Source organism: Streptomyces sp. CAU 1734, assembly GCF_039888735.1.
Lineage (GTDB): Bacteria > Actinomycetota > Actinomycetes > Streptomycetales > Streptomycetaceae > Streptomyces.
In genome coordinates this window covers 344,490-400,323 of sequence record NZ_JBDQQP010000007.1, presented here as the reverse complement: position 1 = coordinate 400,323, position 55,834 = coordinate 344,490, and the positions used below count along the sequence as shown (strand labels likewise).

Annotated in this window: 50 protein-coding genes and 1 pseudogene (2 of these 51 only partly in view); 29 read left to right on the top strand and 22 right to left on the bottom strand. The window is 72.7% G+C overall.

Annotated elements, in window-relative coordinates; genetic code table 11:
* Together AAFN69_RS16450 and AAFN69_RS16445 are read left to right on the top strand one after the other, a co-directional pair.
* Positions 1–810 (top strand): annotated as a pseudogene (locus AAFN69_RS16450) (YafY family protein); its annotated part reaches 141 nt to the left of the window's first position; the annotation flags it as partial.
* 520 nt (positions 811–1,330) lie between these two features.
* Complete coding sequence (locus AAFN69_RS16445) at positions 1,331–1,546, top strand: I78 family peptidase inhibitor (protein WP_347729242.1); 216 nt, start codon at positions 1,331–1,333, stop codon at positions 1,544–1,546.
* A gap of 118 nt (positions 1,547–1,664) precedes the next feature.
* On the opposite strand, the gene AAFN69_RS16440 is transcribed toward AAFN69_RS16445, so the two are convergent.
* Positions 1,665–2,651 (bottom strand): phosphatase PAP2 family protein, encoded by a 987-nt coding sequence (locus AAFN69_RS16440; RefSeq protein ID WP_347729241.1) that lies wholly within the window; start codon positions 2,649–2,651, stop codon positions 1,665–1,667.
* A gap of 491 nt (positions 2,652–3,142) precedes the next feature.
* On the opposite strand from AAFN69_RS16440, the gene AAFN69_RS16435 reads away from it, so the two are divergent.
* Together AAFN69_RS16435 and AAFN69_RS16430 are read left to right on the top strand one after the other, a co-directional pair.
* On the top strand, positions 3,143–4,831 hold the full coding sequence (locus AAFN69_RS16435; protein ID WP_347729240.1) for an MFS transporter: 1,689 nt from the start codon (positions 3,143–3,145) through the stop codon (positions 4,829–4,831).
* Positions 4,832–4,921: 90 nt separating this feature from the next.
* Positions 4,922–6,112, top strand: a complete 1,191-nt coding sequence (locus AAFN69_RS16430; RefSeq protein WP_347729239.1) for an acyl-CoA dehydrogenase family protein — start codon at positions 4,922–4,924, stop codon at positions 6,110–6,112.
* 46 nt (positions 6,113–6,158) lie between these two features.
* On the opposite strand, the gene AAFN69_RS16425 is transcribed toward AAFN69_RS16430, so the two are convergent.
* Entirely contained in the window at positions 6,159–6,611 is a 453-nt protein-coding gene (locus tag AAFN69_RS16425; protein ID WP_347729238.1) for a cell division protein SepF, read from the bottom strand.
* A gap of 432 nt (positions 6,612–7,043) precedes the next feature.
* Here AAFN69_RS16425 and AAFN69_RS16420 point away from each other — a divergent pair, with 432 nt between their 5' ends.
* The gene (locus tag AAFN69_RS16420) at positions 7,044–8,270 is read left to right on the top strand and encodes a DUF5685 family protein (protein WP_347729237.1); all 1,227 of its coding nucleotides are present in this window, start codon (positions 7,044–7,046) and stop codon (positions 8,268–8,270) included.
* Between the two features lie 253 nt (positions 8,271–8,523).
* On the opposite strand, the gene AAFN69_RS16415 is transcribed toward AAFN69_RS16420, so the two are convergent.
* Positions 8,524–9,048, bottom strand: coding sequence for a GNAT family N-acetyltransferase (locus AAFN69_RS16415; protein WP_347729236.1), 525 nt, complete (start codon positions 9,046–9,048; stop codon positions 8,524–8,526).
* Positions 9,049–9,619: 571 nt separating this feature from the next.
* On the opposite strand from AAFN69_RS16415, the gene AAFN69_RS16410 reads away from it, so the two are divergent.
* From AAFN69_RS16410 to AAFN69_RS16385, 6 genes are all read left to right on the top strand, one after another.
* Complete coding sequence (locus AAFN69_RS16410) at positions 9,620–11,413, top strand: FAD/NAD(P)-binding protein (protein WP_347729235.1); 1,794 nt, start codon at positions 9,620–9,622, stop codon at positions 11,411–11,413.
* A 168-nt stretch (positions 11,414–11,581) separates the two neighbouring features.
* On the top strand, positions 11,582–12,658 hold the full coding sequence (locus AAFN69_RS16405; protein ID WP_347729234.1) for an LLM class flavin-dependent oxidoreductase: 1,077 nt from the start codon (positions 11,582–11,584) through the stop codon (positions 12,656–12,658).
* A complete protein-coding gene (locus AAFN69_RS16400; RefSeq protein ID WP_347729233.1) occupies positions 12,655–13,983 on the top strand; it encodes an NtaA/DmoA family FMN-dependent monooxygenase in 1,329 nt (442 codons plus the stop codon). The genes AAFN69_RS16405 and AAFN69_RS16400 overlap by 4 nt, the downstream gene beginning before the upstream one ends.
* 4 nt (positions 13,984–13,987) lie before the next feature.
* A complete protein-coding gene (locus tag AAFN69_RS16395) occupies positions 13,988–14,863 on the top strand; it encodes a DUF1684 domain-containing protein (protein ID WP_347729232.1) in 876 nt (291 codons plus the stop codon).
* A 227-nt stretch (positions 14,864–15,090) separates the two neighbouring features.
* On the top strand, positions 15,091–16,002 hold the full coding sequence (locus tag AAFN69_RS16390) for a S1 family peptidase (protein ID WP_347729231.1): 912 nt from the start codon (positions 15,091–15,093) through the stop codon (positions 16,000–16,002).
* A gap of 121 nt (positions 16,003–16,123) precedes the next feature.
* Positions 16,124–16,606: a hypothetical protein gene (locus AAFN69_RS16385; RefSeq protein ID WP_347729290.1), complete on the top strand. Its 483-nt coding sequence runs from the start codon at positions 16,124–16,126 to the stop codon at positions 16,604–16,606.
* A 54-nt stretch (positions 16,607–16,660) separates the two neighbouring features.
* Here AAFN69_RS16385 and AAFN69_RS16380 read toward each other — a convergent pair whose 3' ends face one another.
* Entirely contained in the window at positions 16,661–17,593 is a 933-nt protein-coding gene (locus tag AAFN69_RS16380; RefSeq protein WP_347729230.1) for a DUF4231 domain-containing protein, read from the bottom strand.
* Between the two features lie 640 nt (positions 17,594–18,233).
* Between AAFN69_RS16380 and AAFN69_RS16375 the strand changes: the two genes are divergently transcribed.
* The gene (locus AAFN69_RS16375) at positions 18,234–19,112 is read left to right on the top strand and encodes an AAC(3) family N-acetyltransferase (RefSeq protein WP_347729229.1); all 879 of its coding nucleotides are present in this window, start codon (positions 18,234–18,236) and stop codon (positions 19,110–19,112) included.
* Between the two features lie 98 nt (positions 19,113–19,210).
* Here the strand turns inward: AAFN69_RS16375 and AAFN69_RS16370 are convergent, their stop codons facing one another.
* Both AAFN69_RS16370 and AAFN69_RS16365 read right to left on the bottom strand, forming a co-directional pair.
* Positions 19,211–20,269, bottom strand: coding sequence for a DUF3533 domain-containing protein (locus AAFN69_RS16370; protein WP_347729228.1), 1,059 nt, complete (start codon positions 20,267–20,269; stop codon positions 19,211–19,213).
* Positions 20,270–20,461: 192 nt separating this feature from the next.
* Positions 20,462–21,460 carry a lytic polysaccharide monooxygenase gene (locus tag AAFN69_RS16365; protein ID WP_347729227.1) on the bottom strand — a complete coding sequence of 333 codons (999 nt, stop codon included), beginning with the start codon at positions 21,458–21,460 and terminating at the stop codon, positions 20,462–20,464.
* Between the two features lie 272 nt (positions 21,461–21,732).
* Here AAFN69_RS16365 and AAFN69_RS16360 point away from each other — a divergent pair, with 272 nt between their 5' ends.
* Complete coding sequence (locus AAFN69_RS16360) at positions 21,733–22,161, top strand: pyridoxamine 5'-phosphate oxidase family protein (protein ID WP_347729226.1); 429 nt, start codon at positions 21,733–21,735, stop codon at positions 22,159–22,161.
* Between the two features lie 304 nt (positions 22,162–22,465).
* Here AAFN69_RS16360 and AAFN69_RS16355 read toward each other — a convergent pair whose 3' ends face one another.
* Positions 22,466–23,155, bottom strand: coding sequence for a response regulator (locus AAFN69_RS16355; RefSeq protein WP_347729289.1), 690 nt, complete (start codon positions 23,153–23,155; stop codon positions 22,466–22,468).
* A gap of 127 nt (positions 23,156–23,282) precedes the next feature.
* Here AAFN69_RS16355 and AAFN69_RS16350 point away from each other — a divergent pair, with 127 nt between their 5' ends.
* The 3 genes from AAFN69_RS16350 to AAFN69_RS16340 are packed head-to-tail and all read left to right on the top strand — an operon-like array spanning position 23,283 to position 26,317.
* Positions 23,283–24,266, top strand: a complete 984-nt coding sequence (locus AAFN69_RS16350) for a tripartite tricarboxylate transporter substrate binding protein (RefSeq protein ID WP_347729225.1) — start codon at positions 23,283–23,285, stop codon at positions 24,264–24,266.
* 17 nt (positions 24,267–24,283) lie between these two features.
* Positions 24,284–24,817, top strand: coding sequence for a tripartite tricarboxylate transporter TctB family protein (locus AAFN69_RS16345; RefSeq protein ID WP_347729288.1), 534 nt, complete (start codon positions 24,284–24,286; stop codon positions 24,815–24,817).
* Between the two features lie 3 nt (positions 24,818–24,820).
* Complete coding sequence (locus AAFN69_RS16340; RefSeq protein WP_347729224.1) at positions 24,821–26,317, top strand: tripartite tricarboxylate transporter permease; 1,497 nt, start codon at positions 24,821–24,823, stop codon at positions 26,315–26,317.
* Between the two features lie 105 nt (positions 26,318–26,422).
* On the opposite strand, the gene AAFN69_RS16335 is transcribed toward AAFN69_RS16340, so the two are convergent.
* Positions 26,423–26,962 carry a DUF402 domain-containing protein gene (locus AAFN69_RS16335; RefSeq protein WP_347729223.1) on the bottom strand — a complete coding sequence of 180 codons (540 nt, stop codon included), beginning with the start codon at positions 26,960–26,962 and terminating at the stop codon, positions 26,423–26,425.
* Positions 26,963–27,160: 198 nt separating this feature from the next.
* On the opposite strand from AAFN69_RS16335, the gene AAFN69_RS16330 reads away from it, so the two are divergent.
* On the top strand, positions 27,161–27,535 hold the full coding sequence (locus AAFN69_RS16330; protein ID WP_347729222.1) for a GntR family transcriptional regulator: 375 nt from the start codon (positions 27,161–27,163) through the stop codon (positions 27,533–27,535).
* A gap of 155 nt (positions 27,536–27,690) precedes the next feature.
* On the opposite strand, the gene AAFN69_RS16325 is transcribed toward AAFN69_RS16330, so the two are convergent.
* From AAFN69_RS16325 to AAFN69_RS16305, 5 genes are all read right to left on the bottom strand, one after another.
* Positions 27,691–28,821 carry a DUF5925 domain-containing protein gene (locus tag AAFN69_RS16325; RefSeq protein WP_347729221.1) on the bottom strand — a complete coding sequence of 377 codons (1,131 nt, stop codon included), beginning with the start codon at positions 28,819–28,821 and terminating at the stop codon, positions 27,691–27,693.
* 115 nt (positions 28,822–28,936) lie between these two features.
* Complete coding sequence (locus AAFN69_RS16320; RefSeq protein ID WP_347729220.1) at positions 28,937–29,740, bottom strand: polysaccharide deacetylase family protein; 804 nt, start codon at positions 29,738–29,740, stop codon at positions 28,937–28,939.
* Positions 29,737–30,747: a glycosyltransferase family 2 protein gene (locus AAFN69_RS16315; protein ID WP_347729219.1), complete on the bottom strand. Its 1,011-nt coding sequence runs from the start codon at positions 30,745–30,747 to the stop codon at positions 29,737–29,739. Before AAFN69_RS16315 ends, AAFN69_RS16320 begins: the two co-directional genes overlap by 4 nt.
* Positions 30,744–31,601, bottom strand: a complete 858-nt coding sequence (locus AAFN69_RS16310) for a glycosyltransferase family 2 protein (protein ID WP_347729218.1) — start codon at positions 31,599–31,601, stop codon at positions 30,744–30,746. The genes AAFN69_RS16315 and AAFN69_RS16310 overlap by 4 nt, the downstream gene beginning before the upstream one ends.
* Before the next feature lie 351 nt (positions 31,602–31,952).
* Positions 31,953–32,426 carry a hypothetical protein gene (locus tag AAFN69_RS16305; protein ID WP_347729217.1) on the bottom strand — a complete coding sequence of 158 codons (474 nt, stop codon included), beginning with the start codon at positions 32,424–32,426 and terminating at the stop codon, positions 31,953–31,955.
* A 163-nt stretch (positions 32,427–32,589) separates the two neighbouring features.
* On the opposite strand from AAFN69_RS16305, the gene AAFN69_RS16300 reads away from it, so the two are divergent.
* On the top strand, positions 32,590–33,399 hold the full coding sequence (locus AAFN69_RS16300) for an SGNH/GDSL hydrolase family protein (protein ID WP_347729216.1): 810 nt from the start codon (positions 32,590–32,592) through the stop codon (positions 33,397–33,399).
* A 75-nt stretch (positions 33,400–33,474) separates the two neighbouring features.
* On the opposite strand, the gene AAFN69_RS16295 is transcribed toward AAFN69_RS16300, so the two are convergent.
* Positions 33,475–35,082 (bottom strand): serine/threonine-protein kinase, encoded by a 1,608-nt coding sequence (locus AAFN69_RS16295; protein WP_347729215.1) that lies wholly within the window; start codon positions 35,080–35,082, stop codon positions 33,475–33,477.
* A gap of 395 nt (positions 35,083–35,477) precedes the next feature.
* Here AAFN69_RS16295 and AAFN69_RS16290 point away from each other — a divergent pair, with 395 nt between their 5' ends.
* Entirely contained in the window at positions 35,478–35,744 is a 267-nt protein-coding gene (locus tag AAFN69_RS16290) for a hypothetical protein (protein WP_347729214.1), read from the top strand.
* A 205-nt stretch (positions 35,745–35,949) separates the two neighbouring features.
* On the opposite strand, the gene AAFN69_RS16285 is transcribed toward AAFN69_RS16290, so the two are convergent.
* From AAFN69_RS16285 to hmgA, 3 genes are read right to left on the bottom strand one after another with little or no spacing between them, the layout of a single operon-like run.
* A complete protein-coding gene (locus tag AAFN69_RS16285) occupies positions 35,950–37,107 on the bottom strand; it encodes a type ISP restriction/modification enzyme (protein ID WP_347729213.1) in 1,158 nt (385 codons plus the stop codon).
* A gap of 54 nt (positions 37,108–37,161) precedes the next feature.
* Complete coding sequence (locus AAFN69_RS16280; protein WP_347729212.1) at positions 37,162–37,950, bottom strand: GntR family transcriptional regulator; 789 nt, start codon at positions 37,948–37,950, stop codon at positions 37,162–37,164.
* Between the two features lie 12 nt (positions 37,951–37,962).
* Positions 37,963–39,306, bottom strand: coding sequence for a homogentisate 1,2-dioxygenase (gene hmgA, locus AAFN69_RS16275; protein ID WP_347729211.1), 1,344 nt, complete (start codon positions 39,304–39,306; stop codon positions 37,963–37,965).
* A gap of 352 nt (positions 39,307–39,658) precedes the next feature.
* Here hmgA and AAFN69_RS16270 point away from each other — a divergent pair, with 352 nt between their 5' ends.
* The 6 genes from AAFN69_RS16270 (at position 39,659) to AAFN69_RS16245 (ending at position 46,902) form a co-directional block, all read left to right on the top strand.
* Positions 39,659–41,107 (top strand): citrate:proton symporter, encoded by a 1,449-nt coding sequence (locus AAFN69_RS16270; RefSeq protein ID WP_347729210.1) that lies wholly within the window; start codon positions 39,659–39,661, stop codon positions 41,105–41,107.
* A 450-nt stretch (positions 41,108–41,557) separates the two neighbouring features.
* Positions 41,558–43,018, top strand: coding sequence for an ABC transporter ATP-binding protein (locus AAFN69_RS16265; protein ID WP_347729209.1), 1,461 nt, complete (start codon positions 41,558–41,560; stop codon positions 43,016–43,018).
* A 132-nt stretch (positions 43,019–43,150) separates the two neighbouring features.
* Entirely contained in the window at positions 43,151–44,545 is a 1,395-nt protein-coding gene (locus tag AAFN69_RS16260; RefSeq protein WP_347729208.1) for an aldehyde dehydrogenase family protein, read from the top strand.
* A 62-nt stretch (positions 44,546–44,607) separates the two neighbouring features.
* Positions 44,608–45,687, top strand: coding sequence for a Zn-dependent alcohol dehydrogenase (locus tag AAFN69_RS16255; protein WP_347729207.1), 1,080 nt, complete (start codon positions 44,608–44,610; stop codon positions 45,685–45,687).
* Between the two features lie 231 nt (positions 45,688–45,918).
* Positions 45,919–46,176: a hypothetical protein gene (locus AAFN69_RS16250; protein WP_347729206.1), complete on the top strand. Its 258-nt coding sequence runs from the start codon at positions 45,919–45,921 to the stop codon at positions 46,174–46,176.
* A 102-nt stretch (positions 46,177–46,278) separates the two neighbouring features.
* Complete coding sequence (locus AAFN69_RS16245; RefSeq protein ID WP_347729205.1) at positions 46,279–46,902, top strand: TetR/AcrR family transcriptional regulator; 624 nt, start codon at positions 46,279–46,281, stop codon at positions 46,900–46,902.
* Positions 46,903–46,941: 39 nt separating this feature from the next.
* On the opposite strand, the gene AAFN69_RS16240 is transcribed toward AAFN69_RS16245, so the two are convergent.
* Positions 46,942–47,403: a MaoC family dehydratase gene (locus AAFN69_RS16240; RefSeq protein ID WP_347729204.1), complete on the bottom strand. Its 462-nt coding sequence runs from the start codon at positions 47,401–47,403 to the stop codon at positions 46,942–46,944.
* A 110-nt stretch (positions 47,404–47,513) separates the two neighbouring features.
* Between AAFN69_RS16240 and soxR the strand changes: the two genes are divergently transcribed.
* Positions 47,514–47,984: a redox-sensitive transcriptional activator SoxR gene (gene soxR / locus AAFN69_RS16235; RefSeq protein WP_347729203.1), complete on the top strand. Its 471-nt coding sequence runs from the start codon at positions 47,514–47,516 to the stop codon at positions 47,982–47,984.
* Between the two features lie 120 nt (positions 47,985–48,104).
* On the opposite strand, the gene AAFN69_RS16230 is transcribed toward soxR, so the two are convergent.
* The gene (locus tag AAFN69_RS16230) at positions 48,105–48,716 is read right to left on the bottom strand and encodes a hypothetical protein (protein ID WP_347729202.1); all 612 of its coding nucleotides are present in this window, start codon (positions 48,714–48,716) and stop codon (positions 48,105–48,107) included.
* A 773-nt stretch (positions 48,717–49,489) separates the two neighbouring features.
* On the opposite strand from AAFN69_RS16230, the gene AAFN69_RS16225 reads away from it, so the two are divergent.
* Complete coding sequence (locus AAFN69_RS16225; RefSeq protein ID WP_347729201.1) at positions 49,490–50,554, top strand: cobalamin-independent methionine synthase II family protein; 1,065 nt, start codon at positions 49,490–49,492, stop codon at positions 50,552–50,554.
* 37 nt (positions 50,555–50,591) lie between these two features.
* Here AAFN69_RS16225 and AAFN69_RS16220 read toward each other — a convergent pair whose 3' ends face one another.
* Positions 50,592–51,959: a serine-threonine protein kinase gene (locus AAFN69_RS16220; protein WP_347729200.1), complete on the bottom strand. Its 1,368-nt coding sequence runs from the start codon at positions 51,957–51,959 to the stop codon at positions 50,592–50,594.
* A 509-nt stretch (positions 51,960–52,468) separates the two neighbouring features.
* Complete coding sequence (locus AAFN69_RS16215; RefSeq protein ID WP_347729199.1) at positions 52,469–53,770, bottom strand: DUF1343 domain-containing protein; 1,302 nt, start codon at positions 53,768–53,770, stop codon at positions 52,469–52,471.
* A gap of 190 nt (positions 53,771–53,960) precedes the next feature.
* On the opposite strand from AAFN69_RS16215, the gene AAFN69_RS16210 reads away from it, so the two are divergent.
* Both AAFN69_RS16210 and AAFN69_RS16205 read left to right on the top strand, forming a co-directional pair.
* Complete coding sequence (locus tag AAFN69_RS16210) at positions 53,961–54,755, top strand: SDR family NAD(P)-dependent oxidoreductase (RefSeq protein ID WP_347729287.1); 795 nt, start codon at positions 53,961–53,963, stop codon at positions 54,753–54,755.
* Positions 54,756–54,940: 185 nt separating this feature from the next.
* Positions 54,941–55,534, top strand: coding sequence for a TetR/AcrR family transcriptional regulator (locus tag AAFN69_RS16205; protein ID WP_347729198.1), 594 nt, complete (start codon positions 54,941–54,943; stop codon positions 55,532–55,534).
* A 30-nt stretch (positions 55,535–55,564) separates the two neighbouring features.
* Here AAFN69_RS16205 and AAFN69_RS16200 read toward each other — a convergent pair whose 3' ends face one another.
* Positions 55,565–55,834, bottom strand: the 3' end of a protein-coding gene (locus AAFN69_RS16200) for an acyl-CoA dehydrogenase family protein (RefSeq protein ID WP_347729197.1). It continues 945 nt past the right edge of the window; the window shows 270 of its 1,215 coding nt (coding positions 946–1,215); the start codon falls outside the window, past its right edge; its stop codon occupies positions 55,565–55,567.

Below are 55,834 nucleotides of genomic sequence, written 5' to 3'. Positions count from 1 at the left end.
GGGTATCCGGTGAACGCCAGCCCGGGGACCGGCGGCGGCTATCAGCTCGGCGCGGGTGCCGAGCTGCCGCCGCTGCTGCTCGACGACGAGGAGGCGGTGGCCGTCGCGGTCGGGCTGCGCACCGCGGCCGGGCAGGGGATCGAGGGCATCGGGGAGACCTCCGTACGCGCCCTGGCCAAGCTGGAACAGGTGCTCCCGCACCGGCTGCGGCGGCGGGTGAGCGCGCTGAACGCCTTCACCGTGCCGATGCTGCGCACGCCCCGCTCCCAGGTGGACGCCTCCGTCCTCACCGAGCTGGCCAACGCCTGCCGGGACAGCGAGCTGCTGCGTTTCGAGTACCGCGACCACGGGGGCGCCACCACCCGGCGCGTCACCGAGCCCCACCGGCTCGTCTGCACCGAGCACCGCTGGTATCTGGTCGCCTGGGATGTCGACCGGTCCGGCTGGCGCACCTTCCGGGCCGACCGGATCACCCCGAAGCCGCCGCACGGACCCCGCTTCGTCCCCCGCACCCCGCCCGCGGACGATCTGGCCGCCTATGTCTCCCGGGGTGTCTCCACCCGGGCGTACGCCACCCAGGCCGTCTTCCGGCTCCAGATGCCGGCGGCCGACGCGGCGGCGGTCATCGGGCCCTCGGACGGAATCATCGAGCCGATCGGCGAACGGAGCTGTCTGCTGCGGGCGGGCGCGGCGAGCCTCGACGTCATGGTGATCCATGTGATGCTCATGGGCGTCGATTTCGAGGTGATCGAGCCGCCGGAGCTGGTGGATCACATCAGGGCGGTACGGGACCGGCTCTCCCGTGCCCTGGATTCCGGGCCCGGCCCGGAATCCCCGGCCGGAACACCCGGCTCGCCGGCTTCGCCGGGAGCCCAGAGCCCGCCGCCCCCGGCCGGGTAGCTCCCGCGCGCCGGGTACGGCGATTGGTACGAACCTTTCGCACCGGTACGCACCCCCGTCACACCCCCAACACCCCGGTCCGCCCGGCCCGGACGGCTCCCCGGCGGTTCGTCACCGGATCGTCATCTCCCGGCGCCCAGTCCGCTCCATGCGAGCGATCCGGCCGGGAACCGGCGAATTCCTCACGGTTTGTCAATTCATCGAAACCCGTTTTTCCGGCTTATTCGGCGATGGAATTCAGCCGTCTCGCCGAAGGAATGGGAATTTGTGTGCGACACCTGCCGGAGTGCACGTTCGAGTGATGCGGTTTGAGCTGAACGTGTGTCGTACCCCTGTGACAGAAGTGTGACGAGTGGGGTACCCGGGGCCGGGGAAGGACCGATATGGCCTTCCCTTCCGTCACCGTCCGCTGCCGCCTACGGTGGAGGGCATGGCACCCACACCGAACGCCTCCGCCCAGCCCGGTGACACCCCCTCGTCCTATGTCGGCCTGCTCGCGGCGAACGCCGAGCGCCGCGCCCGGCAGCGCGGCTGGAGCACCGTCCGCGCGCTGCCGCCGGGCGCGATCGTCACCATGGAGTATCTGGCGGGCAGGCTGAATCTGGAGGTACGGGACGGCGTGGTGGTCCGCTGCTGGGCGGGCTGAGCGCGGGACAGCCGCCGGCCCGCCCCCGTCCCCGTGCACCCCGGACACGCCGAGGGCCCTGTCCCGCCCGGAGATCCGGGGCGGGACAGGGCCCTCGTACGGTGCCGGCGGGCCGGGCTCAGTTGCCCGACATCGGCCGTGACGGCGGGCGGGTGCCGCCCGACTGGCTGGTCACCGGCGCGCGGTCGGAGCGCGCCGGGTGGGTTCTCGGTCTGCTGATGTGCACGGTGGCCCTGGCGGACGGCACGGGCAGGGTGCCCACCGCCCCGGCGTGTTCCCTGGACGGCTCCGCCGGCGAGGGCTCCGGCACCGGTGCCGGGCCGTGGCCGCCGGAGGCCACCGGCAGCGAGCGGGCCGGCCTGCCGCGTGCCCGCCGGCGCTCCCGCCACCGGTCGCGCCGGCCGAGGATCCACGCCTCGGTCCGCCGGATCGGCGGCTCGCACCACGGCAGCGCCAGCAGGATCAGCAGCCCCGCCGCCCAGCCCAGCAGGACATCGCTCAGCCAGTGCGTACCGATGTACACGGTGGTGAGGCCGACGCCCAGGGAGACCGTCGCCGAGAGCGCCGACAGATAGCGCCGGGTCTTCGGGGTGGTCGCCAGATAGGCCAGGATGCCCCAGGTCACCACCGCGTTCGCGGTGTGCCCGGAGGGAAATATATCGCCGCCGGCGAAGAGGTCGGGTGAGCCGATCCGGGTCCCGTAATGGGGACCGAGCCGGCCGAGGCCGATCTTGACCGCGCCGACGGTCGTGTTGAGCAGCAACAGCGACACGCCGAGCACCAGCAGCGGCCGCAGCGTGTGCTGGCGCCAGGAGCGCCAGCCCAGCCAGGCCGCGACCATGACGGCCGTCGGGCCGCGCTGACCGAGGACCACGAAGTAGTCGAGGAAGCCATGCAGCTCGGGCCACTGCTGATAGGGCCGGAAGAGCATGACCTTCCAGTCGAGGATCACCAGCCAGGTCGACGCCAGCACGGCGACGACGATGGCGAGATAGAACGCAGACGTCCCGCCGAAGAGGGCGAGTCGTGTGCGGCTCATCCGCGGGATCTCTATCTTCGGCGGTTCCGGCTCTCGGTCCAAGCGGGCGAAGATGTCGGTACGCACCCAATCGACGTTACAGCGCGTGAGTGTGCGGCTAGGCCGATCCAGCGTCTTTGTGATGACGATGTGATGTGGAGTATGTCTCAGTCGACGGGTTTAATCAGGGCCAACTCGGAAATCCGGGAGCTCACCCGACCAATTGCCCGGAGCTCCGGCCGACTGCCCTTTCCGGAGGGGAAATTATCGCCCTCCGTGCCGTTGTATGAATTATTTCTCATCTCCGCGGGCGGTCACCGCTCCTCCACCGGGCCCCCACCGCCGGCCGAGCGCACTTCCATGATCGTTCGAGCCGGACCGGCGGCGTGGCGCACACCACACACCCCCCGGCGGCACGGTGAGAGCTGGACCACGCGCGCGCCGTGAGAACTCGCGTACGCTGAGCGCTCGCTCGCCCGCCGATTCCGGACCGCCGAGGGGAACCGTCCCCGTTCCCCGCCCCCGTTCCCGTCTCGGGCAAGACCGCCGAGAGCGAGTGAACCACTGGAGGTAGGTGCATGTCAGGGACGACCACGGCCGCGGCACGACTGCGCGCGGCAGGCGGCGGTGGCAACCGCTGGGTCGTCCTTCTCGTCCTCTGCGTCAGTCTCCTGCTGGTCGCGGTCGACTCGACCGTCCTTCATGTCGCGGTCCCCGCCGTCACCGAGGACCTGCGCCCCACCGGTGTCGAACTCCTCTGGATCGTCGACTCCTATCCGCTGATCTGCGCCGCCCTGCTGATCCTCTTCGGCACCCTCGGCGACCGGGTCGGCCGCCGCCGGGTCCTTCTCATCGGCTACGGCATCTTCGGCGCCGCGTCGGCGGTGGCCGCCTTCGCCGACACCCCCGGTGTGCTGATCGCGGCCCGCGCCCTGCTCGGCGTCGGCGGCGCGATGATCATGCCCGCCACGCTCTCCATACTCCGCGCGGTCTTCCCCGACCGGCGCGAGCGGGCCACCGCCATCGGCATCTGGACCGCCGTCGCCGCCATCGGCGCCGCGACCGGCCCGGTCCTCGGCGGATTCCTCATCGAGCACTTCTGGTGGGGTTCCGTCTTCCTGATCAACATCCCCCTGATGGCGGTCATCCTGCCGCTCGGCCGCTGGCTGCTGCCCGAGTCCCGGGGCGGTTTCGACGGCCCCTGGGACGTGGCGGGCGCGCTGATGGCCGCCGCCGGTGTCCTCGGTGTCGTCCTCGGGGTGAAGCGGCTCGGCGTCGGCCACGAGCTCTCCGACCTCCTGACGACGGGTCCGCTGCTGGCCGGGACGGCCCTGCTGATCCTCTTCGTACGGCGCCAGCGCCGCCGTCCCCAGCCGCTGATCGATGTGCGGATGTTCGCCAACGCGACCTTCTCCACCTCGGTCGGCTGCATCGTGCTCGCCATGCTGGCCCTGGTCGGCCTGGAGCTCATCGCCGTCCAGTACCTCCAGCTCATCCTCGGCCTCGGCCCGATGGAGACCGGACTGCGGCTGCTGCCGCTCACCTTCGCCGCGATGGCCGCCGGCGCCTCCGGCTCGTACACCCTGCGGCGGCTCGGACCGCGCCGGATGGTCGGCTGGGGCTTCGTGCTCACCGCCGGGGCCGTGCTGCTGCTGACCCTGATGGGCCAGCACGACCGTCCGCTGCTGCTCACCGCCGGCTTCGTCCTGCTCGGCTTCGGGCTCCAGACCACGCTCTTCGCCGCCTATGAGTCGATGCTCAGTGAGGCGCCGGCGGAGCACGCGGGCGGGGCGGCGGCGATCGGCGAGACCTCGTACCAGCTCGGCGCCGGGATGGGGATCGCCCTCCTCGGCAGCGTGATGAACGCCGCGTACGCCCCCGGCCTCACCTCGCTCGACGGGGTGCCGCGCGCCGCCCGGGAATCGGCCTCCCACTCCCTGGGCGAGGCGTATCAGATCTCGGACGGGCTCGGCGGCACCGCCGGCGAGCTGCTGCGCGCCGCCGCGCGCACCTCCTTCGTCCACGGACTCCATGTCACCCTGCTGGTCAGCGCCGTACTGCTGCTGCTCGGCGCGCTCGCCGCGCTGCGGCTGCCCCGGCTGACCGAGTACGGCGCCGAGCGGCCGGAGCCGCTCCCCGGGAAGTGCCCGCCGCCCCGGAAGGGCGAGAGCGCGTCCCCCGCGGACGGCGCCGCCGGCCGGACTCCGGTGCTGCCGGCGAGCCGGACACCCGCCGAGGCGAGCGGGTCTGGACGCACGGCACACTGATCCGTACCGTCGACCCGGTGACGATCAGTGCCGGTCACCGCCCCGCGGTGATCGCGGTGCCCGCCCGCCCGTGCCGCCGGAGGCCATGACATGTCCGCACCCCGGAGCCCCGTCCGCTTCGACCCCCGCGACCCGCTCGGCATCGACGATCTGCTGTCCCCGGAGGATCTGGCGATCCGCGACACCGTCCGGGCCTGGGCCGCGGAGCGGGTGCTGCCCCATGTCGCCGAGTGGTACGAACGCGGCGAACTCCCCGGCATCCGGGAGCTGGCCCGGGAGCTCGGCTCGCTCGGGGCCCTCGGCATGCAGCTGGAGGGTTACGGCTGCGCGGGCGCCACGCCGATCCAGTACGGCCTCACCTGCCTGGAGCTGGAGGCCGCCGACTCCGGTGTCCGCTCGCTCGTCTCGGTCCAGGGCTCGCTGGCGATGTACGCGATCCACCGCTTCGGCTCCGAGGAGCAGAAGCTGCGCTGGCTGCCCGCCATGGCGTCGGGCGAGACCATCGGCTGCTTCGCCCTCACCGAGCCCGACCACGGCTCCGACCCGGCCGGCATGCGCACCCACGCCCGGCGCGACGGCACCGACTGGGTGCTGACGGGCCGCAAGATGTGGATCACCAACGGCTCCGTCGCGGGCGTCGCCGTCGTCTGGGCGCGGACCTCCGACGGCATCCGGGGATTCCTGGTGCCCACCGGGCTCCCCGGCTTCTCCGCTCCCGAGATCAAGCACAAGTGGTCCCTGCGGGCCAGCGTCACCAGCGAACTCGTCCTGGACGGGGTCCGGATCCCGGCCGATGCCGTACTCCCCGGCGCCACCGGGCTGCGCGGTCCGCTGAGCTGTCTGACCCACGCCCGGTACGGGATCGTCTGGGGCGCGATGGGGGCCGCGCGGGCGAGTTTCGAGTCCGCGCTGGAGTACGCGCGCACCCGGGTGCAGTTCGGCAGGCCCATCGGCGGCTTCCAGCTCACCCAGGCCAAACTCGCCGACATGGCGGTGGAGCTGCACAAGGGCATCCTGCTCGCCCACCATCTGGGGCTGCGCATGGCGGCGGGCACACTCCGGCCCGAACAGGTCAGTCTCGGCAAGCTGAACAATGTGCGGGAGGCCATCGAGATCTGCCGCACCGCACGCACCGTTCTCGGCGCCAACGGGATCTCACTGGAGTACCCCGTGATGCGGCATGCGACCAATCTGGAGTCGGTGCTCACCTACGAGGGGACCGTCGAGATGCACCAGCTCGTCCTGGGCAAGGCGCTCACCGGCCTCGACGCCTTCCGGTGACCGGGGAGCACCCCGGCCCGGCCGGTGCGGCCGGCGAGCGCCCTGCTCAGCTCTGGTTGTAGAAGCCGTCCTGGGAGTGACCCCGGGCCTCTCCGGTGACGACCTGGGTGTGCGCCGGGCTCAGCAGGAAGACCCGGGTGGCCACCCGCTCGATGGAGCCGCGCAGTCCGAACGTCAGCCCGGCCGCGAAGTCGACGACGCGCTTGGCGTCACCCGACTCCAGGGACGTCAGGTTGACGATGACCGGCACACCCTCCCGGAACAGCTCGCCGATGTGCCGGGCGTCCCGGAAGCAGGTGGGCGCCACGGTCGCGATCCTGCGGCCCACTTCCTGGGCGGAGTCGGAGGCCACCCGCACCCGGGCATCGGTGACCCAGGCGTCACCCGTCGTCTCGGCACCCTCGGAGTACTCGGCGTAATCGGCGTACTCGTCGGAGTAGCGCTCGTCGTTGTCCTCGACGAGTCCCAGCCAAGCGCTCGCCTTGCGCACAGATCCCATCGACGCCTCCTTCCACTGCGGTCCGCTCACTAGCGGTCTTTCGTCTTTCCTGTCCCTATGGTCGTCCATCATGCGGATGGCGCGCCAAGTGGATAGCCGTCGCACAGAGGTTTCGTGACGGGACTGGTGCAGATGATGTGGTGGTTCATCAGCTTTCTTCCGGTGTACGGGGTGTGATCCAACACAAAATATGAAAGTCGGGCCACATGGGTGATGTGGGGGACGTACGGGTGAACAGGGGGCGCTCGGTACGATGCCCGCCGCACCGTGCCGCCGCCCAGCCGTTCGTCCGGCGTGTCGCCGACACGGGTGCGCCGCCGGCACGATCCCGGGTGAACCGCGCGCGCCCGGCGGGCGTCCCAGCCTGAGGGACCGGCACCACGCGCCACACCCGCACCAGTTGAACGGCACGGCATTACGGGGGGATCACCAGTGTTCGGAATAGTCAGGCCCTGCGGCCACCGCCTCACCGAGGGGCTGAGGACCGAGTGGATGGCCCATCTCTGCGGCCTCTGTCTGGCGCTGCGGGCCGATCACGGCCAGTTCGCCCGGGTGGCCACCAACTACGACGGCCTGATCATCTCGGTCCTGACGGAGGCTCAGTCCGAGCGCACCGCCGCCGCCCGCCGCACCGCGGGCCCCTGTCCGCTCCGTGCCATGCGCACCGCGCCCATCGCCAGGGGCGAGGGGGCCAGGCTCGCCGCGGCCGTGTCGCTCGTCCTGGCGTCGGCCAAGATGCGCGACCATGTCGGCGACCGGGACGGGATACTGGCCCGCAGACCGGTCGCCGCCGCCGCCCGCCGGGTCGCCGCCGGCTGGGACCGGGCCGGCGCGCGCACCGGCGCCGAGCTCGGCTTCGACACGGCGGTACTCCTGGAGGCCGTCGGCCGGCAGGGCGGTGTCGAGGCCCTGGCCGGGCCCGGCACCCCGCTGACGGCCGTGACCGAACCCACCGAGACCGCCACCGCCGCCGCCTTCGCGCACACCGCCGTACTCGCCGGACGGCCGGAGAACGCCGCACCGCTCGCGGAGGCCGGACGGCTCTTCGGACGGCTCGCCCATCTGCTGGACGCGGTGGAGGACCAGCGGGCCGACGCCGCGGCCGGCGCGTGGAACCCGCTCACCGCCACCGGCACCTCACGGGCCGAGGCGCGCCGGCTCGCCGACGACGCGGTGCACGGAATCCGGCTGGCGCTGCGCGACGCCCGCTTCACCGAGGGCCGGCTGGTGCATGTACTGCTCGCCCATGAGACGGCGACCGCGGTGGACCGGGTCTTCGGCACCACCTCCTGCGGTCACGGTGACGCGCACGAGGGCCGCGCCTCGGCGTCCGGCGCGCGTCCGGGCGGGGGAAATCCCTTCGGCGGTCACGCGGACGGCGGGAATCCGTACGGCGACGGCTCCCGCGGCGGCCGGCCCGGCGGGTCCGGCGGCGGGCCCGGCGGACCGCCGCCCTCCCCGGGCGGGCCGCACCGGCCCGAGCCGCGCGGATTCCTCGCCGGGTGCGCCATGTTCACCCTGCTCTTCTGCACCTGCCGGATCTGCTGCGCCAAGGAGTACGAGGGGCCCTGGTCCCGGAAGCGGCGCGAGGGCTGCTGCCGCGACTGCGACTGCCCGGACTGCGGCTGCGGCGACGGCTGCTGCTGCCCCTGCGACTGAACCCCGGGCCCCCGGGCCGTGTCGTCACGGTCCCGTCCGCCTGTCGTGCCTCCGCCGGCCACCGCCGGGGGTACCCCCGGGGCGGCCCGGGCGGCCACGCCGCGTTGTCGTCGGTCGCCGGCGCCCCGCCCCGCGACCGCGCGCACCGGACCCGCCCCGCGGGAGGTGTCCCACTCGCTGATCCGGCCCGGTCCGTGAGAAACGACCCGGCCCCGGGGACGACGGGGCCGGGCCCCGCTCCCGCGCCGGCCGCTCAGCCCGGGGCCGGCAGGTCCTTCTCGAAGGGCAGCAGCCCGATCGACTCCGGATCCGCCGCCCGGTCGAAGAGCGCGCGGTAGCCCGTGGCCAGATAGAGCCCTCTGGCCTCGGGCTGCCGGGGTCCGGTGGTCAGCGCGATCCGGGTGTAGCCGTGCCGCGCCGCTTCCTGTTCGAGGATCAGCAGCACCCGGCGGGCCAGCCCCCGGCGGCGGTGCGCGGAGTGCGTCCAGATCCGCTTCAGCTCGGCGGTCTCCGGTCCGGCCCGCCGGTAGGCGCCCCCGGCCACCGCCGCGCCCCGCTCCAGGAGCAGGACGAACGCCCCGGCGGGCGGGGTGAATTCGGCGGCCGGATGGTTGGCCAGATCGGAGATGTCCCCGTACCGGCTGGCGAACTCGTGTGTCAGCTCCGCCAGCAGCGGGCGGGCCAGCGGGTCGTCGAGCGTGGTGTGCACCACGGAGACCGCGGACAGGGCGGCGGGTGCCGCGGGGCGGGCGGCATCGCAGCGGGAGCTGAAGGCCATGGACATCCTTCGGCGGGACGCGTCCGCCGGCGAACGGCCGGGCGGACGGACGGATTGCACGACGGGTGAGGGGAGGGGTGTGCGCGTCGCGGTGCGGGGTGGAGCCGGGGCCGGTGAAGGCCGGACGCCGCCGGGGACGGCGGCGTGCCCGTCCCGGGGGACGAGGGCGGACCGGAAGCGGTGACGGCGCGGGAAATCAGCGCCTCGGGAGCAGCGTCGGTGGGCTCAACAGGAGGACGACCACACGCGACCGAAGTCGATGTGGGAGCGCCTGACCAGCGGCTGCTGTGGGGACATGGCCCCAGTGGAACAGGCATCCGGTGTGGCGTCAACCGCGCTGAGACGCGGCGTTCACAGTGTGGACAGCCTTGACAGCGGACGGTGCCGACGGCCTAGCCTCGAAGCGCCGATCGTGCTGAGGGGCGCGATCCCGGCGCGTCGTTCCGGCCCCCGGCTCCGCCGGGTTCCGGGTGTTCCGGGGTGCGCACGGCCCGGCGGGAGTCTCCCGCCGGCCGCCGGCCACCGGTGAGGGCGATCCCGTTTTCGGCCATCGCAGCCACGGAGCCCTCTCATGACCACCGCGCCCCCCGCCGGCCCGCCCGCGCTCGCCGTCATCGGCGCCGGGCCGCGCGGCACCGGTGTCCTCGAACGGCTCGCCGCCAACCTTCCGGAGCTGTACGGCGACCGCCCGCTCGACATCCATCTCGTGGACCCCCATCCGGCCGGCCCCGGACGCATCTGGCGCCCCGACCAGTCCCCGCTGCTCTGGATGAACTCCATGGCCGAGGACGTCACCATGTTCACCGACGAGACCGTCCCCCTGGAGGGGCCGGTGCGGTCCGGACCCACGCTCGCCGAGTGGGCCGGAATCGACGGCCGCACCTTCGCCGACCGCACCCGCCAGGGCGCCTATCTGCGCTGGGTGTACGAGCGGGCCAGGGCCGCGCTGCCCGCCTCCGTCACCGTCCACGAGCACCGGGCCACCGCCGTGCGCATCACCGGACCGCGCGACGGCCGCCAGCGGATCCACCTGGCGGGCGAGGAGCGCTCCCTGACCGCCGATCTCGCCGTGCTGACCCTCGGTCATCTGCCCGCCGAGCTCGATCCCGAGCAGCGGGAACTGGCCGCCTTCGCCCGCCGCCACGGGCTGTCGCATCTGCCGCCCGACTTCACCGCCGACACCGGCCTCGACGTCCTGCCCGCCGGCGAACCCGTCATCGTCCGGGGGATGGGACTGGCCTTCATCGATCTGATGGTGCTGCTCACCGAGGGCCGCGGCGGACGGTTCGACGACGCGGCCGGCGTCTACCACCCCTCCGGCCGGGAGCCCGTGCTCCATGTCGGCTCCCGGCGCGGGGTGCCGTACCACACCAAGATCGGCTATCCGCACGACGGCGAACGGCCACCGCTGCCGCACTTCTTCGGGCCGGCCGAGACCGAAGCCCTGCTCCGGCGCGGACCGCTCGACTTCCGCCGCGACATCTGGCCGCTGATCGAGCGGGAACTCGGCCATGTCCACTACCACCGGCTCTTCACCGCCCACCCCGAACGGACCGCCACCGCGTGGGCCGACTTCGCGGAGAAGTACGCCGCCGCCGAACCCGGCGGCCCCGAGCTCCGGGCGCTGGCCGACTCCGCCGTGCCCGACCCCGCCGACCGATTCGACCCGGTGGCCCTGGACCGGCCGCTGCACGGACTCCGCTTCCCGTCGTGGGACGCCCTCCAAGTGGAGTTACGCGACCGGATCGAAGCCGATCTGGCCCGCCGTCACGACCCCGCGCACAGCGCCGACCTCGCCGTCTTCCTGGGGCTGCTCTCCGTCTACGGCCAGCTGGTCCGCCTCGGCGACATCGGCGACTGGTGGCACGGATACTTCAGCTTCCTGGCCTCCGGACCGCCCGCGCCGAGGGTGCGCCGGCTGCTCGCCCTCTCCCGGGCCGGCATCGTCCGCTTCCTCGGCGCGGGGATGACCGTCACCGCCGACGAGGAACTCGGCCTCTTCCGGGCGGGCGGCGAGAGCGTCCCCGGCCGGCACATCACCGCCCGGGCACTCGTCGAGGCCCGGCTCCCCGAACCCACCGTGGAGCGCGCCGACAGCCCGCTGCTGCGCCTCCTCCACCGCGAGGGCGCCGCCGCCACCCCCACCGGACTGCTGGCCGTGGACCCCGCCGACGGCCGGATCCTGGACCGCGCGGGGCGGGCCCACCCGCGCCGCTTCGCCCTCGGCCCGCACACCGACGCCCGGTCGAGCGGTGCCTTCACCCGCCCCCGCACCGGCGGTCCCGCCTTCCGCCAGAACGACGCCACCGCGCGGGCGGCCCTCGCGCTGCTGCGGGAGCTCGTCCCGCGCCCTCCCGCGCCCTGAGGGACCCCGCCCCCCCGCCCGAGTACCCCCGGGTCCCGCCCGGGAGCCCGGACCCTTCCGGTCCGGGAGACCACTCCCGTACGGACCCCGGCTCCCTCCCCCGGAGCCGGCCCCACCGCACCCCCGCCGCAGTCCTTCAAGGAACCGACCAATCCGGAGAGGCCCGCCATGTCTGCCACCCGTCCACTGCTGCATCTGGCCGTCGCGCTCGACGGCCCGGCGCGGTACGACGCCGATCACTATGTCGATCTCGCGACACTCGCCGAATACGGCGCACTCGACTTCGTCACCCTCGGGGACTCCTTCGCCCGCCCCGGGCCGGACGCCCTGGCCGTACTCGCCCGGGTCGCCCCCGCCACCCGGCGGATCGGCCTGGTGCCGGCCGTGACCACCACCCACACCGAGCCCTTCCACGTCTCCACCGCCGTCGCCACCCTGGACTGGGTCAGCCGCGGCCGGGCCGGCTGGTCCGTCGCCGTCTCGGCCACCGAGGCGGAGGCCCGGCTCTTCGGGCGCCGTCCCGCCGCCCCCACCGACGCGCTCTGGAAGGAGGCCGGCGAGGTCGCCGATGTCGTCGCCCGCCTCTGGGACAGCTGGGAGGACGGCGCCGAGATCCGCGACACGGCGACAGGACGCTTCATCGACAGGGAGAAACTCCACTATGTCGACTTCCAGGGCTCCGGATTCCGGGTGCGCGGCCCGTCGATCGTGCCCCGGCCGCCCCAGGGCCGTCCGGTGACCGTGGTCGACATCAGCACCACCGGGGAGGCCGGCCGCCGGGCCGCCGCCCGGTACGCCGATGTCGTCCTCATCCGGGCCGGCTCACCCGAGCGCGCCGCCGCCCTCCGCGACGGGGTGCACCGCGACGCCCGGGCGCACGGCCGCGACCCCGGCACCATCCGGGTGCTGCTCACCCTCGCCGTCGACCTCGGCGAGAGCGAGACCTGCCCGGAACCGGGGCTGGAGAGCGGGCCGCCGCTCGCGGCGCACTCCACCTACTACAGCGGCGGCCCGGTCGACCTCGCCGAACTGATCACCCGCTGGCACGCGGCGGGTGCCGTGGACGGCTTCCACCTCGCCCCCATCGCCCCCCACCGCGACCTGGAACGCATCGTCAACGGCACCGTCGCCCTGCTCCAGCACCGCAGCCTCTTCCGCACCTTCCACCCCGGCGGCACCCTCCGCGAACATCTCGGCCTCGCCCGCCCCGCCAACCGCTACGCCCGAGCCGGAGGCGCCTCATGACCGTCACCCCCGACACCGCCGCCGGCCCCATCCACCTGGCCGCCCACTTCCCCGGCGTCAACAGCACCACCGTCTGGACCGACCCCCGCTCCGGCAGCCAGATCGACTTCGGCTCCTTCGAACATCTCGCCCGCACCGCCGAGCGCGGGCTCTTCGACTTCTTCTTCCTCGCCGAGGGGCTGCGGCTGCGGGAGCACAAGGGCCTGATCCACGATCTCGACGTGATGGGCCGGCCCGAGTCGATCACCGTGCTGAACGCCCTCGCCGCCCTCACCGACCGGCTCGGCCTCGCCGCCACCGTCAACGCCACCTTCAACGAACCCTTCGAACTGGCCCGCAGGCTCTCCTCCCTCGACCACCTCAGCGGCGGCCGGGCGGGCTGGAACGTGGTCACCTCGTCCGACGCCTTCACCGGCGAGAACTTCCGGCGCGGCGGCTATCTGGACCGCGCCGACCGCTACACCCGCGCCGCCGAGTTCGTCCGGACCGCCCGCGGGCTCTGGGACTCCTGGAGCGCCGACGGCAGCCCCCGCGCCTTCTCCCACCGCGGTCCGCACTTCACCGTCGAGGGGGAGTTCACCCTCCCGCGCTCCCCGCAGGGCCACCCCGTGGTCATCCAGGCCGGCGACTCCGCCGAGGGCCGGGAGTTCGCCGCCGCCGCGGCGGACGTGGTCTTCACCCGGCACGGCACCCTGGAGGCGGGCCGCGCCTTCTACGCCGACGTCAAGGGCCGGCTCGCCGCGCACGGCCGGGCACCCGGCGAGCTCAAGGTCATGCCCGGTGTGACCGTGGTCCTCGGCGCGACCGACGCCGAGGCGCAGGAGAAGGCCGCCGACCTCCGCCGGCGGCAGATCTCCCCGCAGAACGCCCTGCTCGCCCTGGAACAGATCTGGGGCCGCGATCTCTCCGGATACGACCCCGACGGCCCGCTTCCCGCCGTGGAACCCGACACCGACCCCGAATCCGCGCTCTCCCGGGGTCGGGTCCGCGCGGGCACCCCCGCCGAGATCGCCGCCATCGTCGCCAAGTGGCGGGCCCTGTCGGAGGAGAAGGGGCTCTCCATCCGCCAGACCGTCATCGAGGCGTCGGGACGGCAGTCCTTCATCGGCGCCCCGGGCACCGTCGCCGAGGCGATGATCACCCATGTCGCCGGGCGGGCCGCCGACGGATTCATCCTCGTGCCCCAGCTCACCCCCGGCGGCCTGGACGACTTCGTGGACGACGTGGTGCCGCTCCTCCAGGAGCGCGGAGCCTTCCGCACCCGGTACACCGGCACGACGCTCCGGTCCCACCTGGGGCTCGCCGAGCCGGTGTGGAAAGGTTGACGGCATGAGCAAGGACGAACACAGCACGGCCCGGGGCGAGCGGAACACCGCCCCGGACGACCGGAACGCGTCGCGGGGCGGACGGGGAGAGACGGACGGACGCGCGGCCCGCGACTGGCTGAAGTGGCACGAGTGGCGGCTGGAAGCCATCGCCGCGCCGTACGGTCCGCTCTCCCTCACCGGCACCCACTGGCTCGACGACCACCCGGGCGGACACCTCCCCTCGCTCCCCGGCGAATGGAGCGCCGACGGCGACGAGATCGTCCTCACCGCCGGGGAGGCCGACCGCCTCACCCTCGACGGCAAGCCCCTCACCGGCTCCGCCCGGCTCACCGCCGACCACGGCCCCATCCCGGAGTCCCGTCTCGCCCTCGGCGACCGGCGCCTGGTGGTGCTGCGGCGCGAAGGACTCTGGGCGGTGCGCGACTTCGATCCGCACGCCCCGGCGCGCGAGGCGTTCAAGGGGATCGAGACCACCCCGTACGCCCCCGAATGGGCCGTCCCCGGCCGCTATCTCCCCTACGGGAACCACCACACCGTCCAGGTGGCCAACGCCGACGGGCGGGACCGCGGACTCGGTCTCGCCGGAGAGATCGCCTTCGAGCTCGGCGGCAGCGCGCACACCCTGCGGGTCGCCGTCGAGAACGACGGCTCGCTGTGGGCCGTCTTCGCCGACGCCACCAGCGGGGACGGCAGCTACCGCTTCCGTTTCCTGCGGCCCGCCGCACCGGCGCCGGACGGCACCGTGACCGTCGACTTCAACCGCGCCCTGCTGCCGCCGTGCGCCTTCGCGGACCACTTCATCTGCCCCTTCCCGCCGCCGGGGAACACCCTCTCCGCCGCCGTTCCCGCCGGGGAGCGCGCCCTGCGCGCGCACTGACCCGGCACCGCTCCCGGCGGCCGTCACGGCCGCCGGGGCCGCCCGCCGGGGGCGCGCGCACACCCCGGCGGGCGCCCTTGCGCCCACCGGCGGCCGTCCGAATACTCCCGAGGAGCGCCGGCCGGGGAGTGCGAGGCACCGACGAGCACGGATGGTGCTCCACGGCCGCGCCTCACGGGCCCCGCACCCCACGACGGGCCCCCGATCCCCCTCGGGAGGAACGACCAGTGAGGATCACGCGCACCCCCCGCACCCCCCGCACCCGCCGCGGCGCCGGACGCTCCCGCACCCTCGCCGTCACCACCGGAATCGCCGCCGCGGCGGCCCTGGTCGTCCCGCCGGCCGGCGCGCGGGCCGCGGGCGAGCTCACCCCCCGGGAGCTGGGCGCCGCCGCGGCGGCCGTGGCCCGGGCCGATGTCCCGGGCACCGCTTGGACCCCCGACCCGGCGGCCGGCACTCTCACCGTCACCGTCGACTCCACCGTCACCCCCGCCGCCAGGGACCGTATCCGCAGCGCCGTCGGCCCCCGGGCCGGAGCGCTCCGCTTCGAGCGGACCCCCGGTGTCCTCTCCCGGCTGCTGGCCGGCGGCGACACCGTGCGCGCCGGCAGCCGCCGCTGCTCGGCCGGGTTCAATGTCCGACGGGGACGTACGCACTACTTCCTGACCGCCGGACACTGCACCGACGGCCACCGGCGCACCTGGTACACCGACGCCGACCGCACCACCCGGGTCGGCCCCACCGCCCGCTCCAGCTTCCCGGGCAATGACTACGGCCTGGTCCGCTATGCCAACCGCGCCCTGCCGCGCCCCGGGAAGGTCGGCCGGGTGGACATCACCCGCGCCGCCGGGCCCTCGGTCGGCATGCCGGTCACCCGGCGCGGCGCCGTCTCCGGCAGCCGGGGCGGCCGGATCACCGGCCTCGGCGCCACGGTGAACTACGGCGGCGGCGACATCGTCCGCGGCCTCATCCGCGCCGATGTCTGCGCCGAACCCGGCGACAGCGGCGGCCCGCTGCACTCCGGCGACCGGGCCATCGGACTGACCTCGGGCGGCAGCGGCGACTGCGCCTCCGGCGGCACGACCTATTTCCAGCCGGTCATCGAGGCGCTGCGGGCCTATGACGTGAGCGTGTACTGACCGGGCGGGCGCCGGGCCCCGGTCCGCATGCGGGACGGGGGCTCGACGCCGCGGCGCCCGGCCGGGAGCATGGTCCGCAGCACCGGCAGGGGCGAGCGGACGGGAGACGGGGCGTGTGGACGTGAAGCGCATCGGAATCACCGGTCACCGGTTCATCCCGCCCGAGGCCCGCGGCCACATCCGCGCCGGCATGCGCGCGGCGCTGCGCGGCGGACGGGGCGGCGCGCTGGAGGCGTACTCCTCGCTCGCGGTCGGCGCCGACCAGATCTTCGCGGACATCGCGCTCTCCTGCGGGGCCGAGCTGACGGTGGTGATCCCCAGCGGCGACTACGCGAACGGCTTCACCGACCCCGCCGAACTGGCCGGATTCCAGCGGCTCCGGGACCGTGCGACCCGGGAGGTCCGGCTCGCCTTCCCGCACTCCACGGACGAGGCGTACTACGCGGCCGGGGCGTATATCGCCGACCGGTGCGACCGGCTGCTCGCGGTCTGGGACGGCTGCCCCGCCCGCGGCCGGGGCGGCACGGCGGAGATCGTGCAGTACGCGCGTGACCTGGGCAAACCGGTGACGGTCATCTGGCGCGAGGGCTTGGTGCGTCCCTGACGCGCGGCCCCGGGAGGCGGTGATCCCGCTCCCCGGGGTCCGGCGGCGCGGGGGTCAGCCGCGGTGGCGGGCCAGCCAGTCCGTGTGCTGGGGCGACACGATGCGCTCCGTCTCGTACACGGCCGAGGGCCACTGCGCGTCGGTGACCGAATTCTCCATCGCCCGGTGCATCGCCGCCAGATCCTCCTCCACCAGCGAGTGGGCGGCGATCAGCGGCTGATGGCGCCGCATCTCGCTCCAGGCCAGACAGCCCAGCGCGGCGGCCGACAGCGCTCCCGGCACACCGGGGGAGTCCAGCAGCGCGAAGGTGTGCAGCAGGGAGAGGAAGAGCGCCAGCAGGGTCAGCAGCCCGATGCCGAACGACCATGTCCGGGTCGCCCGCCGGGAGTTCTCCGCGCTGCGGTGATACCAGTTGCGCTGTTCGATCAGCCGGTCGCGGACATATGTCTCGCGCCGAATACCGAATGGCTGGGCGCGCAGCCGGCGCATCGCCGGAGTGATCAGATCCTGTTCGGCGATTTCCGGCATAGTGGTCCGCGGATCTTTCCAGCCGACTTTCGCCAGCTCACGCAGGCCGTCCTCGATCCGTTTGATGTACAGCCCGTCCTGATCCGCCGGAGGATTGTCGAAGGGGGCACCGTGCACGGAGTAGCGCCAGCACATCGACTTGATGTACTCGGCCGCCGAACGGTTCAGGTGCCACTGGGATTTCGCTCCCCGCCTGGACGCGCGATAACCCAGCAGGAGTACTCCGGCATACGCCAATGCGCTGAGCGCGCCGGGGAGGCGGAGATCGCCGCCCATCGCGAGCGAGGACGGCAGCACCGCCGCCGCCGCGCCCACCACCAGCAGAAGCAGCTGTGACCTGGCGAATCCGATCGCCTCCCGCTGGCGGGCGACGGCGACGGTGTCGGTGTGATGGAAGAGGGCCGGAAGATCCGTGTTGCGGAAAACCGCGCTGTTCCCGGCCCCGGGATAAACTGTCATACGTCCCCCTGGCAGTGAATGTTCGAGTATTTCCTGCCTTTTTCTCTCCGGTGTCCCCTGCTCTCCCCGCCCGTACAGCGCACCGGAACACGTGGTCAAGAGCGTAAAACCCGGCCGGTCGGCACCGCAATGGTGCGGTGGCCTCCCGGGGCCGTGCTCCCGGGCCCGGTCCGCGGCCTCCCGATTTCTCGATCAATTCCGTTGCGAGAGCGCGTCCCCGCAGTGAGGACGCGTCTCCGCCGCGCGAGAGCGGTGATATCCGGCCGCCCTGGCCGAAGCGCTGAAAACATGGGAGTACCGGCCCCCGTTCCGTGCGATCGTTCACGAGCCGCACCACCGTCCCGGTCCGGTGGCGGACGGAATCGCCCGTCACCCCGGTACCACCCGACCCACTGTCACCCGGCCGGTTTTCTTTGGCCGATCGTCCACGCGTGAGCGGGCCTTTCCCGGGCATGGTGAGAAAGCGCCGGGAGAGCTCCGCCCCGGATCACGGGGGGACCGGCACTCACACGCCGGCCGCCACACCGGCGCGCGCGGCCCGTCGAGGGCACCACCGACCACCCCCCGAAGTCGGTGACACACCAGAGCGCATGACGTCCGGCGGCACCGAGCGGTGCCCCGGCGGGAGGGGGAGACTCCGTTGTCCTCATCAGCCGCCCCGCGACCGGCCCGCACCCCGGAACCGGCGGGCGGGCCGCCGGACCCGCACCCCGGAGACACCAGGGCCGCCTCGGCTGAACCCGCGTACGACCCCGAGCACCATCACCGTCTCGTCGGCGCCCTGCGCGAACTCGGCGTCGAGAGCGGCATGACCGTACTCGTCCACTCGGCGCTCCGCGCCACCGGCATCCGCTCCGGCCCGCTGCGCCGCGCGCTCCGGGCCGCCCTCGGCGCGGACGGCACCCTGGTCGCCCCGGCCTTCACCGAGGCGAACTCCGACACCTCGCACGTCTACCGGGCACGGATCGCCGGCATGACCCCCGGGGAGGTGGTGGCCCACCGCGCCGCCATGCCCGCCTTCGACCCGGACGCCACCCCCAGCCAGGGGATGGGACGGCTGGCCGAGTCCATCCGCACGGCCCCCGGCGCGGTCCGCAGCGCCCATCCGCAGACCTCGTTCACCGCGCTCGGCCGCCGGGCCGGGGAGCTGCTGGCCCGGCACCCCCTCGCCTGCCATCTCGGCGACGACTCCCCGCTCGGAGCGCTCCACCGGGCCGACGCCCACGCCCTCATGATCAATGTCGACTTCGATGTGTGCACCGCCTTCCATCTCGCCGAGTACCGGACCGGAAGCCCGCTGCGGACCTACCGCTGTGTGGTCCGGCGGCCGGGGGGCGGCCGGAGCTGGGTGGAGTACGAGGACGTCCGGCTGGACGACAGCGACTTCGGCGCGATCGGGGCCTCCTTCACCTGGGGCCTGGAGCAGAAAGGACAGCTCGGAGGAAGACCCGCAAGGCTGTTCTCGGTCAGGGCCGCGGTCGACCACGCGGTGGAGTGGATGGCCGAGAAGCGCCGTTGACCGGACCCGCCGGGGAACCCCCACCCGGGCGGAGCGCCGGAGTCAGCCCCGCCGGCGATTGAGGCGCGGGGTCCGGGACGGAGCCCCGCGAGGCCCCGTCACCCGCCCCCGTCACCCGCCGGGGCCTCCTCCCGCACCCCGCCCCGCGCGGACCTCCGCATCACCGCACACCCCACCGTCACCGCCGCGCCGCCCACCGCCCACGCCGCCAGCACCAGCAGCGGCCCGCCGGTCGCGTTGCCCTTGAAGTACGCGATCGACCGGGCCGCGAAGGTCCCCGCGCCCGGCGGCAGCGCCGGGCCGATGGCCCGCCAGAAGGGCGGCAGCAGGGGGTAGGGGTAGGCACCGCCCGCGCTCGGGTTGCCGAGGACGACGACGAGGGCGATGGCCAGACCGATGCCGATGACCCCGGCGAGCCCCTGGAGGGCGAGGGTGATCGCCCCGACGGTGAAGACCAGCAGGGTGCCCAGGCCCCAGAGGGCGGGCACACTGCCCGGCAGCGCGTCCAGGACCGGCCCGGCGACGACCGTGCCGAGAAGGCCGGCCGCGATGGAGTACAGCAGCAGCACACCGAGCCGGATGAAGGCACGGTGCGTGTTGGCGGGCCGGGCGCCCGCGCTGATGGCGAGGATCGCGGCGCAGAGGTAGCCGCCGACGCACCAGCCGATGACGAGATAGAAGGAGGAGAGGCCGCGCGCGTCGCCCGGGGCGTCCGGGACCACGTCGACGACCTCGACCCGCCGCCCCTCGCTCCGCTCCGCCGCCACGATCACCTCGGTGAGGGCGTCCGAGAGCGCCGCTCCCGCCGCGCTGGCGACCAGCAGGGTGTCCGTACCGCCCGGCCCCGCCACGAGCAGGGCTCCGTCCACGTCCCGCTGCTCGATCCCCTCGCGCGCGGCGGCCTCGGACCGTACCGCCCGGGGGTCGACCGGGTCGCCGGGGAGGGCGGCGAGCCGGCGCACGGCCCCGTCGGCGCTCCGCTGGTCGGGGGCGGCGACGGCCAGCGGGATCTCCTGCGGTTTCGGGTGGTGGAAGGCGCCGATGTACGAGACCACGAAGGCCACCTGGAGCGCCAGCACTCCGATGACCAGCAGCGCGGCGCGCAGGCTCACCGCGTCCTTGAGCTCGGCGACGAAGCCGTTGGGGGAGCGCGTCATGGCTCCACGCTCGGGGGCGGTGCGGCGGCCCGCAGTCGGGGAGGGTCCGAATGGCCGATCGCCCGTCGGACCGGGCGCTCACCCGGCGGGGGCGCCCGCCGCCGCGACGACCCGCGCGCCCGCCCCTCTGACAAGGGTACGGACGCGCGGGCCGGTCACCACCGGTCGGTCGGTCGCTCAGGGAGGAGTGGGTCAGCCGCGACCGCCCGCCCGGCGGCGGGCCGAGCCGAACATCACCGCGGCGCCGAGCGCCAGTGCGGCGGCGCCGCCGATGGCGACGTACATGGTGTTGTTGTCACCGCCGGTCTCGGCCAGGTTGTCACCCTGCGCCACGGGCTGCGGGGCGCCGCCGCCGTTGGCGACCGGGGCGTTGCCCTCGGACTTGGTGCCGATGGCCTTGGCGCCACCCTGGTGGGCGGCGTGCTGGGCGTTGGCCTTGACCTCGGCGGGGGTGTCGCCGCCGTGGCCGTTGTGGTCGACGGAGGAGTTCCCCGCGCCCTGCTTGATCTCCTTCTCGGTCGGCGCCTCGGCGACCGGGGCGCCCGGCGCGCCGGTGTCGCTGCCGAACACCACGTCCGAGCAGGTGTAGAAGGCCTCGGGGGAGTCCGAGCGCTGGAGGATCGAGTAGACCAGGTGACGGCCCGACTTCGCGGGGATGGTGCCGTCGAAGACGAAGGAACCGTTCACCAGCGGCGGGTTGGTGGCCTTCGCGAACGGCTGGGCCTCCAGGTCCGACCACTTCAGCGGCTTGCTCGGGTCGTAGCCGTCCTTGGTGACGTACAGCTCCAGCGTGCCCTTGTGGGGGGCGGTGGCACGCCAGCGGAAGGTGTTCTTGCCCGAGGTCAGCTGGGTGGAGGGCCAGTCGGTACGGGGGGCGTCGAGCCCCTTGTACTTGGCGCGGCCCACGCTGCACAGCTGACCGTCGGGGATGATCTGCCGGTGGCGGCCGTCCGCGTCGCCGATGTTGACCTCGTTCCAGTCGTACAGCGGCTGGGTGCCGCCCGCCGCCACGAGCGCCTTGCAGGCCGCGGAGTCCGGGCTCTCGGGGCCCTCGGCGAAGCAGGCGGAAATCCGGCTGACCGGGTCCAGCATGGATCCGTGGGAGGCTGCCGGCGAGGCGGTCAGACCCGTCAGCGCGAGCGGCGCGATGCCGAGAGCGAGGACCAGGGAAGCCTTGCGGCGAGCGGTCATGTTGGCGTTCTCCTCAATGGGACAGTGGGGGGGTGCGGGGCCGGTTCGAACAGGCGGCGCGGCTCCCGACCGCCTTGGTGCTGTTGTTCGAACCAGCCCCGGCGATCAGCAAGTTAGCCGTTCATCCCGCCGAAACAACCCGTGAGAAGGGCGAGCCGGGGATCCTTATCCTTGCTTTAAGGAGGCGCTAAGCACCGGCTGAGGTAGTGCAGCACATCACCGCCCCCGGCTCGGGGAAAGCGCCGGGGCGGATCCGAGCGAAGGAGTCATGCATGGCCCTGACCCGTGAAGAACGTGAGCAGTTCCTGGCCGAACCGCATATCGCGGCGCTTGCGGTGGACACGGGGGATCCGGGACGCGCACCGCTGACGGTGCCGATCTGGTACCAGTACACCCCCGGCCGCGACATCTGGATCATGACCGGGGTCGGCTCCCGCAAGGAACGCCTCATCACCCGCGCGGGCCGGTTCTCCCTGATGGTCGACCGGGTCAAGCCGACCGTCCGCTATGTCTCCGTCGAGGGACCCGTCGTCGGCACGCTCCCCGCCACCCACGATCAGCTGGTGGGGATCAGCGCCCGCTATCTCCCGGCCGCCAAGGTCGCCGCCTATGTCGAGTTCGCGGAGAAGGAACTCGGCGAGCAGGTGATCATCCACATGCGCCCGCAGCGATGGAACACCGCCGATCTGGGAGAGGCGTAGCGTCTCACTCTCCGTGACGGAATAGGGCTGTACGGGCCCGTCGGTGCCGCCCGCTCCCACCGGGTGGGGCGCAGGCCGGTGCGCCCGTACGCCCGTGTCGCGCGCCGCCGGACGCCCGGGTGCGGACCGCCGCCGCATGCCGCCGCCCGCCCCGCCGCGGTGCCCGCCGCGGACGCCTCAACTCCCGCCCGGCGCACGGCTCGGCCCGCCCCGTCCCCGCATCGCGCGGCCGGGCGCCGGACCGGCCCCGGTCCCCGCCGCGGAGCCCCCGGCGCGCGTCGGGAATCAGCGGGCCGGCGCCGGCTCAGCCGCCGCCCACCAGGCGGTAGCGCCGCTCGGGGCGGCCGGTTCCTCCGTAACGCAGAGACACCTCCACCCGGCCCGTCTCGGCGAAGTACTCCAGATACCGCCGGGCGCTCACCCGCGACAGCGACCCCGCCTCCGCGCACTCCGTCGCCGACAGGTCCCCCTGCCGCTCCCGCAGGATCCGCTCCACCAGCTCCGCGGTGTGCGCCGCGAGGCCCTTGGGCAGCTCCCGGGAGCCCGGCGGCCGGGTGCCGAAGATCTGGTCCACGTCCTCCTGCCGTGCCTCGCCGAGCCGCTCGAAGCGCGACCGCAGCGCCGCCACATGGCGCAGCTGCTCCTGGAGCGCCGCCTGGTTGAACGGCTTGATCAGGTAGTGCAGCGCACCGGCCCGCAGCGCCGCCCGCACCAGGCCCGCGTCCCGCGCGGCCGTGATGAACAGCGCGTCCACACTCGCTCGCGCCTCGTCACGCTCCTCCGCCGCCCGGAGCTCACGCAGTACCGTGAGCCCGTCCATATCGGGCAAATAGATATCCAATAGGACAAGATCGGGCCGCAGCCGCTCGGCCGCCCGCAGCGCGTCGGCGCCACTGTGCGCCACACCGGCGACCCGGAAACCCTCGGTCGCCGACACATAGCGGCTGTGCAGCTTGGCGACCATGAAGTCGTCGTCCACCACCAGCACTTTCATCACCCGGCTCACGCTAGGGCGCGACCACAATGACCACAACGTCCGTTGATTCCGGAAGAGAGACACTTTCTTAACGCACAGGCAACATGTGGGCCACTTCACACCTTCCCTTCGAAAGGCGGCCCACGTGCGATTGCGCACTCCTCTCGCCCTGCTCGGGGCGGCGTTGCTGGTTTTCGTGGGTCCGCCGCTGCTCAGCGCGGGCAAGGGATCGGACACTGGCACGCAGATTCCCGGCCTCCGGTTCATGGTCCCCAACACGCCCGGTGGCGGCTACGACATCACTGCCCGCACCGCGGCGAAAAATGCCGAGGACGCCGGACTCACTCATGACATCGAGGTCTTCAACCTCCCCGGAGCCGGCGGGACCGTCGGTCTGACCCGCCTGGTGGGCGAGCACGGCAACGGCAAGCTCATCATGTCCATGGGACTCGGCGTGGTCGGAGCCGTCCACGCCAACAAGACGCCGAAGACTCTGGAGGACACCACCCCGATCGCCCGGCTCACCGAGGAGCAGGACATCGTGGTGGTCTCCAAGACCTCCCCGTACAAGAACATCGACGACCTGCTCGCGGCCTGGAAGAAGAACCCCGGCAAGCTGGCGGTCGGCGGCGGCTCCTCGCCCGGTGGCCCCGACCACCTGGCGCCCATGCTGATGGCGCAGGCCGCCGGGATCGCCCCCAAGACGGTCAACTACATCCCCTTCGACGGCGGCGGCGAGCTCCTCGCCTCCATCCTCGGAAACAAGATCGCCTTCGGCGTCTCCGGCGTCAGCGAATATCTCGACCAGATCAAATCGGGTGAACTGCGACTGCTCGCGGTCACCGGAGCCGAGCGGGTGCCCGGGCTGGACGCCCCCACCCTGCGCGAGGCCGGACTCGACACCGAGTTCACCAACTGGCGCGGCATCGTCGCCCCGCCCGGCCTCAACGACCGAGAGCGGCAGAAGCTCGTCAATCTCGCCGAGGAACTGCACGCCTCGAAGCAGTGGAAGGACTCGCTGAAGAAGAACGGCTGGAACGACGCCTTCCTCACCGGCGACGACTTCGGCGACTTCCTCAAGGAGCAGAACACCCGCGTGGACACGGTGCTGAAGGAGCTTGGACTGTGAACTCACAGGAAACGCCCATGACGCGTTCGGCGGAGAAGTCGGCCCGGCCCGGTGGGTCCGGATCCTGGCTCCGCGACCATTCGGAACTCGGCGTCAGCGTGCTGCTGTTCCTGATCGGTGTGCTCGTCCTCACCGACGCGCTCACCATGGATGTCGACATCGCCCAGCGCGGCCCCGTCGGCCCCACGACCGTCCCGATCGTCGTCGGCATCGGTCTGCTGCTGATCGCCGTCCTGCTCGCCGTCGACGTCATGCGCGGCGGCCGGGGAGAGGCCGAGGGCGGCGAGGACATCGACCTCTCCGAGCCCAGCGACTGGCGGACGGTCCTGCTGCTCGCCGGAGTCTTCCTCGGCTTCGCGGTGCTCATCGGCCCGCTCGGGTTCCCGATCTCCGGAATGCTGCTCTTCTGGGGCGCCGCGTTCGCCCTCGGCAGCCGGCACTACCACCGTGACCCCCTGATCGCCGCAGTCCTCTCCCTGGCCACGTATTACGTCTTCAATAATCTGCTCGGCGTTCCGCTCCCCGGTGGCCCGCTGATGGGGGTGCTCTAGCCGATGGACTCTCTCAATTCATTGATGGACGGTTTCGGCACAGCGCTGACACCGATCAATCTCCTCTGGGCGGTGATCGGGGTTCTGCTCGGAACCGCGATCGGCGTCCTGCCCGGCATCGGGCCGGCCATGGCGGTGGCCCTGCTGCTGCCCGTCACCTACGGACTCGACCCGACCGGCGCGTTCATCATGTTCGCCGGTATCTATTACGGCGCGATGTTCGGCGGCTCCACCACCTCGATCCTGCTGAACACACCGGGTGAGAGCGCGGCCGTCGTCGCCGCGATAGAAGGCAATCCCATGGCGAAATCGGGGCGCGGGGCACAAGCCCTCGCCGCCGCCGCCGTGGGTCACTTCGCGGGTGGCCTGATCGGCACCCTGCTGCTGGTCGCGCTCGCCCCCACCGTCGCCGAGCTCGCCGTCGACATCGGCGCGCCGGACTACTTCGCGATCATGGTGCTGGCCTTCATCGCCGTCACCTCCGTCCTCGGCTCCTCCCGGATCCGCGGTCTGGCCTCGCTGCTCATCGGTCTCACCATCGGTCTCATCGGACTCGACCAGATGACCGGCCAGCAGCGGCTCACCTTCGGCTCGCTCCAGCTCGCCGACGGTGTGGACGTCGTCATCGTCGCCGTCGGACTCTTCGCCATCGGCGAGGCGCTCTGGGTCGCCGCGCATCTGCGCCGCGGCGGTGCGGCACCGATCCCGGTCGGCCGCCCCTGGCTCGGCAAGGAAGACGTCAAGCGCACCTGGAAGCCCTGGCTCCGCGGTCCGTTCCTCGGATTTCCGTTCGGAGCGATCCCCGCGGGTGGTGCGGAGATCCCGACATTCCTCTCGTATGTCACCGAGAAGCGGCTGTCGAAGAACAAGAGTGAATTCGGCAAGGGCGCGATCGAGGGCGTGGCGGGACCGGAGTCGGCCGCATCGGCCTCGGCGGCGGGGACCCTCACCTCGATGCTCACCCTGGGACTCCCGACGACCGCCGTCGCGGCTGTGATGCTGGCCGCCTTCCAGCAGTACGGAATCCAGCCCGGCCCGCTGCTCTTCGAGCGGGAGCCGGAGCTGGTGTGGGGCCTGATCGCCTCGCTCTTCGTCGGCATGGTGCTGCTGCTCGCGCTCAACCTGCCGCTGGCCCCGGTCTGGGCGAAGCTGCTCCACATCCCGCGCCCCTACCTCTACGCGGGGATCCTCTTCTTCGCCGGAGTGGGCGCGTACGCGGTCGGCGGCGAGGCCCTCGACCTGGTCATCCTGCTGATCATCGGTCTGCTCGGCTTCGGAATGCGCCGGTACGGGCTCCCCGTCCTGCCGGCCGTCATCGGAGTGATCCTCGGCCCGGCCGCCGAGCAGCAGCTCCGCCGCGCGCTCCAGATCAGCGACGGCAGCATCACCGGTCTCGTGAACACGCCGTTCTCGGTGACCGTGTACCTCATCATCGCGGTGCTCGTGGCCTGGCCCTGGCTGAAGAAGTTCGTCGTCCGCCGGCGCGACGTCTCCGCGTGATCCACGAGGGGCCGCCCCGCCGCCGGGGGGGCGGACACTCACCACCGGGAACCCGGTACGGGGAGTGACGGTCCCGCTCCCCCGGGACGGTCGTCTCCGGCTCCGTCACGGAGCGCCGGTCCCCTTCCGACCCCTGGCGGGTTCGGTTCGCTGCTCACCCCCACGGAGCAGCGCACCGAACCCGCCTCGGCGTGCCAGCAGCTCCAGCTCGTCCAGGGCCCGCACCGCTGCCTCCGCTGCCGCCGGATCCCGCCCGGCGAGCCCGCTCGCGGCGAACTCGTCTTCGTCGAGCCGGAGGATCTCCGTGCCGTCCGCGGACACCCACAGATCGAGATCCAGGTCCTCGACGGTCAGCACACCGCCGGACGGTCTCCCGGGCGGCCGGGTGACATCGCAGTACCAGCCCTTGAGTACCCCCTCGCCGGTCCGGACCTCCTTCACCGCGTACCAGCGGTCGGCCCAGTAGTGCTCGGTGAACACATCCCCCGGCTCGAACCGCACGAAGCCGAAGTCCCGCACCCCGGCCCCCGCCCACGGCGCCCGCACCACCAGATGCCCGCCGTCGTCCCGGACCGGCGACGCCGGATACGACACCTTCAGGGCACCCGCCTTGACCAGGCGGACCTCAACCGGGCTCCCGGACATGACACACCTCCCGCCCCGGCTCGGTGTGCGGCGCGGCGGTGGACCGGATCGGGCGGACCGCATGCGCGCCCGCCCGGCTGATGTGCGGGACAAGAACTCTCATGTGCCCGACGCTACGGGCCCGCCGGAGGGGGACGCCTCCCAATTTCCCCCGGCATTTCCCCCGGTGCCGCGGACGCCGTGGGGGACAATCACCGGGTGACCCTGACGATCGTGCTCGACCCCGACTCCGCCACCGCGCCCTTCGAGCAGCTCCGCGCCCAGATCTCCGAACAGGCACGCTCGGGGGCGCTGCCGACCGGCTACCGGCTGCCGACGGTACGGGGCCTGGCGGAGGAGCTGGGCCTCGCCGCGAACACGGTGGCGAAGGCGTACCGGGCGCTGGAGGCGGACGGCGTGGTGGAGACACGCGGCCGCAATGGCACGGTGGTCGCGGCGGCGGGTGACGCGGCGGCGCGGGAGCTGGCCGCGGCGGCGGAGTCCTTCGCGGTACGGGCACGGCGGCTGGGCCTGCCGGAGTCCGCGGCGGCGGAGGCGGCGAGGGCCGCGCTGAGGGCGGCGTACGCGTCCTGACGCGGCGGTGCGGGTCTTGCCGGGGCCCTGCCCCGTACCCCGCGCCTCACCTCGCCGGCGGGGCTGACACGGCCCGCAGGCGCGAGCAGGACTCCCGGCGTCAGGACGCCCGGCCGAGCCCCGCCGCGATGGGGGCGCGGGCGGAGCCCCGGTGTTCAGAGGTAGAGCCCCGCCTCCGGCACGGGCTCCGCGATCGACGTCGGCCCATTCCCCCTCCGCAGCGCGAACAGCTCCGCCAGCGTCGCGCCCTCCCTGCTCACCCCTTCCTCCGTGCCCAGCCAGTTCACGGACTCCGGATGGGTCAGCGGACCGACCTCGATCCTGGCGAGGCACCGTCCCGGCCGGACCACGGCCGGGTGGAGGCGCTCCAGATCCTCGTTGGTGGTGAGGCCGACGAGGACATTGCGGCCCTGGCCCAGCAGCCCGTCCGTGAGGTTGAGAAGGCGGGAGAGCGCCTGGCCCGCCGCGTTCTTCGCCTCGCCGCGGATGAGCTCGTCGCAGTCCTCCAGGAGGAGGAGCCGCCAGCGTCCGCTCTCGGAGCCGTCCTCCTCGCCCATCGCCGCGTCCATCAGATAGCCGATGTCATTGAAGAGGCGCTCGGGGTCGAGGACACAGTCGACCTGGCACCACTCCCGCCAGGAGCGGGCGAGGGTGCGCAGGGCCGAGGTCTTGCCGGTGCCCGGCGGGCCGTGCAGGAGCAGCAGGCGGCCGGCGCCGGCGTCGGGGGTGAACTTCATCAGCCGGTCCATCGCGTCGGCGACCGGCGCGGTGTAGTTGGGCCGGACCTCGTCCCAGGTGCCCGCCGAGATCTGGCGGGTGCTGCGGGACGGGCCGCGCAGCGGCGAGAAGTGCCAGAAGCCCATGGACACATGGTCCGGCTGGGGCTCCGGCTCGGCCTCGGCGCCGTCCACCGCGGCCTTGACGGTCTGTTCCGCGAGCTCGGCGCTGACGGCGGTCACCGTGACGGCGTTGTTGTGCCGGCCGTACGAGACGAGCGCGGTGTAGCCCTCGCCCTCCGCCAGGATGACCCGCCGGCTGCTGTCGTTGGCCGCCCGCAGCACGGTCGCGCCGGACGGCAGCAGATCGAAGTCGGGCCTCAGGTTCTCGACCCGGTGCTGATGGGAGAAGGGCTGCTCACCGGTGGTGAAGGCGGTGAGGAAGAGAGCGTCGAGGACGTCCGTCGGAGAGTCGGTGTCGTCGACCATGAGCCGGATCGGGAGGGGGTTCCGCTCCGGTGCGCGGGGCGCGGGCAGCGCGGAGGGGGTGGCCGGGGCTGAGGAAGACATGCGCTCCATCTGAGGTAGTGCGGCTGGCATACGCCCATGATCCGGCACGGAAGCCGCGGCGCGCACCGCTTTTTCCGCTCCGGTGGTGCCGCGCGGCACCACCGGAGCGGCGGGGTCAGCCCTGGGCGCCGCGCAGCACCGTCACCGCGCGCCGGGTGCGGCGGACCATGGCGTACCCCTTGGTGAGCACCCGGTCCCGGGCGAAGTTCCGGCCGATGGCCCGGCCCTCGACGAGCCGCTCGAACTCCGCGGTGTCCGTACTGCGCCGCACGGTGACCCGCTGGATCGCGTACGGGCCCTGCGCGGGGCGGGCGAGGGCGTTGCCCACGGCGAAGGACTGGGCGAACCCGGCGTCCCTGACGGCGTCGCGCACCCGGCGGCTGGAGTAGCCGAAGGGGTAGGCGAAGGAGAGCGGCCGGGCGCCCAGCTCGTCGGTGATGATGTCGCGGCAGCGAACCGTCTCGTCACGGAGCTGTTCGTCGCCGAGCTGGTCCATCTGCGGATGGCTGTGGGTGTGACCGCCGATCTCCATGCCCCCGGCGGCCAGTTCCCGCACCTGGTCCCAGTCGAGCATGGTGTCGATGGCGCCGCCCTCGTCGTACGCGCCGCGCAGCCAGCCGGTGGAGACGAAGAGGGTGGAGGCGAACCCCTGCTCCGCGAGGACGGGGAGGGCGTGCCGGTGCACACCCTCGTATCCGTCGTCGAAGGTGATCAGCACGGGCCGGCCGGGGAGGGGACGGCTGCCGCCGGAGCGCCAGATCTCACCCAGTTCGGCCGTGGTGAGCGGGGTGAATCCGCGTTCGGCGAGAACCGCCATCTGTTCGGCGAACGCCTCGGGGGTGACGGAGAGCCCGATGGTCGCCCGCGCCGGCTGATGGGCGACGGCGTGGTACATCAGGACGGGTACGGGGGCGTTCATCGCTGCTCACCCGGCAGCGCGCCGGCCGGCAGCGGTTCGATCGGGCCGGAGGAGAAGGTGACCCCGCCCCGGCGCGCGCGTGCGCTGCCGATCAGATAGCCGCCGGCCGCGGTCGCCACCCCGGCGACGATCGCCCCGGCCCGGCCCGCGCCGCCCCGGCGTCCGCGTGCCGCGTCCCGCAGCCCGCGCACCACTCCGGCGGGCAGCACACGGGTGGTGTAGCGGCGCTCGGACTCCAGGCCCTTGCCCGCGCCGACGCTCTTGGCGACCAGGGCCTTGGAGAGCCCCTCGGCATAGGTGCGCGTACGGAAGTAGGCGAACCGCTCGCGGGCGGCCGGAACCCTGTGGTGGATGACGGCCCGGTCGTCGACGAGCAGCACCGCGCCGGGGATGGCGTTGGCCATGCGGATGCACAGCTCGGTCTCCTCGCACCCCAGCGGGCGCTTGTCGCCGTCGCGGCCGATCCCGGTGGCGAAACCGCCGGAGGCGTCGAAGGCGCTGCGGCGGAAGGAGGCGTTCCCGCCGAGTACGTTGCGGACCCGCACCTTGCCGGGCGCCAGGCCCAGATAGGAGGCTCCGACGACCCAGTCGAACTCCTCGGGGAACCACGCGGGCCGCCGCCCGGACTCCCAGGCGGGCAGGGTGCGCCCGCCGACGGCGACGACCTCGGTGGAGTCGTAGCCCTCGGCGAACCAGCGCAGCCATTCGGGATCGGCCACGGCGTCGTCGTCCAGGAAGGCGACGAACTCTCCGCGGGCCGCGGCGATTCCGGTGTTGCGGCCGGCGGAGAGGCCGCGGGGGCCCGCGTTGGCGAGCACCCGCACCTTCTCCTCGCCCCGGTACTCGCCGGTGAGCCGCTGGAGCAGCACCGGGTTGTGGTCCACGACCAGGAGTGTCTCCAGGGCGGGCAGCGACTGCTCCCGCACCGACTCGACGGCGGCGCGGATGTCGTCCCAGCGATCCTCGGTATAGGCGCAGATCACCACCGAGAAACGGCGGTCGCTCAAGACGTCTCTCCCCGGGGAATCCGCACGCCCAGCGCACCGCCGCCGCGGCGGCGCTCGGCCCGGCCCACACCCTTCTCCTTGACGATCACCTTGAGGACGCGAATGCCGTCCCGCACCGCGCTCAGATTGCTGACGCCGTGGATGCGGTTGTACTCGTGGCTGGGGACTTCCTGCACCCGCAGTCCGGCCTTGACGACGCGGATGTTCATCAGGGTCTCGATCTCGAAGCCCGTGCAGTCCAGCGTGATCTTGTCGAGGCAGTGCTTCCAGAAGGCGTTGTAGCCGTAGCAGAGGTCGGTGTACCGGGCCCCGAACTTGGTGTTGACGAGGGTGCAGAGAACCGAATTGCCGAGCTTGCGGATGAAGGTCATGTCGTCGGTTCCGCCGCCGTTGGCGAATCGCGACCCCTTGGCGAAGTCGGCGCCGGAGACCAGGGCCGATACATAGGAGACGATCTCATTGCCGTCGGCGGAGCCATCGGCGTCCACCATCACGATGATGTCGCCGGTGCAGGCGGCGAAACCGCTGATGAGTGCGTCGCCCTTGCCCTTGCCGACCTGCCTGACGACCTTGACGTCGGGGCGGAGCTCCCGCGCGACCTCCACGGTGTTGTCCGTGGAGTTCCCGTCGACCAGCACGACTTCATGAATCCAGTCGGGCAGCGTCTTGAAGACGTGGGGGAGGTTTTGAGCCTCGTTCATCGCGGGAATGACCACACTGACGGGCGGGGTGATCGCCAGATGGGACGAGATCGGGCGGTAATCACCGGCTATTCGGCCGGAGTGCTCCGCCGGGGAGACCGACGGCATGGACGGATCTTGCCCCGGAGCGGCCGGGTGCAGGACTGAACTCATGGGTTTTTCTTCCCTCTCCACCGGTGAACCGCCCGCCCCCGGGCGATCCGGATGTATGTCCGGTTTGAAGGGGGGGTTTACATGCCACCCACCCGGGGCCGAGCGGAATGCTCCGGCCGGGTTGGATGGGCTGTGAAACCAACCGCGCGGTACGGCTCGGTGTGAGCACGAGAACCGAGCACGGCACCCCCCTACCGCGCCCCGCGTGGGTACCTCAGCGACGCTTGAGCCCTCCCCTGGAGCCGCTTTGCATGAGGAACCGCTGCGGGTGATTGTACGACGGTATTGATGTTTGGGACCCTATGGCAAGTCCTGGCTCCCGAACTTGCTTTTTACGTTTTTGATACTTATTCAGAAGCGGCTGTGCGGCTCTGTCGTTCGTTTGCTTGATCTTTTCGCGTCGCGGTCGCTCCGCGCGGTCCGGCGTGCGCCGGCCGGCGGATCCCCCGCGGGTGTACGGGTGCGGCGGCGCGCCGCCGCCCAGAGGAAGAGGAGCGCGGTCACCGCGGTGACCGCGAGGATGCCGCCCGATGTGGTGAGCGGCCCGCCGGACGAGCGCGCCCAGGCGACCACCAGATTGACCGCGACGGCTCCGGCCGTGGCGATGGCCGCCCGGCTGGCGCGGTCGAGTCCGGCCAGCAGCGCGAGAAGTCCCGCGGCTGGACCGGCGAAGAGGAAGAAGATCACGAACGGCGCCCGGAGCGGGGAGTCGCTGCCGGTGAGCGCGAGGGCGACCCCCGTCGCCGAGGCGGTGAGGGCCACGCCGCCGAGGACCGGCATCAGATCCATCACAAATGATGACGATCTGTTGTTGATGCTCTGCATGGCCGATTTTTGCTCCCAAGGCACCTGATGCCGGACGCCCCATGCTGCTCAGCGGGGGCCGATTCCGTCAAGCTCTTCAGCGAAGTTTTGGCATGGACACTTCCAATGAATCGGAGCGGCTGCTACGACAGTTGACGCAGCGATCCTGCTACAGGGAGCACTCATGAAACCGTTCCGCATCGTGGCACTCTCCACCTCCCTCCTCCTCGGAGCCGTCCTCGCCCTCACCGGGGCGAGCCAGGCACAGGCGGACTCCCGGGCCCTCGCCGTCGACTATGTGGCGCTTGGCGACTCCTACTCCTCGGGCGTCGGCGCCGGGAGCTACGACAGCGCCAGTGGCAACTGCAAGCGCAGCAACCGGGCCTACCCCAAGCTCTGGGCGGCGGCCAATGCCCCCTCGTCGTTCGCGTTCACCGCTTGCTCCGGCGCTCTTACGAGTGACGTCACGGCGAACCAGCTCAGCCCGCTCACCTCCGCCACCGACCTCGTCTCCATCACCGTCGGCGGCAATGACGCGGGCTTCGCCGATGTCATGACCACCTGTGTCCTCCAGTCCGAAAGCAACTGCATCAACCGGGTGAACCAGGCCCGCTCCTACGTCGACACGACCCTGCCCGGCCGGCTCGACTCCGTGTACAACGCCATCAAGTCCCGCGCACCGGCGGCCGAGGTCGTCGTCCTCGGCTACCCCCGCTTCTACAAGCTCGCCGGCAGCTGTGTCACCGGACTGAGCGAGGCGGAGCGGAGCGCGATCAACGGAGCGGCGAACCACCTCAACGCCGCACTCGCCAAGCGCGCCGCCGACCACGGATTCACCTGGGCCGATGTCGTGCCCGCCTTCACCGGTCACGAGATCTGCTCGGCCGCTCCCTGGCTGCACAGCCTCAACCTGCTCAACATCGGCGACTCGTACCACCCCACGGCCGCGGGCCAGTCCGGCGGCTATCTCCCCGTGTTCACCTCCGCCGCCTGACAGCCGGCCGGGAGCCCGCTCCCGGACATCCGCCGCACCGCACCGCACAGTCCCCGGCCGCGACCCGCGGCCCGCTCACCCCCCGGTGACCGCCGGAGCCGGGGGATCCGCCGTCGGAGACCCCGGTGAGGAGCCGGTGGCCGTCGGCACCGGCTCCTCGCACACCACCGTGAAGGAGACCCACTCGGAACGCGCCGCGACCGGACTCCGGACCTCGACCCGGATCCGGTCGCGGTACGTCCCCGCCTCCCCGTACCCGGTCACGGTGTACTCGGCCGGCTTCCGGAGCGGTTCCCCGGAGCCGAAGGAGAGCGTCCGCCAGCCGGACGCGTCCCGCTCCGCACCGCGCTCCACCACCCAGCGGTACTCGGCGGACGCCGGCGCGCGCCCGACCCCGATCACCGCCCGGAACACCGGCGCGTCCGCCCCGGCGAGCGGACAGCGGCCCGTATAAGAGGTGCGCGACGCCGTCACCGACACCTCCGCCGTCTGCGGGCGGGTGCTCGGCCGCCCGGCGGGGGAGGTGCTCGCGCCGCTCGCGGCCGGTGCCGCGGCGGAGGGCTCCACCGGAGCCGCCGTCACCGGCGACGGGGCCGGACCGCCCCGTGCCTCCGTCCCGCCGCCGGACTTCCCGGTCTCCGGCAGCAGGGTCCAGAACAGCACCGCGAGACCGATCAGCAGCACCGCCACCCCCGCCGTGAGAACCGCCACCGCCCGCGAGCCCCCCGGCGGGCCGGGCTCCGCCGCCGGGGGCGGACCTGCCGGTACCGGCCGGGTGACCGGCTCGCGCGGGCCCGTCTCCTCCCGGACCGGTCCGGCGGCGACGGTGGGGGAGTACGCGGCCGGGGCCGGGCGCGCGCGGGCCGAGCCGCCCGCGCTCACCAGCCGCAGTTCGCGCTCCGCCTCCGCCGCCGGGATCCGCTCGGCCGGCTCCTTCCGCAGCAGCCCCTCGATGACCGGGGCGAGATCACCGGCCAGCCGGAGCGGCGGCGGCCCCTCGTCGACCACGGCCCGCAGGGTGTTCAGCGCCGTGCCCCGGCGGAAGGGGGAGCCGCCCTCGACCGCCGCGTACAGCAGCACCCCGAGCGACCACAGATCCGACTCCGGCCCCGGGACCCGCCCCAGCGCCCGCTCGGGTGCGAGGAATTCGGGCGAGCCGATCAGCTCGCCCGTCATGGTCAGCTGGGAGGTCCCCTCGACCACCGCGATGCCGAAGTCGGAGAGGACCACCCGGCCGTCATTGGCGATCAGCACATTGCCGGGCTTCACATCCCGGTGCAGCACCCCCGAGGCATGCGCGGCCCGCAGCGCCGCCAGGACCTCCGCCCCGATGTGCGCGGCCCGCCGGGGAGCGAGCGGGCCCTCGGACTCCAGCACATCGGCGAGCGAGAGACCCCGGACCAGCTCCATCACGATCCAGGGGCGGCCGTCCTCGGTGGCCACGTCGAAGACGGTGACCACATTGCGGTGCGAGATCCGGCCCGCCGCCCACGCCTCGCGCTCCAGCCGCTGATAGAGCCGCCGCTTGCCGGAGTCGCCGAGTCCGCCGGGGGCGCGCACCTCCTTGACGGCGACCTCGCGGGCCAGTACCTCGTCCCGGGCGCGCCACACCACGCCCATACCGCCTTCGCCCAGTGGGCTCAGCAACCGGTAACGCCCTGCGATCAGCTGATTCTCGGGCACCCGAGCCCCCGTCCACGCGACACGGCATCTCGTCGGAATCACAGAATCACGGTGGAAACCACTCCAAGTTAGCTCAACTCCCGCCCTTTGCCTCCCCTTCGGACAGCAATCCACCACCGTCCCCGGCCCGGTGCGAGGTCCGGGGTGAGGACCGTCACACCGGATGGCTTCCCGGTGATTCGGACGTTTCGGGAGTGGTGGGCCGTGCCCTGGGAAGAATCGAGGGGTGAACCTGCACAACTGTCCAACTCGCCCGGGAATCGGATGAATCCCTATGTGCTCGTCAACTCACGTACAAGCGCGGTGAATCCTGTGGGCGGGATACACGGGTGTCACGGTGGGGCGATAGGGTTAACCTGCCCGGGCCGGGTGCGTCGTACGGGTGGGGAGTGACCATGGAACAGATAACAGTGCGCAGCAGGGCGCGTGTCCCCGCGATCACATGTGGGAGCAGCGCGACCAGTTCGCGCCTCGACCGACATCTCTCGGTGCTCGGCGGTCCCGCCGTGCCCCAGCGGGAGACGGTGGAGGCGACCTCGCTCATGCTTGAGCTGACCTCACGCGATGTGGCACACGACCGCGAGCGGAGCGCGAGCGGCCGAGTGTCGCTCTTCGCCCCGCTGCGGAGGCTGCGCCGCACGCTCTTCGGCAGCCGCCGCTGACCCATCGGTCCCGGCCGGCCGCCGCTCGGCCGGTGTGTCTCCCGGCGTCGTGCACCACCCACCACGTGTCACCGCCTGTGCGGCCCCGCGCTCAGGCGGTCACGCTTCTCCCGGCGCAGCGCCGCTCTCCCCCCGCCCGTCATTCCCGGGGGCGCGAGCGGCGCTTCTGTGTGCCCGCGCCCGCCCCGGCGGCTGCCGCGCGCTCTCACAGCAGGGCGAACTGGCCCTCCGGCCCCTCCTCCGCGCCGCCGAGCACCGACGCGGGGCGGCGGGTCCAGCCCGGCGGCGGCAGCACCCCCGGAAGATCCGTGATCACCTCGGTCCCCGGCGGCAGCACCGATCCGGCCGGCGTCTCCGCGAGCAGCGCGAGGACGGTGATCAGCTCCAGCAGCTCCGATGTCCACTCCCGCGGCCACCGCGCCGGCCCCAGCGCCGCCAGGGTGCCCGGCTCCGCCGCGGCCGTGCGCTCCCCGAACCAGCGCTCCAGTACGCCTTCGCCGCCCGACCGGAACTCCCAGGCCGCCGCGGGCACCGGGGAGACACGGCCCTCGCCCGCGCTCAGCGTCCCGGTCGCCGGGTCGTGGGAGAGCGCGGCCGGCCGGGCGGGCAGCGCGGTGCGGACATAGGGGCGGCGGCCGGGCGGCAGCCGCGGCCGGTCGCCGCCGTGCGCGCCGCGGAGCTGGACCGTGAGCAGCCGGCGGCCCAGCGCCACCCCGGCGCGCCACACCCCGGGGTCGGCGGGCAGGGCCACCGCGCAGCCCGCCGGACCGTGCGCCGCCGCCGCCGCGATCCAGGCGAACACATCGGCCGGGGTGACCGCCAGGCCGTACCGGCCGGCGAGCGCTGCCGGCAGCCCCGGCGCCAGATTGGGCTCGGTCCCGCCCGGTCCGCGGAAGAACGGCCGGATGGCGCCCGCCCGGCCCGAGGGGGTGTGACCGTCGGGAAGCAGCGCGGAGACGATCACCGCCGGGCCCGAGGAACCCGGCGGCTGCTCGACGAGGAAGATCTGGTGCTCGTCGGCGACCCGCCACAGCTCCGGGCGGGCCGCGTCGATCAGCCGGTGGTCCGGCAGGATCCACTGCCGGTCGAAGGCGCCGTGCAGAATCGGCACCGGCGCCGGCGGGTTTCCCGGCTCCCGGGCGAACCGCCCCGTACCGGTGCGCTGGCCCGGCAACTGGCCCACGGCGCTGAGCGGGGTCCGCGCCCGGGTGCATCCGAACAGCGCGTCCCGCTCCGGGCCCCGGGCCCGGGTCACCGCGTCCCAGCGGGCGGTGAGCGAGGCCGGATCCGGGCCCATCACCCAGGAACGTCCCAGCCGCAGCGGTGGCACACCCCACGGCATCAGCTCATCGAGCATCGGCATGGCACCATCCTCCCCGACCGGAGCGGCCTCATGGGCCGTACCGGGGACCCGGGCTCACTCCGCCTCGACGGTGACCGAGAAGGAGAAGCGGTCCCCCCGGTACCGGATCCGGGCCACGTCCACCACCCGCCCGTCGCCGTCGTAGGTCACCCCGGTGTAGTGCAGGATCGGGCTCAGCAGCGGCACCGCCAGCAGCTCCGCGGTCGGCGGATCGGCCAGCCGGGCCTCCACCGTGTCGGTGATCCGGCTGATCCGCACCCCGACCGAGTCCCGCAGCACCTTGGTCATCGGCCAGCGCTCCAGATCCCGGATGTCCAGCCGGGCGGCGATATCGGGCCGGACGGCGTTCTCCGCCCAGTTCGTCGGCTCACCGCTCTCGCCGTCGCGGCGCAGCCGGCGGTAGGTGACGATCTCCGGCAGCTCCGGAAAGTACTCGGCGAGTTCGCCGGGGACCGGCCCCGTGCCGTGCCCCAGCACCGTCGTCAGCTCGCCCGACTGCTGCGCCACGATGGCGTCGATCGAGCCCAGCAGCCGTCGCGGCGACCCCCGCCGGGCGCCCGGCTCGATGAAGGTGCCGCGCCGGCGGTGGCGGCTGATGAGCCCCTCCTCCTCCAGCTCCTTGAGGGCCTGGCGCATGGTCAGCACGCTCACGCCGTAGTGCGCGGCGAGCTGTTCCTCGGTCGGCAGCCGCAGGGAGGCGTCCGGCGCACGGCCGAGTATCGACGCCCGGAGCGACTGCGAGACCTGATACCAGAGCGGCAGCTTGCGGTTGAGCACGAGAGAGTCGGGTGCGAAAGAGGAGGAGGGAGAGGAAGGAGAGGGGGGTGTGGGGGAGGGGGTCACGGGGACTCCGTATCAGGGCCTGAAATGACGCTCAAGACCCTGCCACACGTTGTCGTACCCCTTCTGGAGATGCCCGGCGTTCGCGGCCCTCTCCGTCGCCGTCACCGGCCAGCGCGTCTCGAACATGAACGCCAGGCCGTCATCGATCCGCTGGGGCCTCAGCTCGGCCGCGCTCGCCCGGTCGAAGGTCTCCCGGTCCGGCCCGTGCGCCGACATCATGTTGTGCAGCGAGCCGCCGCCGGGCACGAAACCGCCCTTCCCGGCGGTCTTGGCGTCATAGGCGCCCTCGATCAGGCCCATGTACTCACTCATCACATTGCGGTGGAAATACGGCGGCCGGAAGGTGTCCTCGCCGACCAGCCAGCGCGGTGCGAAGACCACGAAGTCGACACCGGCCAGCCCCGGGGTGTCCGAGGGCGAGGTCAGCACCGTGAAGATCGACGGGTCGGGGTGGTCATAGGAGATGGAGCCGATGACATTGAACCGGCGCAGGTCGTAGACGTACGGCACATGGTTGCCGTGCCAGGCGACCACATCGAGCGGGGAGTGGTCGTACGCCGCCGACCAGAGGTTTCCGCAGTACTTGCTGATGACCTCCACCGGCCGGTCGGGGTCGCTGTCGTACGCCGCGACCGGGGCGAGGAAGTCCCGCGCGTTCGCGAGGCCATTGGCGCCGATCGGGCCGAGGTCGGGCAGGGCGAAGGGCTGCCCGTGGTTCTCGCAGACATATCCGCGCGCCCGCTCGTCCAGCAGCTCCACCCGGAACCGCACCCCGCGCGGGATCAGCGCCACCTCGCCCGGGCGGGCCGCCAGCATCCCCAGCTCGGTCACCAGCAGCAGCCCGCCCGACTCGGGGACGATCAGCAGCTCGCCGTCCGCGTCGCCGAAGACACGGTCGGTCATCGACGCGTTGGCGTGGTAGAGGTGCACGGCCATACCGGTGCGCTGCGCCGCGTCGCCGTTGCCGCCGAGGGTCCACAGACCGGCCAGCCAGTCCGTCCCGGGCGCGGGGTCCGGCAGCGGGTCCCACCGCAGCCGGTTGGGGTCGGGGACGGTCTCGGTGAAGGGGGCGCCGCGGAGTGTGCCGTTGTCGATCCGGCGGAAGGCGGGGTGCGCGGCGGACGGCCGGATCCGGTACAGCCAGGACCTGCGGTTGTACGCCCTCGGCTCGGTGAACGCCGATCCGCTGAGCTGTTCCGCGTACAGCCCCAGAGGTGCGCGCTGCGGAGAGTTCCGCCCGATCGGCAGTGCCCCCGGGACGGCCTCCGAGCTGTGCTCATTGCCGAAGCCGGGGGAGTACCCCAGTGTTCCGGCGGTCTTCCGCGCCCGCTCCATGGCCTGCTCGATGCCGCTCATCGCCCGCTCCCGGTCCTGAAAGCCGAAGGGAATCCTATGGGCAACCGTAGGATTGCGGAGGGGTCCCGTCAACGGCATCCGGGCGCCCGGGTGGGCGCGTGTCCCCCGGTCCGGGGGTGTCCGCCGGGGTCCGGGACGGCCGGCCGGCGGGTGTCCGGTGGGTGATCGATGGGTGATCGGTGGGCGGAATGTCCCATTCCGTATCTGTGGTGATGTGACCACACCGCGTTGACCTGGGGTTCTGCTCGTATTGCTCACAGGTCAACATCTTGTTAACAGCTTTTGACGCGCCCTAACGTCATCCGGACCGCCGCTCCGGTGGGAGTTCAAGGATGAACGTTAGGTAACCCCCATGCTGACAATCCTCGGCTTCGCCATGATCGCGACCTTCCTGGTCCTGATCATGATGAAGAAGATGTCGCCCATCGCGGCGCTGGTCCTGATCCCCGCACTCTTCTGCGTACTCGTCGGAGATGGCGCGAAGCTGGGGGATTACGTCATCGAGGGCGTGGGCAATCTCGCCCCCACCGCCGCGATGCTGATGTTCGCCATCGTCTACTTCGGCGTCATGATCGACGTCGGCCTCTTCGACCCGATCGTCCGCGGCATCCTCCGCTTCTGCAAGGCGGACCCGATGCGGGTGGTGGTCGGCACCGCCCTGCTCGCCGCGATCGTCTCCCTGGACGGCGACGGCTCCACCACCTTCATGATCACCGTCTCGGCGATGTATCCGCTCTACAAGCGGCTGAACATGAGCCTGGTCGTGATGACGGGTGTCGCGGCCACCGCGAACGGTGTGATGAACACCGTGCCGTGGGGCGGGCCCACCGCCCGTGCCGCCACCGCGCTCAAGCTGGACGCGGCCGACATCTTCGTGCCGATGATCCCCGCGCTCGCGGTCGGACTGCTCTTCGTCTTCATCCTGGCGTACGCGCTCGGTCTGCGGGAGCGCAAGCGCGTCGGTTACCTCTCGCTGGACGAGGCGCTGGAGCCGGCCGGCGGCGAGAGCGGCGCGGTGCTGGTGAAGACCGGCGGCGGTGCCGGCAAGGCGAAGAAGCCCGCCGGCGGCGCCGGATCGGCCAGTGGTGCGGGTGCGGGATCCGAGGGCGCGTCCGGGACGGGTGCGGGCGCCGCCGGTGCGCCGGCCGACGACGAGGGCCTTCAGGGGCTCGACCCCAACCGCGAGACCCTCCGCCCCAAGCTCTACTGGTTCAACGCCGGTCTCACCGTCACCCTGCTCACCGCGATGATCATGGAGCTGCTGCCGATCCCGGTGCTCTTCCTGCTCGGCGCGGCGCTCGCCCTCACCGTCAACTACCCCAAGATGGAGGACCAGAAGGCCCGGATCGGCGCCCACGCCGAGAACGTCCTCAATGTCGCGGGCATGGTCTTCGCCGCGGCGGTCTTCACCGGAGTGCTCACCGGCACCGGCATGGTCCAGAGCATGGCGGACTGGCTCGTCGAGACCATCCCGCAGGGCATGGGCCCGCACATGGCGATCGTCACCGGACTCCTCAGCCTCCCCCTCACCTACTTCATGTCCAACGACGGCTTCTACTTCGGCGTCCTGCCCGTCCTCGCCGAGGCCGGCGCGGCGCACGGGGTCTCCCCGCTGGAGATCGCCCGCGCCTCCCTGGTCGGCCAGGCCCTGCACATGTCCAGCCCGCTGGTCCCCGCCGTCTATGTCCTCGTGGGCATGGCCAAGGTGGAGTTCGGCGACCACACCCGCTTCACCGTGAAGTGGGCCGCGCTCACCTCGCTGGTGGTCCTCGCCGCCGGGCTCCTCTTCGGCATCATCTGAGCGGTCCGGATCCGGACCCGGAGCCGCCCCCGGCCCGGGTCCGCCGCGCCCCCTCCCCGCTCCGTCGGAAACGACCGAACCCCGCGCCCGAATCCGGGCCTCCCCGGGCCGCCCCGGCCTTCCGGACCCTCACGGAACCGGCCCCGGTCCCACCGCGCCCCGCTCCCGCCCCCGACCCATCCGGGTGGCGGCGGCGGGGCGCGGTGCTGTTCCGCCCCGTCTCCCTTATGTGGCGCTTGGTCCGGTTCGGCAAAACAACAGGGCCGCAAAATGAAAAGCGGGCACCCGGAAATGAGAGGACTCTCATGTTTCGGCGGGCGTGCTCCAATCTCTTCCGGTGTCCGGCAAAACCCCAGGCCAAAGATTCGCCGCGATTATTCCCCGGCCGGGAATTATCGGCTATTTTCTAGCGTCTCAGCCGATCCCCTACTTCTCCGGCGGGACCCCCACATGACTCGCGCAATTTCCCTTCGCAACGTCAGCAAGCGATACGGTCGGACGCTGCGTGCCGTGGACCGATTCACCCTCGATATCGAGCCGGGAGAATTCCTGGTGCTCGTGGGGCCGTCGGGCAGCGGCAAATCGACCGTGCTGCGCCTGATCGCCGGGCTGGAGGCGCTCTCCGGCGGCCAGCTCCTCCTCGACGGCGAACCGGCGAACCGCATGTCGCCGAGCCGCCGCAATATGGCAATGGTGTTTCAGAATTTTGCTCTGTATCCCACCATGACCAATCGCGACAACATCGCTTTCCCGCTCCGGCTGGAGTATCCGCGCGAGGACCGGAGCGCACGTATCGACGCCACCGCGCGGAAGCTCGGCATCCAGGATGTTCTGGACCGATACCCCGGACAGCTCTCCGGCGGTGAGCGGCAGCGGGTCGCGATGGGCCGGGCCATCTCCCGGCGCCCCTCCGCCTTTCTCATGGACGAACCGCTCTCCAACGTCGACTCCAAGTTGCGCAATCGGCTCAGGAGCGAGATCTCCGGGCTGATCCGCGAGCTCGGGATCACCACCGTGTACGTCACTCACGACCAGGCCGAGGCGATGTCGCTGGGCGACCGGGTCGCGGTGCTGCGCAGCGGGGTGCTCCAGCAGGTGGGCACCCCGCGCGACATCTACGCACTGCCCGAGAACGTCTTCGTCGCCGCCTTCATCGGCACGCCCCGGATCAATCTCCTCGACGCCTCCGTGCACGCCCCGCTCGACGGGCGGATCGCCCTCGATCTGGGTACTCAGCGGCTACCGCTGCCCGAGCCGCTCAGCGTCGACCACCAGCTCCTCCGCATCCAGCAGGGGCGGTCGATCGTGGTCGGACTGCGCTCCGAGGCGACCCGGATCGCCCTGCCCAGCCAGGCCCGCCCCGGCGAGGTCGCGCTCACCGGAATCGTCACCCACACCGACTACCGGGGCCATGAGGCCCTGGTCCACTGCGACATCGGATCCCGGCCCGCCGTGGTCTCCGCGATGGAGTCGGCCCGGCTGCCCAATCCGCCGATGCGGCACCGCAGAGCCGGACCCGGCCCCGGTTCCGCCGCCAGGAGCGGCGGCGGAGTCAGGGGCGGCGGCGGAACGGGAGGCAGGGGCCGGGACCACGCCGGCATCCGGGCCGGGGTGCGGAACAGCCCCGGAATGCTGACCCGGCTCCGGGAACGCGCCGTCTCCCGCTTCCGCGGCCCGGCGGCACCCGGCCACCCGTCCCCGCCCCCGTCCTACGACCCCTACGCCTCCTACGACCCCGACGCCCTGCCCGCCGGCGCGGGCGAACTGGTCGTCCGCGCCCGCCCCGACCTCTGGCTCCAGGCGGGCTCACACGTGCCGCTCCTGGTCGACCTGGCGCAGCTGTACGTCTTCGACCACCACGGCCGCAGAGTCTGCCCGGCCCCCGCCGACCTGCTCGCCGTCGACGCGTGACATCCCCCGGGCGGAAGCCGCGCCCGGGGTGAGTCCATGGGCGGGACGGGACAGGGGCCACTGGCGCCCGAAAACCGGCGTCGCTAGTTTGGGGCGCGACCGCGGCAGGCGCCAGGGCTCTGAGGGAGTGCGATGACCACCCATGACGGGATGTATATCGGCGGTCAGTGGCGGCCCGCCGCATCGGCCGGGACCATCGCGGTGGTGAACCCGGCCGACGAGCGGATCATCGCCCGGGTTCCGGCCGGTACCGCCGAGGACGTCGACGCCGCCGTGCGCGCCGCCCGTGCGGCCCTTCCCGGCTGGGCGGCGACCGGACCCGCCGCCCGCGCCGCCCTGATCGCGGCGGTGCGGGACGAACTCCGCTCCCATGCGGCCGAGATCGCCGAGACGGTCACCGCCGAACTCGGTGCACCGCCCGCACTGGCCTCGGCGGTCCATGCCGGGCTCCCGGTCGCGGTGGCCGGCTCCTATGCCGAACTCGCCGCCTCCCACTCCTTCGAGGAGACCATCGGGAACTCCGCGGTGCTGCTGGAGCCCGTCGGCGTGGTCGGTGCCATCACCCCCTGGAACTACCCCCTCCACCAGATCGTCGCCAAGGTCGCGCCCGCGCTGGCCGCGGGCTGCACCGTCGTGCTCAAACCCGCCGAGGACACCCCCCTCACCGCCCGGCTCTTCGCCCGCCTGGTCCACCGGGCCGGTGTCCCCGCCGGGGTCTTCAACCTGGTGACCGGCACCGGCCCGGAGGCCGGCGCCGCCCTCGCCGCCCACGAGGACGTCGACCTCGTCTCCTTCACCGGCTCCACCGCCGTCGGGCGGCGGATCGGCGCCATCGCCGGAGCCGCCGTCAAACGCGTCGCCCTGGAGCTGGGCGGCAAGTCCGCCAGTGTGGTCCTGCCCGGCGCCGACCTCGCCGGCGCGGTCCGGGCGACCGTCGCCAATGTCATGATCAATTCCGGTCAGACCTGTAGCGCCTGGACCCGGCTGCTGGTCCACCGCGATCGGTACGAGGAGGCCGTCGCGCTCGCCGCCGAAGCGGCCGCCGAGTACCCGCCCGGCGCGCGGATCGGCCCCCTGGTGAGCGAGAGGCAGCTCCGCCGGGTGCGCGGCTACATCGAGCAGGGGGTGGCCGAGGGCGCCCGGCTGGTGGCCGGCGGCCCCGAATCCCCCCTGGAACGGGGGTTCTATGTCAGCCCCACCGTCTTCGCCGATGTGACCCCCGGGATGACCATCGCCCAGGAGGAGATCTTCGGCCCGGTGGTGACACTGCTGCGGTACGAGGACGAGGAGGACGCCCTCCGGATCGCCAACGGCACGGTGTACGGCCTCGGGGGCGCGGTCTGGGCCGGGGACGAGGCCGCCGCCGTCGCCTTCGCGCGCCGGATGGAGACCGGCCAGGTCCACATCAACGGCGGCCGGTTCAATCCGCTGGCCCCCTTCGGCGGGTACAAGCAGTCGGGCGTCGGCCGTGAACTGGGCCCGCACGGACTGGCGGAGTACCTCCAGACGAAGTCGCTCCAGCTCTGACCGCCCCGGCCCGGCCGCCCTCCTCAACCGCTTCCCGCCCCTTTGACACGGAGTGATCCCCTGTGGTCCGCGCAGCCGTTCTGTCCGCCGTCGGTGCTCCCCTGAGGGTCACCGGCATCACCCTGCCGGAGCCCGGTCCCGGCCGGGTGCGCGTCCGTCTCGCCGCCGCCGGGGTCTGCCACTCGGATCTCTCCCTCGCCGACGGCACCCTGAGCGTCCCGGTCCCGGCCGTCCTCGGCCACGAGGGCGCGGGCACGGTCGTCTCGGTCGGGGAGGGCGTCGGCCATCTCGCCCCCGGGGACGGTGTGGTGCTCAACTGGGCACCGTCCTGCGGCGACTGCCACCACTGCCGGATCGGGGAGGTCTGGCTCTGCGCCCGGGCCTTCGCGGGCGCGTCCGGCATCCACGCCCGTACGGCGGACGGCACCGAGCTGCACCCGGGCCTCAATGTCGCCGCGTTCGCGGAGGAGACCGTGGTCGACGCGGCCTGTGTGGTCCCCGCGCCGGAGGGCGTACCGCTCGCCGACGCGGCCCTGCTGGGCTGTGCGGTCCTCACCGGCTACGGCGCGGTCCATCACTCCGCCCGGGTGCGCGAGGGGGAGTCCGTCGCCGTCTTCGGCGCCGGGGGAGTGGGGCTGGCGGCCCTTCAGTCGGCGCGGATCGCGGGCGCGTCCACGATCGTCGCGGTCGATGTCTCCCCGGCGAAGGAGGCACTGGCGCGAGCGGCGGGCGCCACCGAGTTCGTCCTGGCGTCCGGCACCGCGGCCAGGGAGATCCGGGCCCTGACGGGCGGTGTCGGCGCCGACGCGGCGATCGAGTGCGCGGGCCGGGCCGCCGCGATCCGCACGGCGTGGGAGTCCACCCGACGGGGCGGGCGGACCACCGTGGTCGGCATCGGCGGCAAGGACGAGCAGGTCACCTTCAACGCCCTGGAGATCTTCCACTGGGGCCGCACCCTCTCCGGCTGTGTCTACGGCAACTGCGACCCGGCCCGCGATCTGCCGGTCCTCGCCGGCCATGTCCGCGCGGGCCGCCTCGACCTCGGCGCCCTGGTCACCGACCGCATCGGTCTCGACGGCATCCCGGCCGCCTTCGCCGACATGCGGGCGGGCAGGGGCGGCCGGGCCCTCGTCGTCTTCTGACCCGTGCGCCCGCCGGGACCCGGTGTCTCTCCCGGTGACGGGAACGGATCGGGCGAGCGCGGAGTCCGACGCGCATGAGGAGATCACGCCCAGCCGCCGTCCTGTCCGTCAGTGCCGTACTGCTGCTCTCCGGCTGCTCGCCCTCCGGCGGTTCGGAGGACAGCGGGTACGCCGGCCCCGCCCGCCCGCCCGGCCGCGGCGGGCGAGTGGGAGCGCGGGCCGGCCGAGCCCGTGCGGCACAAGCCGTATCCGTACGACATCGACACCCACTGCGGCGTCAAGTGGGCGGAGTTCGGCGGGCGCTGGTGGGTGCTCGACTCCGTGCATCCCGGGGGCGCGGCGGTCAGGGGCGGGCCGGCCCCGCGGCACGGCGGGCGACTGGCCGGCCATATGACCCTGACCGGCCCGGACGCCGCCTTCTTCGAGGCGGCGGGGATGCCGGCGATGGAATTCGTGCCGGCGGGGGAGGAGCCGCCGGGCTGCGCGTGACGGCCCCGGCCCCCGGCCTCGGGCCGCCGCCGCACCGATGCGCTAAGCGCTTGCTCACCCTCGGGGTATGGTGTCCTCCTGCACAACGGAGAGAGGCGAGCCATGACTGCGGCCGAGGAGACGACCGGCGAGGACATGCCGTGGGATGAGGTCGTGCCCGAGGCGGCGAGGAAGCTGCTGGTCGCCGCCGTGGCCGCGTTCGCCGAGCGCGGTTACCACGCGACCACCACCCGGGACATCGCCGGGCGCGCCGGAATGAGCCCCGCCGCGCTCTACATCCACTACAAGACGAAGGAAGAGCTCCTTCACCGCATCAGCCGGATCGGGCACGACAGGGCCCTCGCGGTGCTGACGGCCGCCTCCGAGCGCGGCGGGACACCGAGCGAGCGGCTGGCCGGGGCCGTCAGTTCCTTCGTCCGCTGGCACGCCGGCCGGCACGACACCGCGCGGGTGGTGCAGTACGAGCTCGACGCGCTCTCCGACGAGCACCGCACCGAGATCGTGGGGCTGCGCCGCCGGAGCGACGCGGTGGTCCGGGAGATCCTCCGCGACGGGGTGGAGACGGGCGAGTTCGATGTTCCCGATGTGCCGGGGACCACGCTCGCGGTGCTCTCGCTCTGCATCGATGTGGCGCGGTGGTTCAACATCCGGGGCCACCGCACGCCCGAGGAGGTCGGCGAGCTCTACGCGGACCTCGTCCTGCGCATGGTCTCCGCCCGGCCGTAGCCGCCGCGCCGCCCCGGCCCCGGACGAGGCGGGCGCGGGTCAGAAGAAGTAGCGCGAGACCGACTCCGCGACGCACACCGGCTTCCCGCCGCCCTCGCGCTCGACCGTCACCAGCGCCGTGACCTGCACACCGCCGCCGGCCTCGGTGACCTCCCTGATCTCGGCCGTCGCCCGCAGCCGTGCCCCGGCGGGTACGGGGGCGGGAAAGCGGACCTTGTTGGTGCCGTAGTTCAGCCCCATCCGCATGCCCTCGACCCGCAGCACCTGCGGGACCAGGACCGGCAGCAGCGAGAGGGTGAGATAGCCGTGGGCGATCGTCCCGCCGAAGGGTCCGCCGGCCGCGCGCTCCGGGTCCACATGGATCCACTGGTGGTCGCCGGTCGCCTCGGCGAAGAGGTCGATCCGTTTCTGGTCGATCTCCAGCCAGTCGCTGTGCCCCAGCGGCTCGCCGATCCCGGCGCGCAGCTCCTCGGCGGAGGTGAAGATCCTCGGCTCGGCCATGTCCCCGGTCCCTGTCTCTCGTAGGTGCCCCAACCAGCCATGTGCAAGCGCTTGCTCAGCCTTATGGAACGAGCGCGCCCTGTCAACGGAGACCCACTAGGCTGCTCGGGATGTCTCAGTTTCCCGAACAGAATCAAGAGCTGACGGTTGGTCAGCTGTCGGAGCGCAGCGGGGCGGCGGTGTCGGCCCTGCACTTCTACGAGTCCAAGGGGCTGATCAGCAGCCGCCGGACGAGTGGCAACCAGCGCCGTTACAGCAGGGACGCCCTCCGCAGGGTGGCATTCGTCCGGGCCGCGCAGCGGGTCGGCATCCCGCTGGCCACGATCCGGGACGCACTCGCCGAACTGCCCGAGGAGCGCACCCCCGACCGCGACGACTGGGCCAGGCTCTCGCACGCCTGGCGCGGTGAGCTGGACGAGCGGATCAAACAGCTCGGACGGCTGCGCGACCATCTCACCGACTGCATCGGCTGCGGCTGTCTCTCCCTGGAGACCTGTGTGCTCTCCAACCCCGAGGACGCCTTCGGCCGCCAGATGGCCGGTTCACGGCTGTTGCCGGTCCGCTACCGGGAATCCGGCTAGGCCGTCTCCTACGGATCGGGCCCCGCGAACCCCGGCAAGATCCGAAAGGGAGGCCCTGGGCCGGGGGCCGGTGTGTGCGGGGGCGGCGGCCCGGCGGCCGCGTGGCGCCCCCGCGTCCGCTCAGGCCACCGACGCCAGCGCGCGCCGTGCCTCCCGTTTGGCCGCCGCCATGGCCTCGGACGTCAGTACGGGCTGCGGCACCACAATGCCGCAGCCCGTACAGACCGGCCCCGCCCACGGCTCGTTCCCCAGATCCTGCCGCCACACGATGCCCGTCGTCCCGCAGACCGGGCAGCGGGCGCCGGGCTCTTCCCCGAGGGCGGAGATCAGCCGGTGCAGCACCTCGGCGAGCGGCTCCGAGGGATGGCAGTCCGGGTGTTCGCAGCGCGCCACCCCATTGCCGCCCCAGGTCCGGCGGTGCCAGTCGTCGATGGAGGCCGGCCGGCGGAGCCCGTCGTACTTCTCCCGCTTCCTCCGGTCGGCGAAGTCCTCCTCATAGGCGAGCCAGACGGCCCGCGCCTGTTCCAGCTCCTCCAGTGCGGCAACCAGCCGCGCCGGATCGGGGGCCCGGTCCTCGGGCTCGATACTGTGCCTGGCGCAGAGATGATTCCATGTCGCCCTGTGTCCGTAAGGGGCGAAGCGCTCCAGGCATTTGCGCAGTGAGTAGCGCCGCAGGGCGAGATCGCACCGCGTGTCGCGTACCTGTCTCGCAAGACTCCGGAAACCGGCCATCGTGCTGGCACCTCCGTCGCTCTCGTACATCGGCGTTGGTGTTTGGACGTACGACTGCCCGATCCGGCTCCATCGAAAATCCGATCGGGAACATCGGGCGGGTTTTCTCCGCCGGCCGGCCCCGGTGACCCCGCCCGCATGCGGACTGAAATCATCCGGAACGCCCTGCTCACACGGTGTCCGGCGAGCCGGACACCGAAGCCGTCCGACGAAGGAGAAACCGATCTGAACGAGCGCACACTGTCCGGTGTCGCCGCCAACCCCGCCCTGCCGGAACCGCCGCCGGGGACGAGGGAACGGCTCGCCCGGGACCCCGACCCCGATGTCGTGCGCGACCTGGCCACCGCTATGGGGCCGGCGCCCGCGCTCGCCCGGGAACTCGCCCGCCACCCCGTGGCCTCGGTCCGGCTCGCCCTCGCCGGGAACCCGCACGCCCCGCCCGAGGTGCTCGCCGAACTGCTCACCGACGACGGCGCGGCCATCCTCACCGGGGACGACGCCCGCCCTCCCGCCGCCGCTGATCGCCGGGCTTCTCGACGAGGACCGTCCCGGCCACGACCGGGAGACCGCGTGGGCCGCCGCCGGCAACCCCTCGCTGCCGGTCGGCGTGATGGAGCGTGCCGTACGGGACGGAACGGGCTGACCGGCCAGGACGCACGGATCAGGGCATGTGCCGGGCCATTCTCACACCGGCGGAGGTGGCTTTTCCGGATATCGGGCAATCCCGCCCGGATCCGGGATGCGGCGCATCACCGCTGGCTACCCTCCTGCGCATGACGCTTCCCACGGAACTCATCGGCAGCATCCCGCGCCCCGCGGAACTGCTCAGCGCCATCCGGGACCACGCCGCCGGACACATCGACGCCACCGCGCTCGCCGAGCGGCGGCGGGCCGCCGTCCGGGAGACCATCGCCCGCTTGGAGTCGCTCGGCTCACCGGTGGTCACAGACGGCGAACAGGGCAAATCGAGTTTCGCGACCTATCCGCTGGAGGGAGTGCCGGACCTCGACCCGGCGGGCGCCGTCATCCCCTTCGCGGACGGTCACACCCGGCAGCTGCCGCTGCTGACCCGGGGCCCCTTCCGCTACGGCGGCCGTGCCGACGCGTATCTGACGGTGGCCCAGGCGTATGCGACCGTCCCGGTGAAGCAGGCGGTGATCGCCCCCTCGGCGCTCAGCCTGCTCTACCCGGCCGGCGGCATCGACGGCTATCCCCGCGAGCGGTTCACCGAGGATCTGCTGGGCGAGGCGGAGAACGACATCCGCAGCTGTCTGCGGGCGGGCGCGCACAGTGTCCAGATCGACTTCACCGAGGGGCGGCTGGCGCTGAAGCTGGACCCCTCGGGAGGACTGCTCGACTCCTTCATCGAGCTCAACAACGCCCTGCTGGAGCGCTTCTCCGACGAGGACCGGGCCCGCATCGCGGTGCACACCTGCCCGGGCGGCGACCAGGACTCCACCCACAGCGCCGATGTGGACTACGCCCAGCTGCTGCCCAGGCTCTTCACCCTGCGGGCCGGTGCCTTCCATCTGGAACTCGCGGGCGAGGCCGAGCCGGACCGCGTACTGGATCTGGTGGCCAAGCACACGGACGGCGAGGCGCGGATCTTCGTCGGGGTGATCGACCCGATCGACCCCCGGGTGGAGACCCCCGAGCAGGTACGCGACCGGGTGCTGACGGCCGCCCGGCACATCTCGCCCGATCGGCTGGGCACCTGTGACGACTGCGGCTTCGCGCCGTTCGCGGACGACGGCTCGACCTCGCGGGAGACCGCCTTCGCCAAGATCGCGGCACGGATCGAGGGCACCGCGCTCGCCTCGGACCAGCTCGGTCTCTGACGGGGAGGGGTGACCGGGCGCCGGGTCCGGCGTCCGGTCACCCCTTGCCGATCCGGCCCGCGGCGACCACCAGCCGGGCCAGTTCCGGATGGCGGATGTCGCCGTGGGCCCCGGACGGCGGTCCGCCCCGCCGCACCACGGCCGAGACGTCCACGCTCACACACCCCGACGCGGGCAGGCCCCGTTCCAGTGCCCGGGCCAGGGTGAGCCGGACCGCCGCCGGGCGGACGGCCCGGAAGCCGTCGTGGCCGAGTGCCCGCCAGCGCTCGTCCACCCCGAGCGCCCCGCCGCCGTCCGTCCCGTACCGCCCGCCCGTCCTCCGCCTCCCGTACTCCCCGTACTCACCGGCGAGCCGGGACGCCAGCGGGTAGAGCACCCCCAGAGCGCTGTCGTACCGCGAGTGACAGGCGACCACGGGGCCGTCGACCCGCTGCTGGAGATCCCGCAGCACTCCCCAGTTCTGGGCGGCATGGGGCAGGTCCGGTGCGAAGGCGTAGTGCGAGAAGGCGCCCTGGAGCAGCGTCACCGACTTCACATTGCGCGCCCCGTCGGGCAGTCCGCGCAGCGCGAAGGCGACCAGCCGGGCCCCCTGGCCGTGGCCGACGAGATGGACCCGTACGCCGGGGCCGGCGCGGGCGAGCTGGCCGAGGAGCCGCCCGAGACCCAGCTCCCCCACGGTTCCGGCGCGCCGTTTCAGTGCCGAGTACGCGGTCTGGCGCAGCAGTTCCTTCGCACCCCGCCAGGCATCCTCCGGGCTGTCGCGGAGCGAGCCGGGGGTGAGCCCGGCGAGGTCGGCCGGTTCGGCCGCGCCGAGGGCGAGGGCGAAGATCCGGCAGAGCGTGAGGGTGTCCTCGTAGAGCAGGGCGGGCGGGCCCTGCTCGTCCCGGGGAAGATCATCGGCGAAACAGCCCTCCAGCCCGCCCGCCGGAACCTCGGCCAGCCGGCGGGCCAGTCCGCCGAACTCCGCGAACGCCGCCCCGGAGGCCGGCCGCTCCTCCAGCAGCCGGGCCAGCCGCGCGACGGTGTCCCGATGGCCCGGAAAGAACAGACCGAGCGCCTCCCGGGTCCCCGCGTCGAGCGCCGCCCCCGCACCGCCGTCCCTCGCCGCCCCCGCACCGCCGCCGCTCGCCGGACCCGTGCCGGCCCAGGGCACCGGCTCGTCGCGGAACCTCATCGAGGGCCAGCCGATCCCCGCGTACCCCAGCCGCACCCCGGGACCCGGCAGCGCCGGGAACGGCGCGAAGAAGCCGGAGTGCACCAGGCGGGCGGTCGCCCGGCAGTTGTTCCAGCCATGCGCGAACATCACCAGATCGGTGACATCCAGCCGCAGCAGCCGGTGCAGCTCCGCCATGTCGGCATCGCCGTCCCGGTCGAAGGCGATGTCCAGATACGGCCGAACGCTCATCTCCGGCATGACTGTCCTTCCCCCGACATATCCACTCCCTCAGCAGCATCCTGCTCAGGAGGGAAGGCGGCCATACCTGAAACCTCACCGCTCTCCGAACGACCCCAACCGATCGCTCTCGGTGGGAACCGGAGAATTTCGTAACCAGCCCACCGCCGGGCCGTCCCCGATCCGAACGAGCCACTTCACGGCGGTCCGCGCACCGGCGGGATCCGGCCGCCGTCCGGTCCGCATCCGCCCCCCGGTTCCGCGTCCGGTTCCGCGTCCGAGGTCCGGTCCGCGTCCGCCCCCGTTCCGCTTCCGCCGCCCCGTCCGGGCCCGGCGCGCGTCAGAGGAGTTCGCTCGCCGTGACCCGGTACGGACGGATCAGTACGTCGTACCCCGGCGCGAGGGCGCAGGGAATGATCCCGGCGACCGGCGGGGCCGGCGGGACAGCCGGTCAGCGGGAGTCCCCATGGTGGAGCCCCCCACCGGCCCCCTGCCGAGGTGCCCGCCCGCCCCCGTACCTCTCAGTACCGCAGATACTCCCGGCGCACCGCCCGGAAGGCGGCGAGCTCCGCCCGCCAGGCGCCCACCACGTCATCCGTCCCCGCCCCCGCGTCGATCAGGGTGCGCACCTTCACCGAACCGGTGAGCTTGTCGATCCAGTTGTCGGGGCGCCAGGCGAAACCGCTCCAGCTCCGCCTGGCCGTCACCAGCAGCCCGATCCCGGTGCGCACCGGATCGAAGACCTCCCGGTCGTGCACATGGAGCTGGACCCCGCCGATCGTCTTCCCCTGGTACTTCGAGAACACCGGCGCGAAGTACGCCTCGCGGAAGCGCACTCCCGGCAGCTCCAGCGCGTTCGCCGCCTCGGCCCAGCGGCGGTCCACGCCCTCCGCGCCCAGCAGTTCGAAGGGCCGGGTGGTTCCCCGTCCCTCCGAGAGGTTGGTCCCCTCGAAGAGGCAGGTGCCCGCGTAGACCAGCGCGGTCTCGGGCGTCGGCATGTTGGGGCTCGGCGGCACCCAGGGCAGCCCGGTCCCGTCGAAGAAGTCCGAGCGCCGCCACCCCGACATCCGCACGGTCCCCAGCTCCACCGGCCGGTCCCCGAGGAACTCCCCGTTGAAGAGCCGGGCCAGCTCCGCCACCGTCATCCCGTGCGCCTGCGCGATCGGCTCCCGGCCCACGAAGGTGGCGAACGGCTTCTCCAGCACCGGCCCCAGCGCGGCCCGCCCGGAGACCGGGTTCGGACGGTCGAGTACGACGAATCGTTTCCCCGCCAGCTCGGCGGCCTTCATGCAGTCGTACAGGGTCCAGATGTACGTATAGAACCGCGCGCCCGCGTCCTGGATGTCGAAGACAATGGTGTCCACGCCGGAGGCGGTGAAGATGTCCGCGAGCGCCTGACCGCTCTTCAGATAGGTGTCGTGGACGGGCAGCCCGGTCGCCGGGTCGTCGTACCGCCCCTCGGAACCGCCCGCCTGCGCCGTGCCCCGGAAGCCGTGCTCGGGGCCGAAGACGGCGGTCAGATTCACCCGCTCGTCGGCGTGCATCACATCGACGACATGGCGGGCGTCGGAGGTGACCCCGGTCGGGTTGGTGACGATGCCGACCCGCTCCCCGGCCAGCAGGGCGTATCCGCCGTCCGCGAGCCGGTCGAATCCGGTACGCACCCGGCGGCGCCGCGCCCCCGCCCCGCCGGAGTGCTCACCCGCCCGGGAATCGCGCCCCGCCGGTGCGCCGTTCTCCGCCGCGTGCGCGCCGGCACCGCTCGCGGCCAGTGCTCCCACCGCGCCTGACGCGGCCAGTAGTCCCCGTCTGGACAGGCTCATCGGGCTCCCTCCGTGCAGCTCCACAGAAATGTGCGGACATGTACGTGGTACGGCCACGCACGCTAGCGCGCCGCGCCGCCGTACGGAATGACCCCGACACCGGCCGCCCTCTTCCCCGGCTCATACCGACTGGTTAGTATGCGCGAGAGGCCGGGTATCGAGAGCCATGGGTGTCGAGAGGCGGAGTCCGATGGACGCGGTGCGGGACGCGGCAGTGGTCGTTACCGGCGCGGGCGGCGGCATCGGAGCCGCCCTGGCCCGCCGGTTCGCGGCCGAGGGAGCCAGGGTCGCCGTCAATGACATCGACCCGGTGAGAGCCGCGGCCGTCGCGGAGGAGATCGGCGCCACCGCCGTCCCCGGCGACGCCTCCGCCATCGTGCCCGACGCGCTCGACGCCCTCGGCGGCACCGTCGACATCTACTGCGCCAATGCCGGACTCGCCGCGCCCGGCGACGCCTTCGCCGCCGAGGAGGTGTGGGCGGCCGGCTGGGACGTCAATGTGATGGCCCATGTCCGCGCGGTCCGTGCCCTGCTGCCCGGGTGGCTGGAGCGCGGCGGCGGCAGATTCGTCTCCACCGTCTCCGCCGCCGGACTGCTCACCATGGTGGGCGCGGCCCCCTACAGCGTCACCAAACACGGCGCCTACGCCTTCGCCGAATGGCTCTCCCTGACTTACCGTCACCGCGGGCTGAAAGTGCACGCCATCTGCCCGCAGGGGGTCCGTACGGACATGCTGACCGGGGCCGGCACGGCGGGCGAGCTGGTCCTGGCGCCCACCGCCATCGAGCCGGCGGAGGTCGCCGACGCCCTGTTCCGGGGCATCGCGGACGACCGTTTCCTGATCCTGCCGCACCCCGAGGTCGCCGGCTTCCACCGGGCCCGCGCCGGCGACCCGGAGCGCTGGCTCGACGGCATGAACCGGATGCAGCGGAAGTGGGAGGAGCGGGACCCCCGGGCGGCCGGCGCCGCGCGCCCCCGGCTCTGACCCCGCCCGCCGCGCCCCGGCACGGGCCCGCGGCCCCGGGCGGCCGTGTCCGGGTGAACGGCGGGTCCTGCCGGAGCCGTCCGGTCCGCCGGATGGGAGGATCTCCCGTCGGGGGCCGTGTCCCCCGCTGAAGAGCGCGAGACATCGAGTGTCGGAGCGATCCGGGAGAAAGGCTGGTGGCGGTGGTGCCCAGGACGACGCACGGGGCGGAAACCCCCGTACCGCAGAGGCTGCTGGCCACCGCCACCCGGCTCTTCGCCGAGCAGGGCTACGACCGCACCTCCGTCCAGGAGATCGTGGAGGCGGCCGGGGTCACCAAGGGGGCCCTCTACCACTACTTCGGCTCCAAGGAGGATCTCCTCCAGGAGATCTACGGGCGCATGCTCAGACTCCAGCAGGAACGCCTGGACGCCTTCGCCGACGCGGACGAGCCGGTGGCGGCCCGGCTGCGGGCCGCGGCGGCGGATGTGGTCGTCACCACGATCGACAACCTCGACGACGCGGCCATCTTCTTCCGCTCCATGCACCAGCTGAGCCCCGAACGGCACAAGCAGGTCCGGGCGGAACGCCGCCGCTACCACGAGCGGTTCCGGGCGCTGGTGGAGGAGGGGCAGCGCGACGGAGTCTTCTCCACCGCGACCCCCGCCGATCTGGTCGTCGACTACCACTTCGGCTCGGTGCACCATCTGTCCACCTGGTACCGCCCCGACGGGCCGCTGACCAAGGAACAGGTGGCGGACCACCTGGCCGACCTGCTGCTGAGAGCGCTCCGCCCGTAGTCCCGGCCCGCGCCCCCGATCGGAAGAGCACTAGGCGTATTTCCGCAGCTCCCGCCGCGCCAGTGAGCGCTGGTGCACCTCGTCCGGCCCGTCCGCCAGCCGCAGCGTCCGCGCCGCCGCCCAGAGCTCCGCCAGCGGGAAGTCCTGGCTCACCCCGGCCGCGCCGTGCAGCTGTACGGCCCGGTCGAGGATGTCCACCACCGTCCGCGGTGTCGCGATCTTGATGGCCTGGATCTCCGTGTGCGCCCCCCGGTTCCCCACCGTGTCCATCAGCCAGGCCGTCTTCAGCACCAGCAGCCG

Excerpts from the sequence above, each read along its gene's own strand:
- AAFN69_RS16270 (WP_347729210.1), top strand. The coding sequence starts at position 39,659 with ATGCTGACAATCCTCGGCTTCGCCATGATCGCGACCTTCCTGGTCCTG.
- AAFN69_RS16400 (WP_347729233.1), top strand. The coding sequence starts at position 12,655 with ATGACCGTCACCCCCGACACCGCCGCCGGCCCCATCCACCTGGCCGCC.
- AAFN69_RS16285 (WP_347729213.1), bottom strand. The coding sequence starts at position 37,107 with ATGCCGATGCTCGATGAGCTGATGCCGTGGGGTGTGCCACCGCTGCGG.
- AAFN69_RS16335 (WP_347729223.1), bottom strand. The coding sequence starts at position 26,962 with ATGTCCGGGAGCCCGGTTGAGGTCCGCCTGGTCAAGGCGGGTGCCCTG.
- AAFN69_RS16305 (WP_347729217.1), bottom strand. The coding sequence starts at position 32,426 with ATGCAGAGCATCAACAACAGATCGTCATCATTTGTGATGGATCTGATG.
- AAFN69_RS16345 (WP_347729288.1), top strand. The coding sequence starts at position 24,284 with ATGACGCGTTCGGCGGAGAAGTCGGCCCGGCCCGGTGGGTCCGGATCC.
- AAFN69_RS16215 (WP_347729199.1), bottom strand. The coding sequence starts at position 53,770 with ATGAGCCTGTCCAGACGGGGACTACTGGCCGCGTCAGGCGCGGTGGGA.
- AAFN69_RS16430 (WP_347729239.1), top strand. The coding sequence starts at position 4,922 with ATGTCCGCACCCCGGAGCCCCGTCCGCTTCGACCCCCGCGACCCGCTC.
- AAFN69_RS16245 (WP_347729205.1), top strand. The coding sequence starts at position 46,279 with ATGACTGCGGCCGAGGAGACGACCGGCGAGGACATGCCGTGGGATGAG.
- AAFN69_RS16395 (WP_347729232.1), top strand. The coding sequence starts at position 13,988 with ATGAGCAAGGACGAACACAGCACGGCCCGGGGCGAGCGGAACACCGCC.
- AAFN69_RS16290 (WP_347729214.1), top strand. The coding sequence starts at position 35,478 with ATGGAACAGATAACAGTGCGCAGCAGGGCGCGTGTCCCCGCGATCACA.
- AAFN69_RS16380 (WP_347729230.1), bottom strand. The coding sequence starts at position 17,593 with ATGACAGTTTATCCCGGGGCCGGGAACAGCGCGGTTTTCCGCAACACG.
- AAFN69_RS16230 (WP_347729202.1), bottom strand. The coding sequence starts at position 48,716 with ATGGCCGGTTTCCGGAGTCTTGCGAGACAGGTACGCGACACGCGGTGC.
- soxR (WP_347729203.1), top strand. The coding sequence starts at position 47,514 with ATGTCTCAGTTTCCCGAACAGAATCAAGAGCTGACGGTTGGTCAGCTG.
- AAFN69_RS16415 (WP_347729236.1), bottom strand. The coding sequence starts at position 9,048 with ATGGCCTTCAGCTCCCGCTGCGATGCCGCCCGCCCCGCGGCACCCGCC.
- AAFN69_RS16405 (WP_347729234.1), top strand. The coding sequence starts at position 11,582 with ATGTCTGCCACCCGTCCACTGCTGCATCTGGCCGTCGCGCTCGACGGC.
- AAFN69_RS16220 (WP_347729200.1), bottom strand. The coding sequence starts at position 51,959 with ATGAGCGTTCGGCCGTATCTGGACATCGCCTTCGACCGGGACGGCGAT.
- AAFN69_RS16325 (WP_347729221.1), bottom strand. The coding sequence starts at position 28,821 with ATGTCTTCCTCAGCCCCGGCCACCCCCTCCGCGCTGCCCGCGCCCCGC.
- AAFN69_RS16425 (WP_347729238.1), bottom strand. The coding sequence starts at position 6,611 with ATGGGATCTGTGCGCAAGGCGAGCGCTTGGCTGGGACTCGTCGAGGAC.
- AAFN69_RS16260 (WP_347729208.1), top strand. The coding sequence starts at position 43,151 with ATGACCACCCATGACGGGATGTATATCGGCGGTCAGTGGCGGCCCGCC.
- AAFN69_RS16225 (WP_347729201.1), top strand. The coding sequence starts at position 49,490 with ATGACGCTTCCCACGGAACTCATCGGCAGCATCCCGCGCCCCGCGGAA.
- AAFN69_RS16310 (WP_347729218.1), bottom strand. The coding sequence starts at position 31,601 with ATGAGTTCAGTCCTGCACCCGGCCGCTCCGGGGCAAGATCCGTCCATG.
- hmgA (WP_347729211.1), bottom strand. The coding sequence starts at position 39,306 with ATGAGCGGCATCGAGCAGGCCATGGAGCGGGCGCGGAAGACCGCCGGA.
- AAFN69_RS16300 (WP_347729216.1), top strand. The coding sequence starts at position 32,590 with ATGAAACCGTTCCGCATCGTGGCACTCTCCACCTCCCTCCTCCTCGGA.
- AAFN69_RS16410 (WP_347729235.1), top strand. The coding sequence starts at position 9,620 with ATGACCACCGCGCCCCCCGCCGGCCCGCCCGCGCTCGCCGTCATCGGC.
- AAFN69_RS16320 (WP_347729220.1), bottom strand. The coding sequence starts at position 29,740 with ATGAACGCCCCCGTACCCGTCCTGATGTACCACGCCGTCGCCCATCAG.
- AAFN69_RS16265 (WP_347729209.1), top strand. The coding sequence starts at position 41,558 with ATGACTCGCGCAATTTCCCTTCGCAACGTCAGCAAGCGATACGGTCGG.
- AAFN69_RS16240 (WP_347729204.1), bottom strand. The coding sequence starts at position 47,403 with ATGGCCGAGCCGAGGATCTTCACCTCCGCCGAGGAGCTGCGCGCCGGG.
- AAFN69_RS16360 (WP_347729226.1), top strand. The coding sequence starts at position 21,733 with ATGGCCCTGACCCGTGAAGAACGTGAGCAGTTCCTGGCCGAACCGCAT.
- AAFN69_RS16340 (WP_347729224.1), top strand. The coding sequence starts at position 24,821 with ATGGACTCTCTCAATTCATTGATGGACGGTTTCGGCACAGCGCTGACA.
- AAFN69_RS16210 (WP_347729287.1), top strand. The coding sequence starts at position 53,961 with ATGGACGCGGTGCGGGACGCGGCAGTGGTCGTTACCGGCGCGGGCGGC.
- AAFN69_RS16365 (WP_347729227.1), bottom strand. The coding sequence starts at position 21,460 with ATGACCGCTCGCCGCAAGGCTTCCCTGGTCCTCGCTCTCGGCATCGCG.
- AAFN69_RS16435 (WP_347729240.1), top strand. The coding sequence starts at position 3,143 with ATGTCAGGGACGACCACGGCCGCGGCACGACTGCGCGCGGCAGGCGGC.
- AAFN69_RS16445 (WP_347729242.1), top strand. The coding sequence starts at position 1,331 with ATGGCACCCACACCGAACGCCTCCGCCCAGCCCGGTGACACCCCCTCG.
- AAFN69_RS16370 (WP_347729228.1), bottom strand. The coding sequence starts at position 20,269 with ATGACGCGCTCCCCCAACGGCTTCGTCGCCGAGCTCAAGGACGCGGTG.
- AAFN69_RS16355 (WP_347729289.1), bottom strand. The coding sequence starts at position 23,155 with ATGAAAGTGCTGGTGGTGGACGACGACTTCATGGTCGCCAAGCTGCAC.